Genomic DNA, 51,386 nt, shown 5'->3' on the forward strand with positions numbered 1-51,386 from the left:
ATCGTTGCGGTTATCTCCCATGACAAAAAATTCGTCTTCTGGGACTTTCACTGGTTGATATGGCTGATTTGGTGGTTCAGCGATGTAGTCTTCTGCCAAGGGTTGACCGTTAAGGTAGACTTTGCCAGAAGCAACACTAATTACCTCACCAGGCTGGCCAATAACCCGCTTGATGAAGGCTTGGTCTTTAGGATATCCCCGACGTTGTAGTTCTGCGGGTGGTTGAAAAACAATAATATCCCCAGTTATGGGAGGGTGAAAATGGTAGGATATTTTTTCCACCACCAAGCGATCGCCTGTATGCAAGGTGGGCAACATCGAATCAGAAGGTATATAGCGGGGTTCGGCAATAAAAGTCCGGATCAGGAACGCCAAACACAATGCGATCGCAATTAAAATCAGATTTTCTTGCCAACTACGCCATACTTTTAACGACGCACGCTCTTCTTTTGCATCACTTTCGTGAGGAACCATAAAACTTTCTAGCCAGTTTAAGAAGTGGGACAAATACCTTGATTATTTTGACTCAAAAGGTATACTGATAAACAACATGGGTTCTGCATAAACCCATACAGATATTAAATAATACAGTTAGCGCATCTACCAAAGATAAGCAAAAGTGCTGTAAATAAACTATCACCTGCCTAAGGCAATATAAGCTAAATAATTAGGATTTTTGGATAGATGATTAAAAATCATAATTCTAATTGCTGCAATTATAAGGCAAGTTATTAAATAATTTTCAGTTTTGCTTCCTCCTGCTAAAAAATTAGTTCCAGATTGTTAGAGCGGTACAGCCAGTCGGTTTTTTGTTGGAGCAGAAAATTGGTCGTTGAGTTGCAAAAAAAGCTTCCTGAATGTCTTGAAATATATGCTTCATTTTCACTGAACACTAAGATGTTTATTCCATTATTCCAGTAGAGTAGTTTATCTACTTTTAGCGAACGAATAAAAATATGTTTTTTCATATGTTGTGTGAGCAAAAAATCTGCCCATAAAAGGCTCATATCCAGCAATTACCTGGAAACCTGCTTGGGTCTATATTATTAAGTAATATTACGTTGGTTTTAAGGTTATTTAATGTATTTTTATATACACAAATATAGCTTGAGCAAGTGTAATTAGTAAAAAATCCTTCATAATAAAGATAAAGTATAGTGTTTAGTATAGATGTATACTACATGAGCGCAATTTTAACAACTAGATTATAAACAATGTAAGTGATTTACGTAATTATACGGTGACATTATATATTAGATTGTACTATTAATAATATATCAATCTCCTTTACATCAAGAAGAACCTACTAGCAATTGAAGCTTAAGTACCAGCATCAAAAATAGAGTTGAACTGCCGATAAAATTATTTTTGCTGAATGAGTTAAAAGTATCTAGATTAACGAATACATGCCCCTTGGCAATGAGAAACTATATTGAATCAATTTTCGTCTGTTTATTTCATAGAAAATACAAGGCAAGATTCTGCCAGTTAAAAATTTAACTTTTTCTTAAAAAAGAAGCAATGGCAGCAGGCAGTAAGATATATCTTATCAAGAATAGAACTAATAGTTTATTAGACTCTTTTTTGAAAGATACACCATCCCTTTTAAGTAATTTTGTATGCTAACCAAATAATTTACTAAGCTGTAAATTATACAACTTTCCTGTCAGAAAGTCTTGCTATAAAAACCTCAGCTAGCGAAAAGTTCAAATTGTCGGGCGCGATAGTTGAGCTACATCTTATTTGTAAAGCTATAAAACTTGAAAGGATAATACTGCCTTAGCGGTGAAGTTAAAGACAGTAATTAAAAGGGTTTTGGGGTGTAATTAATTATCTGATTGTGCTCCTTCTTAGAGCTAGCGGTAAGAATGTGGAATTGCAGACCTTGCCTTTTATGAATGGTTGACATTCAACAGTACCAAGTACTATATAAGCGTTTTTCCAAATCTAGAGCATCTAGATTTCAGTTAAAGCCGTATAGTCTGTTTTTCTGATTGCAAATTTCTATTAGTCCAATTCCAATTGTCAGGATTAGCAGAAAGCAGCTGGTATCTAAAGATATCTAAAAAAATGTGCTATAACGTACCGTCATAACCGTGGTTGATGGTTCGATCTTTGAAGGAGCTATGAGGTGGAAAACAATAAGTCGTTTCTGTGGCCAGAAGGAATATTAATTGCACTGCTTGCTTTATGTGGTGTTTTTAGCCTTGCTTTCATGATGCTTCTAAGGCCAAATCCTTCAGAGGCTCAGAGCCAACAAAATATAAATGTGAAGGATGTAAGTGCAAACATAGGAACTCAGCAGCGCATTGAGAAATTAAAGGCGACGATGCTTACAAGTTGGCAGCAAGAAGCACAAACAAAAGGACTATCCTACGCTCTACCATCACGTTTTCAAGGGGCAATAGTTAAAGCGGCAAAACTCACTAAGGCGGAGAAAGTAATTGCTCTTACCTTTGATGATGGGCCTTGGCCTCAGACCACAGCGCAAGTGCTAGATATTCTAAAATCAAATAATATTAAAGGGACGTTTTTTGTCGTTGGGCAAAACCTAAAAAATTATCCAGACTTAGGAAAGCAGATTGTCTCTCAAGGTCACGTCATTGCCAACCATACTTGGCATCACTGGTATCATTCCTTTAATCCACAAGCAGCAGCTTTTGAAATTGACCGCACAACAGACCTAATTTATCAAATTACAGGTGCTAAAACAAATCTCTTCCGACCGCCAGGTGGCAACCTGCACAATGGATTAGCTGCTTATGCTAAAGGTAAAAAATATGCCGTGGTCATGTGGTCAGCGGACTCCATAGACTATAAGTTGCCAGCTGTACCAAAGTTGATCGATAACGTGATTAAAGATTCAAAGCCTGGCGGTATTGTGCTAATGCATGATGGTGGTGGTAATCGTTCCAAAACTGTACAAGCTTTACCAGAAATTATTAGCAACTTCAGAAAGCAAGGCTATCGCTTTGTGACTATTCCAGAACTTTTAGAAATGGAAGATGCAGACCAAAAGCTGCTTGCTAACAAAAAGTAATTATTAATTATGGGCAATTAGTCAAGAGTAATTGACTAAAAACTAAAATTATATTTTTTACTTATAATGGCTTATTTATGACTGAAGTTTAGACAGTTCTAGGTGCGAAACTAAAGAACAAATCAACTGAAAACTTGACGAATAATCTTGGTTATTGAAATGACGGTTTAAGCCAGCAATGGAGATGCAATAACTGTCCAAGCTGCCATATATGTTCCAGCGTACTTATTGGAATAGTCAGTAGTGCTATCAGGAACAAACCAGTCAGGAGTTTTCTTCTGCTGTCTAACTTTTTTGTCCAAGCCAATTTGTAGAGAAATATTCTCGTAAACAATTTTTGCATTTACAGCTTTCAGCAATTCTTCTACTAAATTTTGTAGCCATTCTGCCCGAACATAAAGATTATGGGATGGATGATCACCATAAGCAAAAGGTACAATAAGCACCAGATATCCTTTGTCGCTTATTAGTTTGTCCAAACAGAATTGAACAAGCTGTTGATCGTCATTTTTTTCTAGTGTTTCCTTGTCCACATTATGAAATAGTAATCCGGCTAGCACGACAGCATCAAATTTTTGATTTTCTGAAGCCAATTCTGGCAGTATTACCGATAAATCTTTGGCAGTAAATTTCTTGTTGGGGTATAGCTTTGAACAGTACTGAATCGCAGCTTCACTGTGATCTATCCCAAGGTAATCACATCGCTCAGGTAGATATTTGTTCAATGCCCCATTGCCACATCCTAAATCTAATAAAGAGAATGAACGTTGCTTAAAAGCCTCATCTAGATACCAAGCCGATGGTGTGTATCGGGTAGCATTTTCAGGAGCTTCAAAGTATGAATAATAATCATCTTGGAAACGTTCTTCTTCAGAAGTTTTGCGATCGGGAGCTTGATCTTCTATAAGCATTTTTATAGACAAATCCTACTTTTTTGGGACACATTTATATGGCAGTCTACCAGGATTTAGGTAATGCCTTCTATACTCAATTAGGTAGATTTCAGGACAGTGCTTATCTCAACTTTATTACTTGCACTTTCACAGGATTTGATTGCTCAGACATTTTTGTTGCTTTATTCTAAAGTCCAGTTATGAATCAATTAATGAATATTCCCCCTTAAAAAGGGGGAATATTTTTCTCTGTACACTTTTTTTAAGGGGTAAATTCAGGTGACTGCTTTGGGCATCGAAAGCAGTTTTCGCAGAGTACCTGTTTGTGCAACTTCTCCGACGGGAGAATGGCTTAAGTCCGAGTATGAGAACAGTTACAGTTACTAATGACTAGTCACTAAACTTAACTCAGTTTTTTTTTCAGGATCAGCTTCTGCACTATCAGCTTCAGAAGGCGGAACTAACTGCCAGAATTTCGGCAAAAATTCTTGCCAATCTTGGAGAATTTTCTTCGCCTTTAGTGAACCAGTTCGTTCCCCATGAGTTTTGATTAACTCTTGCAGTTGTTTTGCACCTGCTTCTGTAATCACCCTCTGGATTTTGACAATTTCCGGGTTGACTAATTTACGAAATGAATCATCTTCATCCAAGAAGTACGCTAGTCCACCAGTCATCCCAGCGGCTACGTTACGTCCTACTTTGCCGAGGACGACAATCACACCACCAGTCATATATTCGCAGCAGTGATCCCCAGCGCCTTCAATCACTGCGATCCCTTTGGAGTTTCTTACAGCAAAACGCTCTCCTGCTAGTCCGTTGGCAAATAACATGCCACCAGTAGCACCATAGAGGCAAGTATTGCCAACTATCACGTTTTGTGATGCGTTATAGGTAGCATCGGTTGGAGGTTTGATGATTATTTCACCACCATGCATCCCTTTACCTACGTAGTCGTTTGCCTCTCCTTCCAGGGTCAGAATTATACCAGGGAGGTTGAACGCACCAAAGCTTTGCCCAACACTGCCTGTGAAGTTGAGATTAATCTGTCCTTCAAAGTCGCTATCACCGTATTGAGAAGCGATCGCTCCCGCTAATCTTGTGCCTACTGTTCTGTCAGTATTGACAATAGGGTAAGTCTTGGTAACAGTGGACTGATCCCTAATGGCAGTCTGAATGTCGGGATCGGCAAGCATCTTGTCATCCAAAACCACGCCGTTACTGTGGACTTCTTCATGCAGCAACCAACTACGATTGTCTCTGGTATCTGGTAGCTTAAGTAAACAGTCCAGGTTCAGCGATCGCGTTTTGGTGAGTTTTGCCTCTGGGCGCAGTTTCAACAAATCTGCACGTCCAATGATTTCTGACAAAGAACGGTAGCCAAGTCGTGCTAACAAACTACGCACTTCTTCGGCGATGAAGTAGAAGAAGTTAACAACCTGTTCCGGCATTCCCGTAAACCGCTTGCGGAGTTCTTCTTTTTGAGTAGCAACACCTACAGGGCAAGTGTTCATGTGGCAAACTCGCGCCATGATACAGCCTTCAGCAATCATAGCGATGGAGCCGAAACCAAATTCTTCACCGCCCATCAATGCACCTATTACCACATCCCAGCCACTTTTGAGTCCGCCATCTACGCGCAAAATCACGCGATCGCGCAGGCTATTTTCCATCAAGACGCGATGCACTTCACTTAAACCCAGTTCCCACGGTGAACCAGCATGTTTAATGGAACTTAGTGGCGATGCACCTGTACCACCATCATGTCCAGAAATCTGGATAATATCAGCGTTTGCCTTGGCTACACCAGCTGCGATCGTGCCAATGCCAACTTCTGCAACTAACTTCACCGACACCTTGGCTTTGGGATTAATTTGGTGCAGATCAAAAATCAGCTGTGCTAGGTCTTCAATAGAATAGATATCGTGGTGCGGTGGTGGTGAAATCAGTGTGACACCTGGCTTCGAGCGCCTTAACATTGCGATGTATTGGCTCACCTTGGGCCCTGGTAGCTGTCCACCTTCCCCAGGCTTGGCACCTTGGGCAATTTTGATTTCAATTTGTTTGGCATTGACTAAGTACGCTGGTGTGACACCAAAGCGTCCCGATGCAACTTGCTTGATGGCACTATAGGCTTTATCACCATTCCGCAACCCTTTTAAATGAGGTAGGGTTGGTGAGTGACCAGACTCGTCTACATCATCTAGAACTGTATAACGTACTGGGTCTTCGCCGCCTTCTCCAGAATTGGATTTACCGCCAATGCGATTCATGGCGATCGCTAAGGTTTCATGGGCTTCTCTTGACAAAGCGCCTAAAGACATGCCGCCGGTGCAGAAGCGCTTGACAATTTCAGTTACCGACTCCACTTCTTCTATAGGAATTGGGGTGCGATCGCCTTGGAAGTCTAGCAAGTCCCGCAAAGCTGTTACTGGCCTACCTTGAAGATGCTTCTTATAAACTTCGTAGTGGTCGTAGTTTTTGCCATCTAAAGCCTTATGCAGCGCCTTAACCATTTCTGGACTATTCATGTGGTACTCGCCGCCTGGACGGTACTGCACAAAACCCAGGTTTTGTAACTTATTGGCAGTTACTTCTGGGAAAGCTTTGCAATGGAAGGAAAGCACTTCATCAGCTAGTTCGCTAACACTCAAACCACCGATACGGGAAGTCGTACCACGGAATCCCAGTTCGATTAAATCTCCACCGATGCCAATAGCTTCAAAGATTTGGGCTGCTTGATAGCTGGAGAGCAGAGAAATTCCCATTTTGGAGAGAATTTTTAGCAAACCTGACTCTACTGCTTTGCGATAGTTTCCTAAAGCTTGTTCTAGGGTGAGGGTTGGAATTTTTTGCACACCCATTAACTTTTGAGTTTTGGGATCAGACCACCAATCACGCACCGTATCTAAAGCCATATACGGGCAAACTGCACCAGCACCGTAGCCAATGAGACAAGCAAAGTGATGAGTACTCCAGCATTGGGCAGTATTGACAATCAGGGATGTTTTCATTCGCAGCCCTTCCCGAATCAGGTGATGATGTACAGCACCCACTGCTAACAGGGGAGGAATGTATGTATCTTCTGGGCTGATACCGTCATTTCCCTTATCGCTTAAGATTAAAATCTTTGCACCTGCGCGGACTGATTCAGCTGCTTGTGCTTGTAAAGATTGGACTGCGGCCTTTAATCCTTCAGGGCCGGTAGCGATCGCAAATAAGGTTGATAACTCAGCCGTGGCAAATCCTGACAGCTTAATCGCCTCTAATTCAACATCCGTTAACACTGGCGATTCGAGCTTCAATCTCCGAGCATATTCTGGCTTGGGTTCTAATAAGTTACCCCGTTCACCCAGTTCGACTTTCAAAGACATCACTAGCTTTTCCCGGAGGGGATCAATCGCTGGGTTCGTCACCTGAGCAAAGCGCTGTTTGAAATAGTCATAAAGCAGGTGGGGTTTTGTTGACAGCACCGCTAAGGGAATATCATCACCCATACAGAAAGTCGGCTCCGAACCTGCGATCGCCATTGGATGAATCACCATTTCCACATCTTCTGTGGTGTAGCCAAAGGCTGTTTGACGCTGAAGTAAGGTTTGCTTGTCAAGTTTGTCAGTTGTACTATGTGCGTTACCATTCTCAGTAGCCAGATGTCCATTTCCATTAATATCTGACGACTGACTACTGACAATTTGTTTAAGTTCTTGACGGTACTGTTGCAGCCATTCCCCATAAGGATGCTGCTTGGCGATGCGCTGCTTAATCTCCCAATTCTTCAGCACTTCATGATTTTCTAAATCCACGGCAATCATTTGCCCTGGGCCGAGTCTACCTTTCTCGACAATATCGGCTTCTGGGAAGTCCACTACACCAGCTTCGGAAGCTACTACAATGTAATCATCTTTAGTGATCACGTAGCGAGCTGGTCTTAAGCCATTACGATCTAGTGTTGCACCAACTTTTTTGCCATCGCTGAATACTAAAAGTGCTGGCCCGTCCCATGCTTCTTGTAGACCGCTGTAATATTCGTAGAAATCAACAATTTCTGGAGAGTCACGTAAAGAAGGCTGATTTTGGTAAGCTTCTGGAACCATAATCATTAAAGCTTCCAAAGGGCTGCGTCCAGAGGACACCAGCAATTCCACTACGTTGTCTAGGGTAGCTGAGTCGCTGTTATCAATATGAACTAATGGCTTGAGTTCCTGGATGCGATCGCCCCATACAGGATGATTCAAGCTAGCTTCTCGTGCCATCATCCAGTTGATGTTACCCAACAAAGTATTGATTTCGCCGTTGTGACCCAAAAGCCGCATTGGTTGAGCTAGGGGCCACTTGGGCATTGTGTTGGTACTAAAGCGGCGGTGATAGACAGCAAAGGCGCTTTTGTAAGCTGGATTCTTTAAATCGTCATAAAAGCTGCCCAATACGGCAGAACGCACCATGCCTTTATAGACAATTGTGCGGCTTGACAACGAGCATATATAAAATTCTTCTGAGATGTTGGTTGCTACTTTACTAATTCTGCGGCGGGTAATATACAACTGCCGTTCTAATTCATCGCCGCTTTTGTCAACAGAAGCTAGCAAAACTTGTTCAATCTGGGGTTGATTCTCTCTTGCTTGTACCCCAAGTAAATCAGGTTGCACTGGCACAACTCGCCAACCCAGTACAATGAATTTTTCTTCAGCAGCTACTTGCTCAACTGCCGCCCTAGCTTTTTGTGCTGCTTCCTGGTCTTGTGGTAGAAAGATCATCCCAATAGCTATATTATTGATGGATGGAAGTTCCTTTCCACTTTCGGCAAAGTCTTGTTGAAATAACTCCCAAGGGATAGCTGTCAATACTCCAGCACCATCACCAGAGTCTTGATCAGCGCTACAACCTCCCCGGTGTTCTAAGCAGGTTAAAGCAGCCAAGGCTTTTTCTACAATTTTGTGGCTGGTATGATTCTGGCGATGAGCAATAAAACCGACACCACAGGCATCTCGTTCCTCTACTAACCACTTTTGCCCCTGATAGGTATCTCTTGAGTTTATATCCGCTGTGATTTGTTGGTCTTGATTCATCGGTTTATTATTCATACCCTGTTCCTGAAGTATTGAGTTACCAATTTTGCCACTACGTTATGGAAAAAATTTCTAAATTCCGCGATGGAAAAATATACAAGCACCGAAATTTAGGGAAAAAAAATTTTAACTTCGGTTTTACTTTTTTAGTTGACCCGTGTTAAAATATTTACGTATTTTTATGTATTTATGCGGTGTTAGACAAGTTACCTCCGCCAAGACATCATTTTTGCCTTGACAGTTTCTTTTTTATATTGTGAAGCTAAGTGTTTTCTCAATTCCCTTTTTCCAGATGCACGCTAGCTACTCATAGAGCCTATTTCGGCTCACCTGAAACACAACTAAAACTGAACGCTGTACTATCTTTTAAAGCCAAAGCCATCCTGATCCAGCAATAAAATCAGCGTATTACAATATATACCCATTTGACAATTCCCAAATATCGTTGCTGCCTAGAGTTTTGCTGCTTATAGTAGCCGCATGTATTACTATTAACTAGACCTTACTGAAGTGACGTTCAGTGAGGATTGAATATCTTAATCCAGTTTTGATAACCAAAACTACCGTGTATGTGGTTAGAATTAGTGCTAGTTAAAACACTTCATTGCAGTGGCTTTAGCGTCTAAATCAATTGGTGGATGCCTAAAAGAGATGACTAGCCAACATATAGAATACCATGTTTTTTGAAAAATAAACTCATGTTATTTTTATATTTCCAAATAATTAGTTAATTTATACCTTGGGTGATAGTTTTCAAAAGTACTAAGTAAATTATGGTAAAAATGCCGAATTGTTGCCAATCAGGGATTAGCGATGGCTCCGCCAATGCCAAGGGCGATCGCAGATTTTTCCGGGCTACTGTGTCACCAATACTTTTAACATTACTGTGCTTAACTACTACCTGTGCTACCAACGCCCAGGAATCTCCAAAAAATTCCCAATCAATATTAAGGCTGATCTCCCAGTCACCTGCACCTCCTTTAACAGGTGTAGTATCCTCTGGTAATCAAATTTCCCTCAATGGTCGTACTTTACCAGGAACTTGGTTGCAACGACCTGGAAAATCTGGTTCGGTGACAATTCATCTCAGTGATGGGGTATTTAGGCAATTAATTGGAGTAAATTTCTTAAACAGTAGTAATTCAGCGAAGCAACCAATACAGTGGTTTTCATCGGTAACAAAGCCACTGGTTTTAACCACCAGGCTACTAGGAGCATATCGCTATCTGGATATTAGTAATTTTGCTCAAACATCTGGATGGCAGATCCAAACCAATGGCAATACCTTGGTAATTACTACCCCAAAAGCACAAATTACAAATATTATTCAGAGCCAGGAACGTCCAGAGGCAAGTGCCCCTTTGCAACAAACTCGGATTCTTGTCGATTTAGACCGTCCAACTCCCTGGCAAGTTACACAAGGATCAGCCATTAAAAAAATTCAAACTCCACCTTCTGATCCAGACACACCAACTCCCAAATCCACTGTACCGCCAAATCGAGAGTGGACAATTACCCTGGATGGAATAGCCGATCCCGTTTTGATAGAACGCTATACACCGCAGCCACCAGCAGCAGCACCAACATTGCTGCCAAACCTGCTCAAACAATTATTACCAACTACACCAACACAACCAATACCGCCAGCCCCTGAACCACTGATTCAACAAGTAAAGGTGGTCAAAAACCAAACCATTATTAGTCTGAGCGTTCCCTTCGGTCTATCACCTCAAGTTAGTAGTGTCGCTAACCCCAATCGCCTGATTATCGATATTCGACCCGATCCCCTAGAAGAACGGGATATTACTTGGGCCCCAGGATTGCGCTGGCGACAGAATTATGTAAACTTAAGCACAGAACGCTTCCCGGTTGTCTGGTTAGAAGTTAATCCCCGTAAATTTGGGCTAACGTTGAAACCCATGTGGGCTAGTCCTGATGGGCTTGCGGGTACTGCGCCCTTAATTCAAACAGCACAACGTTACTTAGCAGTAGCTGGAATTAACGGTGGTTATTTTAACCGCAATAACAGATTGCCCTTGGGTGCAATTCGTCAGGATGGTAAGTGGTTATCAGGCCCCATTCTTAACCGGGGCGCGATCGCTTGGAATGATTCTGGCCAATTTTACTTCGGTCGTCTTACCTTGGAAGAAACTTTAATCACGGCAAATAATCAGCGCCTACCAATTCTGTTTCTTAACAGCGGTTACGTCCAGAGTGGCATTGCTCGTTACACTCCAGCTTGGGGATCAACTTATACGCCCCTGACAGATAATGAAATTATCCTAGTGGTACAGAAAGACCAAATTACTCAACAGTTACCAGGCGGCAAAGTTGGTGAGACAGCCGTTCCCATTCCCCAAGATGGCTACCTACTAACCTTACGCGCCAACTCTGCTACTGCGGCCTCACAGTTACCTATTGGAACCAAAGTAAGCATTTCTAGCGCTACTACTCCCACTGATTTTAGTCGTTATCCCCACATTATCGGAGCTGGTCCGCTATTAATCCAAAACCGTCAAATTGTTCTTGATGCCAAAGGCGAAAAATTCAGCAATGCCTTTATTGCCGAAAAGGCAATTCGTAGCGGTATTTGCACAACGGCAACAGGCACACTCATGATTACTGCCGTACATAATCGTGCAGGCGGCTATGGCCCTAATTTGGCAGAACATGCCCAACTGATGCAACAGATGGGCTGTGTGAATGCCCTAAATTTGGATGGTGGTAGTTCTACCAGCCTTTATTTAGGAGGGCAACTACTCGACCGATCGCCTAGTACTGCTGCTCGTGTTCATAATGGAATTGGTATTTTCCTGAAACCACGATAATGAGGGAGTAGGAGTAGAAAAGTCTCTTAATCACCAATGCCCAATGTCCAATCTTTTTTTAAAGTTTAGAACAAGCTGTCATTTTGCTTGATGAAGACTTGGTGTAGATACAAGAGTTTTGGTAGTGATGATTTACACCGTCACGTTTGATTTTGCTATGTTTGTCAAGGTGCAACAAAATTGCTGATTTCCAACCTTGCAAGATAGCGCCAGATTTTTTATCAATAGTTAAGAGTACCAACGGTTTGTTATGTCTTCAAATGAGGTAACTATGGCTCGATATCAAGAAACTACACAGACTGACACTCTACACCTACCTTCAACTATCACTTCCAGAGGCGTTGCTGCAACTGAGTTACGCCCTTGGGGTGCTTTTACAGTTTTGGAAGAAGGGCGCGGATACAAAATCAAGCGCATTGAAGTTAAGCCCGGACATCGCCTCAGTCTACAGATGCACCACCACCGCAGTGAACATTGGATTGTCGTCTCTGGTACAGCTAGGGTGACTTGTGGGGAGAAAGAAGTACTACTGAGCAATAATGAGTCAACCTATGTACCTCAATGTACATCTCATCGTTTAGAGAATCCTGGCGTAATCCCTTTGGTGTTAATTGAAGTGCAAAATGGCGAATACTTGGGTGAAGATGATATTATTCGCTACCAAGACGACTATGCCCGTACCAAGGATTAAAACCAAAAAAACGCCATTAAAGCTCTAATCGCAAAACCAAATACATTTTTGTGCAAACCGTCTTTGGTAACCACTGCACCCCAAAAGTCCCTACCTAGTTAACGTGGGGACTGAAGCATGTTAGTGTTATAAATGTAGTAATAGCGATCTCGCTCATGGCTTCGGTGGTTTGGAATTTTCGAGGAGCGAGAGTTAAACCATCTGTCTGTAAAATGAAGATGTGGGTATTTAATAGTTTAATTGCGAAAAACGAGTTCCATGATTAATCTGAGTCAAGCTGCCGCGAGTGAAATTGGGCGAATTAAGTCCAAGCAGCAACCAAATGTCTTGTTTAGATTGGCAGTAAAACCAGGTGGTTGTTCTGGATTCTTTTATAATATGTCCTTCGATGAAGCAATAAAAGTTGGCGACCAGGTTTTTGACTTGGATGAAATTCAAGTAGTTATAGATGCCACAAGCTTAAATTACCTCAACGGTTTGGGGGTTGATTATTCAGAAGATTTAATGGGTGGTGGTTTTCGCTTCCACAATCCCCAGGCGATCGCAACCTGTGGCTGTGGTAATTCCTTCTCCATAACTAATCAATAGTCCTTAATTAGTGATCGTTTGCTAATAACAAAAGAAAAATTACAATTGACATAAAACACTAAAAAACGATATAATCAGGATTTGTTAAAACTTAGACATATAAGCAGCTTTACGCGCTGTAACTCATGCCAACAATACAGCAGCTAATACGTAACGAGCGCGAACAAGCGCGTCAGAAAACCAAGTCCCCGGCTCTGAAACAATGCCCCCAACGTCGGGGAGTTTGTACCAGAGTATACACGACCACACCAAAGAAGCCTAACTCAGCTCTACGCAAAGTAGCAAGAGTCAGACTTACATCTGGATTTGAAGTCACAGCTTACATTCCAGGTATTGGTCACAACTTACAAGAACACTCAGTTGTGATGATTCGTGGCGGTCGGGTTAAGGATCTCCCAGGCGTGAGATACCACATTATTCGTGGCACCCTAGATACAGCCGGAGTCAAAGACCGCAAACAAGGCCGTTCCAAGTATGGAACCAAGCGTCCGAAAGAAGCGAAAAAATAGGATTAGGCGATTAATCGCATCCAACACGATTAATCGTCTACCTTAAAGCGCCCAAGGACAAAAAACTATCAGGGTCTGCGTTCTAACAGCAGTTATGAAAGCTGCTCAAGTCTGTTTAAAAAATCAAGCTACACCTACACTAAGCGAGCAAGTGTAGAAGTTCTGAGGAGAATGCTGTAACCCAAAGCATAATTCTAATCTGGACATTAAAGTTTAGAATCTTGTCGCCTTGAGTATTTAGTTGCAGGTAGCAAGTCAATGAATTTTAGATTTTAGATTTGCAATTTTGGATTGGTCGAACCCACAAGGGGATGAGGCTTACAGACTTTTGATTTTTTCCAATCCTTGTGGTCGGAACATCTACCAAAAACTCTAATCCAAAATTGGCAGTCAATTAAGTCAGCCTTGCTGCAACAGTCGAAAACAAAATTGAGAAAGTCTGAGGGTTGGGTTCCACAGCTTTTAGTTTCCGGTGTCTGATAGCATATAATTTCGTTGCCAATTCCGAATTAAAGGTGAAGTATGTCTCGTCGTGGTGTTATTCAAAGGCGCCCAGTTCCGTCTGACTCCGTATATAACAGTCGCCTTGTGAGCATGATTATCAGACGGATCATGCGTCATGGCAAGAAATCACTTGCCGCACGGATTGTTTATGATGCATTAAAAACTATTGAAGAACGCACTGGTAGCGGTGCTTTGGAAACCTTTGAAAGAGCAGTGCGAAATGCCACGCCTTTAGTAGAAGTAAAAGCTCGGCGAGTAGGCGGAGCAACCTACCAAGTACCAATGGAAGTGCGTTCAGAACGGGGCACGACCCTAGCACTGCGTTGGTTAGTGCAATATTCCCGGTCTAGACCAGGCCGGACAATGGCAAGCAAATTGGCAAATGAGTTAATGGATGCTGCTAACGAAACTGGTAATGCCATTCGTAAACGCGAAGAAACGCACCGAATGGCGGAAGCTAACAAAGCATTTGCACACTATCGTTACTAAGTAGAAAAGCGATATATCGCCTTGCCGAAGCGGTATATCGTGGATTTACAAAAAAGACGGTTTTCCGTAAAAGTATAGAATCTTAACAAAGAGTAATATACAAGATATCATGAGGCAAAAACTATAGGAGGTAGCTGTGGCACGCACGATCCCGCTAGAGAAAGTACGCAACATTGGTATTGCGGCGCATATAGATGCGGGCAAAACAACAACAACAGAGAGAATATTATTTTACTCTGGGATAATTCATAAAATTGGCGAAGTTCATGAAGGAACTGCCGTCACAGACTGGATGGAGCAGGAGCGGGAGCGGGGAATCACCATTACTGCCGCTGCTATCAGTACCAGTTGGAAAGATCATCAAATTAACATTATCGATACTCCGGGTCACGTAGACTTCACAATTGAAGTTGAGCGTTCCATGCGCGTGTTGGATGGTGTAATCGCAGTCTTTTGTTCTGTGGGTGGCGTGCAACCGCAGTCTGAGACAGTGTGGCGTCAAGCAGAACGCTACAAAGTTCCTCGGATAGCCTTCATAAACAAGATGGATCGCACCGGAGCGAACTTTTATAAAGTTCACGACCAAATCCGCGATCGCCTGCGGGCGAATGCGATCGCCATTCAACTGCCAATTGGTAGTGAAAATGACTTCCGAGGTATCGTTGACCTAGTACGGCAACGTGCATATATTTACGCCAATGACCAAGGAACCGATATCCAGGAAACCGATATTCCGGAAGAATTGCAAGCGCAGGTAGACGAATTCCGAACCAAGCTAATAGAAGCCGCAGCAGAAACCGATGATGCTCTGATGACTAAGTACTTCGAGGGCGAAGAACTTACAGAACAGGAAGTTAGGACTGCCCTGCGTAAAGGCACAATTGCGGGGACGATTGTACCAGTACTTTGCGGTTCAGCATTTAAAAACAAAGGCGTGCAGTTGATGCTGGATGCCGTTGTAGATTACCTGCCAGCGCCAAGTGAAGTACCGCCAATTCAAGGCTTACTGCCGAATGGCGATACTGTTGAGCGGCGGGCTGATGACAACGAACCCCTAGCAGCTCTGGCATTCAAAATTATGGCTGACCCTTACGGTCGCCTCACATTTGTTCGCGTTTATTCTGGTGTCCTGAAAAAGGGCAGCTACGTTCTCAACGCTAGTAAGAATAAAAAAGAACGGATTTCCCGCTTAGTTCTCATGAAGGCAGATGATCGACAAGACGTCGATGAACTGCGAGCGGGTGATTTAGGAGCAGCTCTGGGATTGAAAGACACCTTGACAGGTGACACCCTCTGTGATGATGGATCTCCAGTAATTCTGGAATCCCTATTCATTCCTGAGCCTGTGATCTCGGTGGCGGTTGAACCCAAAACCAAGAACGACATGGACAAGCTGTCCAAGGCTCTGCAATCTCTCTCAGAAGAAGACCCCACCTTCCGTGTCCGCGTCGATCCGGAAACAAACCAAACCGTGATCGCGGGGATGGGAGAGCTACACCTAGAAATTCTAGTAGACCGGATGTTACGAGAATTCAAGGTGGAAGCGAATGTAGGTGCGCCGCAAGTAGCTTACCGAGAAACAATTCGGAAAGCTGTGAACAAAGTTGAGGGCAAATTCATTCGCCAAAGTGGTGGTAAAGGCCAATACGGTCACGTTGTGATCAATTTGGAGCCAGGAGACCCTGGTACTGGCTTTGAATTCGTCTCCAAAATTGCTGGGGGTTCAGTACCTAAAGAGTACGTTGGTCCCGCAGAACAAGGAATGAAAGAAAGCTGCGAATCCGGTGTTCTAGCTGGATATCCGTTGATTGACGTCAAAGCGACGCTAATTGATGGGTCATACCACGATGTAGACTCTTCGGAAATGGCTTTTAAAATCGCTGGCTCAATGGCGATGAAAGAGGCTGTGCTGAAAGCTTCACCCGTCCTCTTAGAGCCTATGATGAAAGTTGAGGTTGAAGTTCCTGAAGACTATATCGGGAACGTCATTGGCGACCTCATCGCCCGCCGAGGGCAGATTGAAAGCCAAAGCACCGAACAGGGACTCGCTAAGGTCGCATCCAAAGTTCCATTAGCGACCATGTTTGGCTACGCCACTGATATCCGGTCGAAGACCCAAGGTCGGGGTATCTTCACGATGGAGTTCAGCCACTACGAAGAGGTGCCTCGCAGCGTAGCTGAAACTATCATTGCAAAAAGCAAAGGGAACGCTTAGTTAAAATAAGGAAATGAGCATTCATGGCACGCGCAAAGTTTGAAAGAAATAAACCCCACATCAATATCGGTACTATTGGCCACGTTGACCACGGTAAAACCACGTTAACAGCAGCCATCACTATGACCTTGGCAGCTATGGGTCAAGCTATAGCTAAGGGCTACGATCAAATCGATAACGCGCCAGAAGAAAAGGCACGGGGTATTACCATCAATACCGCCCACGTTGAGTATGAAACCGAAAATCGGCACTATGCTCACGTAGACTGTCCTGGACACGCTGACTATGTGAAGAACATGATCACCGGCGCTGCTCAGATGGATGGTGGCATCCTCGTAGTTGCTGCTACTGATGGCCCTATGCCCCAAACCCGCGAACATATCCTGTTGGCAAAACAGGTGGGCGTTCCCAGTCTGGTTGTATTCTTGAACAAAGAAGACTTGATGGATGACCCAGAACTCTTGGAACTAGTGGAACTAGAACTTAGAGAACTGCTTTCCAGCTACGATTTCCCTGGTGATGATATCCCCATCATCAAAGGATCTGGTCTGCAAGCTCTTGAAGCAATGACCAAGAATCCCAAGACCCAACGCGGTGAAAATCCTTGGGTAGACAAAATCTATGAATTGATGGACGCTGTGGATTCTTTCATCCCCACCCCTGAGCGGGATGTTGATAAGCCCTTCCTTATGGCTGTAGAAGACGTGTTCTCAATCACAGGTCGTGGTACTGTCGCCACCGGCCGGATTGAACGGGGTGTTGTCAAAGTTGGCGATAACGTTGAACTAGTGGGTATCAGAGATACTCGCGCCACTACCGTAACTGGTATTGAAATGTTCAAGAAGAGTCTTGACCAAGGTATGGCTGGGGATAATGCTGGCGTACTACTCCGGGGTATCCAGAAGGCTGATATTGAACGAGGTATGGTAATCGCCAAACCAGGTTCAATTAAACCTCACATGGAATTTGAAGGTGAAGTATACGTTCTAACAGAAAAAGAAGGTGGTCGTAAGACTCCATTTTTTGCTGGCTACCGTCCCCAGTTCTACGTGCGGACAACTGATGTAACTGGTACTATCAAAGCCTATACCTCCGATGAAGGCAAAGAAGTAGAAATGGTCATGCCAGGCGATCGCATCAAGATGACAGTAGAATTGATCAACGCGATCGCTATTGAACAAGGAATGCGCTTCGCTATTCGCGAAGGTGGTCGCACCATCGGTGCTGGTGTGGTCTCCAAAATTATCAAGTAGCACCTTTTTGCTCATAATGAAGGAGCAGAGATGGTATTTATTGTGCCTCTCTGCTCCTTTCTCTTCCCTCTATAAATAAGGTAATAAGGTTACAGGGGACAGGTGATAGTTTTCTGTAACCTATAACTTGTAACCTTAAACCAGTAAATACTCCTCTAATTACGCAGAACCTGGAAAATTAAAGATGGCAACTCTACAGCAGCAAAAGATCAGAATTCGCTTACAAGCCTTTGACCGACGCTTGTTAGATACATCTTGCGAGAAGATTGTAGACACAGCTAACCGCACTAACGCTACAGCCATAGGCCCAATTCCTTTACCAACAAAACGCCGGATCTATTGTGTGCTGCGATCGCCTCACGTAGATAAAGACTCACGGGAACACTTTGAAACCCGTACTCATCGCCGAATTATTGACATTTACCAGCCCTCTTCTAAGACTATTGATGCTCTGATGAAATTGGATCTACCATCGGGTGTAGATATCGAAGTCAAACTTTAAGTAGTCATTAGTCATTAGCAAATGACAAAAAACAAATGATATTAGTATGATTTTTTACATAGCCCTGAGATATATTTCTTCAGGGCTTTTATTTAGCTAGGAAACAAATGATAGAATGTAGACAAAGTACGGGAAAAGCAGAGAAAAAAAATTTTAAAGATTAAGTTTATACCAAGGTAACAATGACATCATCTTCTAAAATTGCAGTTCGCGAACTACCTCTGTTCCCGTTACCCGAAGTAGTTCTATTTCCTACTAGACCATTACCCCTGCACATCTTTGAATTTCGCTACCGAATCATGATGAACACGATTTTGGAGAGCGATCGCAGGTTCGGTGTTTTGATGTTCGATCCCGTTAAAGGTACAATTGCAAACACTGGTTGCTGTGCCGAAATCATTCATCACCAGCGACTGCCAGATGATCGAATCAAAATGTTGACTTTAGGGCAGCAAAGATTTCGTGTATTAGAGTATGTTCGTGAAAAGCCATACCGCGTTGGCTTAGTAGAGTGGATTGAAGACCAACCACCGACTAAAGATTTGCGACCTTTGTCTTCTGAGGTAGAACAACTACTGCGAGATGTTGTGCGTCTATCAGCTAAATTAACCGAACAAAATATCGAACTGCCAGAAGATTTGCCTGACCTACCAACAGAACTATCTTATTGGGTAGCCAGTAACCTTTATGGTGTGGCAGCAGAGCAGCAGTTATTGTTAGAAATGCAAGATACTGCAACTCGTCTAGAGCGAGAAGCAGAAATTTTAACTTCTACTCGAAATCACTTGGCAGCTCGCGCTGTTCTTAAAGACACGTTTAATGAAAAGTGATCAGTGAGGAGTGAGGAGTTAGGAGTTAGGAAGAAATAACAAAAAATAAAAGATTGACAACTTATAATTTATAGTCCCTAACTGATAACTGATAACTCCTAACTTCTCAAGTAACAGCGCTGATTGGCAAAACATTGTAAGCGCCAAGAATTTTTAAAATTTCTGTGTGGATAGTTAATTCTGCTAAAGCAGATTGCATTTGTGCTTCCTTAGCATCAGCTTCTAAATCCATAAAAAACAAGTATTCGCCTAGTGATCGCTTTGTCGGACGAGATTCAATCCGGCTAAGGTTGATTCCTAACTGAGCAAATATTTGCAAAGGTTTTACCAATGCTCCGGGTGTGTTGGCAGGCATACTAAAAGCTAGCGATGTGTGGCTGGCAGACGCTTTTAATGTCTGGTATCCAGCGTCTGCTTCACCCTGACTTACTACCCAAAAACGAGTAAAGTTTTCTGGATAGTCGTTGATGCCACTGGCAAGTATCGGCAGGTTATATAGTTGAGCAGCTCTACTAGAAGCGATCGCTGCCGTTGTTGTCTCTTGCTCTAATCGCTGTAATGCTTCGGTTGTAGAATTACTCGGAATAATCTGTACAGTCGGGAGAAACCGCTCTAACCATCCCTGACATTGTGCCAAAGCTTGCGGGTGAGAGTAAACAGTTTTAATTCTATCTAAGCTAGACGCACAGGAAATTAACATATGGGCAATGGGTAATACCAAAGCCAACTGAATTCGCAAACTGTCTAACTGCCAGAGTGTATCCAGTGTTGTAGTCACACTCCCTTCAATAGAATTTTCCACTGGCACAACAGCTAACTGGGCTTGACCATTAGCGACGGCGTGCAGTGATTGAGAAATGCTGGGATAGGGGCATAATATAGCTTCAATTCCCGTACTTTTGCTTAACCAGTTGACATAAAAAAAAGTTGCTTGTTCTGCGTAAGTGCCAGGAGGCCCTAAATGTGCGATCGATAAAGTCATACCTTTAGCCTTGAGTTGCGAGTTTAATCGTTAAACAGAGATTATGATATTTTGGTCTTGGCAAATATATCCAAATCTACTCTTACTAGATACTGTTATCTCTAAAATTTACGCACTAAACGAATAGACCGAAATATGTATCCAGGAAAACAAATTATGAAAAACAGCACTTCTACCAGATAGATTTCCTGGTAGTTTTGTTGCTAAATTCCTCTGAAGATTTAAGAGCAATTATATTGGTTTCCGACCATAGATATATGCATATTATCATTTTTATGTCAAGAGCTAAATCATTATCTATATTTCTTGAACTAAAGATAGTAATGAGCGTACCAACTTTTTGCTAATCATGTATGGCTGATAAGCAACAATCATTTTTATAGTCAATAAATTTTGTACTTTTCTAATAATCAGAACTAAGTTGTTAAAAAATATTAAAATTAAGAAACAGATATTTTTATCCGCTCATGGCTACCCGGTTTACTGCCTCCCAATCGGTTGAAATCGCTGTTCCAGAGCAGCCTATTCCCATTCAGCACTACTTACGTCAGCCTCAACGTCTAGTTAAGGCGTTGGTTGACAATAGCCGGATTCAGCAACTTTCTGAGGAAGTATTTCGCTTGAAAATGCGTCCGCTAACTTTTATGTCACTGAGTATTCAACCTACTGTAGACATGAGAGTTTGGGCAGAATCAAATGGAATAATTTATTTGCGATCGCTAGGCTGTGAAATCTTGGGTTTCGAGTATATTAACCAGCGCTTTACTCTCAATTTAAAAGGGCATTTGTCTCCCAAAGAATTAAGCACTGGCACTCACCTCCGAGGAAAGGCTGATTTAGAAGTATTGGTGGATTTGCCACCACCATTTTCCTTCACTCCTAAGCCGATTTTAGAAGCTACTGGCAATGCTTTGCTCAAAAGCGTGCTGTTGTCGGTCAAGCAACGATTATTAAATCAACTTTTGGCGGATTATCGCTACTGGGTGATATCACAAACCAAAGATAATAGAGGACTTGACGGTGACAGTACTGAATTACCAATCCTGAATGCTGAGTAATTTTGTAATCACTCAACACTCAGTAATTTGATTTGGCAAGGACGAAAAGACAGACGATGTAGGGGTGAGGGTCCGTATTGTTGCAAAGCCAGCAAATGCCGCTGGCTACCATAACCCTTGTTACGCTCCAGGTTGTACATAGGGTATTTTAATGCTAGACGCATCACCAGATCGTCACGCCAGACCTTAGCGACAATACTAGCAGAGGCAATAACCAGCGATCGCTCGTCCCCCTTAACTATTGTTTGTTGTGGCAGTAGCAAGTCTTTGATTGACTGATTGCCATCAACCAAGCAGATTGCAGGCTGTACTTTTAACTTCAGCACAGCCCGCTTCATAGCTAACAGTGTCGCTTGCAAAATATTTATCTTGTCAATTTCGGCAGTAGAAGCAAACCCAATTTTCCAGTCTATAGCCAGTCCACAAATTTGCTGTGCTAGCTGAGTTCTACGAAAACTAGACAACTTTTTACTGTCTTTAATTTTAGCTGCCATCAGTATTGGCAAAGCATGATTAGGTAGGATCACTGCCGCCGCTACCACAGGGCCAAATAGAGCACCTCGCCCTACTTCATCCACACCTGCAACCAATCCTGGAATCCCTGACAAGGTAGAAAACTCCAGCCAATTGGATTGTTCCAAGGGTGTTGGCGACGTTTCCACCATAAAGCAAATTAATTATCCTCGATCGCTGAGGAACGACGGCGGCGACGGCGGCTGGCAGTGGCGGCACTGTTTGCATCACTTTCGTCTGCGATCGCGTTTGCGGCGGAAGTTGTCGTAGACAATTGTCCCGAAGGGTTTGCGGTCAACTCTGCTGGTTCAGTTGTCTCTTCTATCAAAGATTTTTGTTCTGGCTCAATAACTTTTGGTATTGGTAACTTGGTTGTAATTACTTCAGGTGTTACTTTTTGGGCAATACTTGATTCTGAGGTTGATTCAGTTGGGTTTGTTGGCAGCTGACCAGGCTGAATCACGTTAATAATCACAGATTTGGTATTTTTAACCTCTTGCTCTAACTTCACCAAGGGAGAGATTCCCATCAAGGCAAACATGTCCTGTTCTTGGAGGCTCATTTCTACAGTTCTAATCTCCGGCGGTTCTACCACTGGTTTGACTGGCTCTGCCTTAGTAATTTTAGTGCGCTCTACTCTTTCACTCCAACCTGGTTTACCAAGGGTGGGTGAGGGAATCTCTGGTGCAACTCCTAGTTCTGGTTCCACATCAAGGTCTAGGTCTGGCTCGTTGACAAAAGCCAGTGGATTGGGAACAATCCGAGCTTCATCTTTCCCATTTAACCCATTGATGCCAATTCGACTGCGGCGAGTGCGGGTACGACGCTTATTATCATTAAGTTCTTGATAACTAGGATGATTGATCAGATTTAGGTTACTCAATTCCGAGTCGCCGTCAAATGCTTCCCCAAACCCATCATAGGTTTCTCGTGGTTCCGGGACGCGGGCAGATGGCTGACGTGGTTCTCGGTGAGGTAGGGATACAAAACGTTCACGCTCTGGTGTTTCTGCCGGTATTGGTAATCGGTTTTCGATTTCTCCAGGCAGACGCACAGTATGTCCTAAACCGCCACAGGTGGGACAAGTTTCACCAAACAATTCGTAAATGTTTTGACCCTGACGTTTGCGGGTCAGTTCTACTAAACCCAGTTCGGTTAGTTGGGCAATCTGGGGACGAGCTTTGTCTGCTTTCAGTGCTTTATTAAAGTGTTCGAGAACTTGCAGTTGGTCACGTCGCGATTCCATATCAATAAAATCAACAACGATCACTCCAGCGATATTCCGCAGACGCAACTGGCGAGCAATTTCTGTTGCAGCTTCGCAGTTTGTCCACAAAACGGTTTCTCTAGCTGTTGCCGATCGCGTAAAGGAACCTGAGTTAACATCAATTACGGTCAATGCCTCCGTCGGCTCAATGATGATGTAACCTCCAGAAGGTAGGTCTACTCTCGGTTTGAGGGCTTCTCGGATGGCAGCACTGATGCGGAAGTACTCTAAAATTGGGGAGCGATCGCGATGATGGTCAATCAACAATCCCTGCGGTGTTTGACCTCCACTCCAGTTCTGTAAGTACTGCTTCACGCGCTTCAAACCAGTACTGGAATCCACGACAATCCGATTTACATCCGCGCCGTACATATCCCGCAATACGCGCTGGATGAAGTCATCGTCCCGATTGAGCAGTGCTGGAGCACGGGTGGAATGCGCTTCCTGCTGGATCGCCTCCCATTGCTTTTGCAGCACCTCCAAATCTTCCATAATCGCTTCTTCTGGTTTACCTTCGGCTTCTGTACGCACGAGCAAACCCATTCCCGCCGGTTTGACCAAAATCGCCAGTGCTCGCAAGCGGTTGCGTTCACTTTCACTTTTAATCCGTCGGGATAAATTTACGCCCCTACCATAGGGCATCAGTACTACATAGCGTCCGGGTAACGTGATATTACCCGTGAGCCTGGGCCCTTTTGTCCCCGTTGGCTCTTTCATTACTTGCACCAAAACTTTCTGCTGTGGTGCTAATAGTTCTGTAATTGCCGCTGCGGTACGCTTTAGCTTTAATGGTCCCAAGTCGGTAACGTGAATAAAACCGTTGCGCTCTGGGTCGCCGATATTGACAAAAGCCGCATCTATCCCAGGTAATACGTTTTCTACTACTCCTAAGTAGATATCACCTATTTGGTGATGACCGGTAGCAACAACGAGTTCCTGTATTTGATCTTCAGAAAAGACAGCAGCAATTTGGTGCTGCTCCGCGATGATAATTTGTTTTGGCATTCAATTTCCTCAAAAATTGGCAGCACCAATAGGTCTGGAGGTTTGTTATACCTTTGTTGCCCCTGCAACCCTCAAAAGGCGCTACTGATGATAAAAATCGCAAACCTGATGTTCTAAGTTAAATAGCTATTGGCGCTCTTAAGAGCGTTTTTACGGCGGATTATTCCAGAACGGCTGCATGTTTAAGCAATTAAATCAACCACGGATGGTTGATTTTTGATGCAATACTCTCAATAAAGAGAGTTCTGAGTTGAAAGTTCTGAATCCTGAGTGAGTTTTTAACTCAGGAAGCTTCATTTGAGAGTAATCTACTGAAGTCGTTAAGAAAAAGAAACTATTTCTATTTTCCATTCCCTGGATTTATCCTTAGGGTTATATTCAGCAATACCAGCTGCTACCCTACCTTAAGCCACGCTTTGCGCGTCTGTGAACGTTTGCAAATCGGCCTAACCGACGGCATTTGTTTACCCTACGGGAACGCCAAGGGCGAACAACTCTAGAAGAGTAACTCACTAGCTCTTGGGCACTACTGTGGATTAGACATTCAGCAGTTGTTTAAAAAGCATGAATTTGGAGAAGCTAACCGAGCCTGCTGTTAGTTACTGATTCACAAGGTAGCTATAGAGAGAGTGTGTGTTCTTTAATCTGCCTCAGTTTGTCTGGGATAAAATCCTAGAATTTGCACTCTAATATCTTTGCTTTCGCCCCCTGAACACCAGGGTAGTGAACCAGCTAATTCAATGCAGCGCCAGAAAATTTCTCTTCAACCCATTCTAACGCAACCTTGCTAAAAATCAATTCCGACGATATGCGATGTTAGGACAACTACTAGCAAGTTGCCCTACAGGGATTATACCCCTAAAATTAGCCGATTGCGGTGGATGTGCAGGAGTTGAAATTCTCCACTAGCCACTGTTGATAGCATAAATAGGATTTGTTCAGGACGCAATAGAAAACCATCTTGGCGATAGCTACCTACATAACGGATAACAGATATAGATTCTGCAATGTTTTTGTGGGTTTCTACTAATTCCAGTTCAAATAAGCGATCGCGCAGATTTATGAACTGGCTCTTGCCTGACTTTGTTGTATGCTCGTACCATAGCTCGTCTTTTGCTTTGATGGTATCAATCCATTCTTGCCATTGTATAGGTGTTACTTCTTCCAGTGCTGCTACGGTAATTAAATATTCTGCTGTTTCTAGCAGTTGAGTAGCTGCCGGAGTTTTTAAATCTATCTGCTCCACATTATATATAGGTATGTCTGTGGGCATTTCCTGAACCAACTGTTCTCGAAAAGTATCTACTGCCACTGGTGCAGTTAACTCAAAATCCGCAATTTCACCACTACTAGTGGCTCCTAAAGCCAAAGCAGTTGCTACAGAAATCCGCGGCATTGGATGAAATCCACCAGTGAAAGCAATTGGTAAGCTTGCTCGCCGTACAACTCGGTCAAACAGACGGATTAAATCCAGGTGGCTTACCAAAGCCATATTACCCTGTTTTCCAAACCAAACTCGCAGTCGTTGTGCCTTAGTTGTGTTGGGGACAAATTCGCCAGCGAACTTCGGGATAGCAGGTGATTCAATCACAATGTTATGGCCAAAGTCGGTTCCACATACGCCACAGTGAGAACAACCTTCAAAAGAGCAGTCGGGTACAATTGCAGCTTCTAAGGCGCGTTGCAAGTCTTCTTTGAGCCAGTTTTTGTCAATCCCGGTATCAATATGATCCCAAGGGAGGGGAGTATCGAGGGAGTGGGGAGTTGGGAGTGGAGAGTTAGGAGTTAGGAGTTGGGTATTTTCTGCATCTCCCGATCTCTTCTGATCTTGTGCGTGAAACAAATTCCATTCGCCATTTTCTACTTGGCGGTATTTCCAATCTAGATCGGCTTGGGCGATCGCAGACCCCCAAGCGCTAAAAGCTTGATCTAAATTTTCATACCAGGAATCCATACCTGCACCCAATTCCCAGGCACGGCGGACTACTTTGCCCAAATTGCGATCGCCTCGTCCCACAAAATCTTCCATTGCCGAAATGCGGACATCGGTAAAATTTACCTTTACTCCCTTTATCCGACGGAATTCTTGCCGTAACAGGTTTTGTTTTCGCTTAAATTCAGTGGTAGAAACTGAGTGCCATTGGAATGGGGTATGGGGCTTGGGCGTAAAGTTAGAAATTGTCAAGTTAAAGTTTAGGGCTTTTCTGCCCTTGCCCCGACATTCTCGCTGTAGCCAGCTTACCGTTTCCGCAATGCCCAAAACGTCAGCATCCGTTTCACCTGGTAAACCAATCATAAAATACAACTTGATTCTATCCCAGCCTTGCTCCCAAGCGGTTTTCACCCCCCGCAACAATTCTTCATTGGTCAAACCCTTATTCACGATGTCTCGCATCCGCTGAGTTCCAGCTTCTGGAGCAAAAGTCAGTCCACCTTGCCGTGTACCTCCAAGGATATTGGCAATATTCTCATCAAATCTGTCTACCCGTTGGCTTGGTAGAGTCAGAGAAATATTTTCATTTTTTAAGCGATTTTTGATTTCCATCCCCACTGCTGGTAGGGACAAATAATCAGAACAACTCAGAGATAGTAGGGAAAACTCATTGTAACCAGTTGCCCGCATCCCCTGTTCAATTGCTTCTACAACCTTATCGGGTTCTACATCCCGTGCTGGCCGAGTCAGCATTCCTGGTTGACAGAAACGACAGCCACGAGTGCAACCACGCCGAATCTCAATCGTCAAGCGGTCATGTACCGTTTCTACGTAGGGAACTAACCCAATGGAATATGCTGGTATAGGAGTTGCAACCCGTCGCAGAATTCGTTTTGGTACGTCAGAGCGACGAGGATGAACTGAGCCATCCTCTGCCATGTCATAAAACTGAGGGACATATACGCCTGGTATCTGTGCCAAATCCAGTAATATCTCTTCCCTACTCAATCCTGCTTGTTTGCCTTCTTCTAATACCAAACCAATTTCTGGCAGCAGTTCCTCTCCATCCCCAAGGGCGATAAAGTCGAAAAAGTCAGCGTAAGGCTCAGGATTCGATGTTGCTGTTTGCCCACCAGCAAAAATCAACGGAAACTGGGACTGGAGATTAGTAATTTCTCCTTTGCCCACCTGCTGCTCTGCTTCTCTGCTTCTCTGCCTCTCTCGCCACGTCAATGGTATTCCAGCTAAATCCAACATTTCTAGGATATTAGTTGCACCCAGTTCGTAACTGAGGCTAAAGCCTAAAATGTCGAATTCTGTAAGCGATCGCTTTGACTCTACCGCAAACAATGGCGTATTAGTTTCGCGTAGTTTGGCTGCCAGGTCTTTTCCTGGGAGGTAGGCGCGATCGCACAATTGACGCGGTTGGGCATTCAAGATGTTATAGAGGATGATGTGCCCTAAATTGGATGCACCGACTTCATACACTTCTGGGTAGGTTAAAACCCAGCGTATTGCTGTCGTATCCCAGGCTTTATGTACTGCTAAACGCTCATTACCCAGGTAACGCCCTGGTTTTAAAATATCCGATGTTATTAATTTTTCAACTGCAACAGCCACTGTGCTATCTTCTAGCTACCTTAATTACAGCTACTCAAATCAAACATTAGCATTGAATTAGGTCTTCTAACAAAGTTTATCGTTGCAACTTATAACTCCTTTACATAAAGTCCACTTTTGACCCGAACATTTGTGCTTTTACATAAAGTTATGTTGCAGCTAACTCGGCTTCACTGTTTAATATTTCAAATACGCTATCTAGTTGCGTTAGTTCAAAAATCATTCTAATTGATGGAGCAACAGCGCAAAGTCGGAAACTTCGTCCTAAACTAAGAGCCAGCTTGTGTGTAGATAACAATGCCATCAACCCCGCGCTGTCTAACGATTCTACCGCTGCTAGGTCTACTACCAAGATGGAAATACCATTTTGTGCCAACGCTGTCGTCATATCTCGTTCAAATTCTAAGGCGTTTACAGCATTCAAACAGCCTTGGGGGCGAATAACTGCAATTTTGGGATAGTTAAGCACTGCTTGCATAGTTACATCCTATTGAGAATTGTTGAAGCGTCAAGCTAAGGATTATTTGAACATAAACTCTTTTTTGTTGCATCGACCATATGTCTTAGGTCTCTTTGCTGAATCTTTATGGCTTTAGTATCTCTGTTTAAAGATTGTCATAATTCCAGTTTGAAATGTGTTTATATATACTTTTTTTTTATCCCAGTTCAAAAACAATCAACTATAGACAGCCCTAAAAAAGACAAATTATCAGTAACTATGCTGAGAAAATTTGCTTAGTCTATAACTAAAGCTAATTTAGCCAAGCCTTAACGGTAAGTTAAATCTCACACTTTAGCGTTGCTGATGGCATACGCCATAGTCATAGCAAATTTTCTATTTAACTAATTAAAAAGGTGATCTATATCACTGGTAAATTAGTATTTGATCACTTTTTTATACTTAGGCGAATCTGGGAGAATTAGTATCATATAAAGTTGGGTTATTACTTATGAAAACTCAGTATGCTATTCGGAAACTAGTAGAAAAAGCTCTTGACATTAAAAAACTAACTCCTGAGATAGAAAATGAAATCAACTCAGAATTGACAGAACTGGGTTACATTTCTGATGTTGATTACGAAGCTCTGGAATTATTAATGTCAGAGATGGATGCTGGTAGAATTCAGTTAGTTCCTAGCTTGGGATATTTCTAATTGCTTAGGTCTAGAGGTTTATTGCCTATATCAAGTGAATCTAATGGTAAATGAAGCAATAAAACTTTAAAAATAGGTAAAACAAGTATTAGTAAAGGCAGGGCTGAATAAAAAGATTGCTTTAACTATCCCTGATGAACGGTTACGAGAAGAGATTGAACGCATGAAAGATGCTGGTATATACTAAAATTAGTGCTGAGTAAAAAAACAACCCAATACTCTAAACGCCTCACTACTGTGCACTCACTCGTTACTCAGCACTCAGTACTATCTTGGTATGCTTGCCACAGTTGGTGAATAAACTGATTAAGTTGCTGCTTGGCGGCTGAGTCAGGTTCAGTTTTTGGTTCTTTTGCTAAAACTTGGCTCAAGAAGGTAATTACTTCTGTGTCTAATGCTGGCCGAAACAAATTGGCAGGCCAAAGCAAGTCAGACACATCTCGCAAATCGGTAATTAGCGGCGATTCCTGAATCAAAGTAACCATTAATAAAGGACGCACCCAGCACAACTGCCGGGAAACTACAAATTGAATGACTTCTGCATACAGATTCCTGTCGCCATGCTCTAAAGACACAATTTGTCCTGGTTGAAGAAAATCTAGGCTAATGTTCATCATTATGCAGTTTGGGCAGGGGCAAGAATTATTTTGTAACTTCCTTATTCTTAAAAATGAAAATGCGCTACGTTTAACGGAAGGTTATGTAACATTAGGTTAGCACTCTCACGGCAACGATGTCTAAGACATATGCCTCACAAGTGGCTACGCAAAACTAATAAAACCAATCCCTGAAAGCAAAGGGTTTTCCTAGCATAGTATCTCAACAGAAATACTATAGAATAGGTAAATAACTGTTAAGCGATCGCTACACAGACACTTTGTAGTAGTGAATCAACAAGAAAAGAGCAAAGAGCCGTGTCAGTTGAAACTATTGAAAAGCCTTCCACAACCCGTAAGCTAGCGCCTCGGTATCGCGTTTTGCTCCATAACGATGACTACAACTCTATGGAGCATGTTGTGCAGTCACTAATAGCCACTGTACCAAGCCTTACCCAACCCCAGGCTGTTAGCATCATGATGGAAGCCCATACTAACGGGCTAGCTTTAGTGATTACTTGCGCTCTGGAACACGCTGAGTTCTATTGCGAAACATTGATAAGTCACGGTTTAAGTAGCACGATTGAACCTGACGAATAGTCATTGGTAATTTGTCATTGGTCATTTGTCGAAATATAGAGTATTGACTAGTGATTGGTGACTTACTTGGTATGAAAAAACACTTTGTCCGTCTAGCTGAACGCCCTGCCCCTATCAGGCTGGGTTGTTTTATTTTGACTTTATTGCTCCTATGGTTGCCATTAGCTGCACCAATATACTTACTAGTGCATGATTCAAACTTAGAAAGTATATTGACATTGGTATTGTTATATGCAATATTTATTTTTCTTCTGAGACTATGGGGTAAATATGTCTACCAACAGCCCCAAATTCTCCGGCATTATGGCTTAAAATTCACGCGACAAAACGGTGTGGATTTGCTGCGTGGCTTGGCTATGGGGATAATTAATATTTTGATACTTTTTGGGGTAGAAAGTTTGTTGGGTTGGTTGGTGTGGCAACAACCGAAAGTTTTTTTGCTGAAAGTTTTTTTAGAGGGTCTACTTGTTGGCTTAGGTGTTGGATTTGCTGAGGAATTGTTATTCCGAGGCTGGTTGCTAGATGAATTACAACGAGATTACAGTCCGCGTGTGGCACTGTGGACAGATGCAACTGCCTTTGCTGCATTGCACTTTATTAAACCCTTAGAGGCAATTATTCATACACTGCCGCAATTTCCAGCTTTAGTACTACTGGGGTTAACGCAAGTATGGGGAAAGCGTTGGCGGAGGGGACGCTTGGGTTTACCAATTGGTCTGCATGGTGGTTTAGTCTGGGGCTACTACATTATTAATGTTGGGGAATTAGTGAAGTATTCTGGTCAAGTTCCTGATTGGGTAACTGGTGTGAATAATAATCCCCTACAAGGAGTGATGGGGGTGTTGTTAATGAGTGTACTAGCTTTGTGGATACGAGGGCGAACAAGAAATTCATAAAACCTTTAATATTAAACATTATTTGTTAGTGTTAATACTTGCTTTTTTAAACCTATATAAAACTAGCATAATTGCTAATGACAGCACATATTTGTTATTAATAAGATTTAAAATAACACTTTTGAAGTATTACTTGCTCCTATGAGATCGAATCGAAAACTAATCAGATTTTGTGTTAAAGCAACATGTGCATGTATTGGATCTGTTGTAGGGGGTTTCGCAGGTGGAGCATTTGGATTGGCTTTAGACGAATTTATTGTTCCCGGACTGAATGAAGGGATAGCAGATACTGCTGCTGAACAAGCCTTTCAGTTTGCTGGGGGAATCGTTGGGACTGCATGTGGTGGATTACTAGGTGAGGAAGTCGCGGAAGTTATTAACAGCGATAACAGCAATATAAAAGATGGTAGTGAGGCAGATGCTGTAGTCTAATTATGATTTCAACCAAACAATTAATAAAGGAATACTGAGGTTTTATATTCAAAGCAGCTAGAGAGGCATTAAATAAACTCAGCCGGATAGTTATTTTTCCGACTGAGTTTTAACTAAATACACTGCTTTACATATAAATGAAGTAAATCTGACAAATAACCCAAACATTGTCTCTAAAAATATAGCGCTATTACCTATGTAACCGTCACCAAATTGTATTAACACTGGATAATTGAATTTTCTTATCTCGACTAATCACTGGTACTCCCAGATATAACGCTGTAGCAGCAATAATGCGATCGGGTAAATCTGGTACTTGTGAGCGATTCACTAAACGCAAAGCTTCAGCTATATGCCTATTACAAGGAACTTCAAGCAGTACAGCATCACTTGTGTCAACAGATGCAAGCAGTCGTTCAAGTGTTAGTGGAGAAATACGCCCTTTCTCACTCAAGTAGACAATTTTGGCTAGGGTAATGGAGGAGAAAGCAGATCTCCAGAAGATGCTATTTGGGCTATAGTATTTTGGGCAGTTGTTGATAATCGTGAATCGCCAAAAATGTACCAAATTACTGCATGGGTGTCAGCTACAGCACGCAGCATCAAATATCCTCCCGTGGAAAGCTAGCCCATTCTTCACTACGGGCTACATCAATTTCCTCTGTGGAAGGTGCGTTTCCTAAATCAGCACAGAGTCCCCATAAGGATTGTCGGGGAAAGTTAGAGAGTTTATCTGTTAACTCGCGTTCTATATCAGGAGCAATTTGCTGGATCAAACGTACTTTGTCCACAGTTGAAAGCTGCTTTGCTAGTTTGATAACTTCTTGTAGACTCACAAATTTTTACCTGCTTCATCTGCAAAAATTTTAACAATACCCAAGGATACTGGGCTTTTTGGTGCAATCTTTACGCAAGAGTCTCAACCACAGTACCCACCACACACGCTTTATTCAAATTAACGCCGCTCAAATTTGCACCTTCTAACTCTGCACAGAGTAAATTTGCTCCTGAAAAATTCGCCCCTGCCAAATTCGCACCCCGCAAATCGGCTTCTTCCAGGTTTGCTTCACTCAATAAAGCCCCTTGCAAATCGGCGCGACTCAAATCTGCACCTTTGAGATTTACCCCTGTCAGGTTTGCACCGCGCAAGTCAGCACCGCGCAAGTCTACGCCTTGCAAGTTCACATTCATCAAATTGGCACCACTCAAGAAAGCACCCACTAATGAGACATCACTGAGTCTTGCTCCCATCAAGTTAGCACCACGCAAATTGCTACCCCGCAAGTCAGCGCCCGTTAAATCTGCTTGCATCAGGTTTGCTCCCATTAGGTTCGCCCGTAAGTCAGTTGCCTGGAGGTTGGCTCCCATCAAATTTGCCCCCTCCAAATGTCCACCTTCGAGCTTAGAACCAGCAAAATTAGTGCCGACAAGGGTAGCACCAGCAAGATTAATCCGGCTTAAATCCAGTCGGGAGAGTTCCTCATCTTCTAAATTTGCCCCTGGAAGTTGTTTGAGTTTTCCTAATCTAATGGCTTCAATATTCATGTAAAGTAACTACCAATCTCTTCACTTATCTTGCTGTGGCTATCCCATTGGGAATCGAGTATCCAGATGCCGGCGCTGAATTTGGGTGTCATGATGGGTAAGTCGAGTCCCTGTTGTAAACCCATAACTAATAAAGTTAGGGTATCTACAAGTTTAGGGTCAAAACGGGTAGATTGTTGCTGTCTGCACTCATCTAAAGCTTGAGTAAATATCTGTTCCCGGCTTTGATTTGACGATTTTCGCTCATTGACTCGCCACTGAAAATCTGCCAATAATGCCAAAATTCTCGACTCTAGGGGAATTTCATCTCCAGCTAAACCTGCTGGTTCCCCTGTGCCATTCCACCACTCGCTTTGGTGAGTAATAATTTGGGCAACTGCTCGCAGCCTTGGCATGGTTCGCAATACTTGCGCCCCCGGTACTAAGGGACAAGTTAAAGGACAACTGGGAGCATCTTCTTGGTAGCGTGTGGATATACCACCTGTGAGTACGCTTTCTGCTTTCTGTAATGGATCTATGCGATGTAACAAAGCCGCTAGCCGCAATCTCTTAATCTGCCATGCGGGAAGATCCAAAAGCTGGGCGATCGCCTCAGCAAGTACCACTACTTCTGCGGCTGCCATTGGATTGTTGACATCTGCCATATCCATCAGTTGCGCCATTCGCAAAAAGGCTTGGATTTCGTTAGAAACCAGGTTGCGATCTAGGGTTTGTTTCTGAAGTGCTGTGGGGATGGATAAATTATCTTGCCCAGTCTGGAGGTAATCTACTACACGGGAGACAACTGCACCTAAATTTTGGGATCTGTCCATTGACGGTACAATTTGCTGTTTATTACCTGTGAGTTTTTCCGCCAGTTCTGGGTTGTATTTTCTGATGTGAGCGATCGCTATTTCTGCTGTTTCTTGCACTAACTCTGGCTCAAATGTCCATAAGCCATAGAATTTGCGCTCTAAGTCTGATGTCGGTACTCCAGTACTGCCATAATCAGCTTCTGATAATTCTTGACAAATTACCATTGCTGTGTATTTAGGCGATAAAATAATTAAGTGCCACTCCTGCGCCACTGGATCGACTGAATCTAATCCCACTAAGTCTACATTAGGTAAAAGGCTTGTGGGATGTTCAGCAAAGCCAGATTCAGCAGCAGCCATGATGGCAATTTCGCTACTGCGCTGGGCGATGTCTGCATATCGTTCAGCTTCTTGTAGATACCATTTCCCCTGTTGAAAGGCTGTGATCACTAGGGGTATACCGTCGTCGGTTAAGATATGGTCTTCTAGAGCATGGCACAGGGCAACTAGGGTATTTTTGTAGTAAACACCAAATCGAATTGGCCTGGTAGTATGGCGATGGGCTGTTTCTAGCTGTTGTAGGATTGAACCTTCTAACATGGGATTTGTAAAAATAACCGCAGAGGCGCAGAGGACAAGGAAGAGAGGGGGAGAAATTCAGAATTGTGAATATCCTCACCCACATTATTGTGTTTTCTAGGATATACCCGCTAACTGTTTTTCTTTCGTTTCCATTGGCGCGGAAAGTGCTGCTTCTAAGTCAGCACAACCTAGTTTTTCTTCTAAGATTTTCATGACTTCGCGTCCGAAATCGTTAGGGTTTTGTTGCCAAGCTTGCAAGCAGACTTCTCCAAAGAATGAACCTAGAGGTTCGGGATTCCAGAGGAGTTTTTTGGCTGTCCACGGCATCAAGCTCATTGGATCATACCCTGGTTTGAGGATGCCTTCTTTGAATGCGTATTCTTCTAAGTGAGTATGGGGTTGCAGCCCAATAAAGAAAATGGCAGGTTCCACTTTATCGGCACCAAAAATCCGTTCTAGTTCCCGGTGGTAGGCGATGGTTTGGCGGATGGTTTCGGGACGTTCGTCAATGACGTTAAAGGAGTAATTGACGGAAACTAAATCGTTGAAACCAGCTGCTTTTAAATCGCGGCAGTTTTGTAAGACGGTTCGCAGGTTGTACCCCATCCGCATTTTCCGTACAAGTTCTTGAGAACCACTGGTAATCCCAATTTCAAAGTAATTCATCCCGGTTCTTGCCATCAAGTCACACAACTCTGGTGTCAAATTGTCGGCTCTAATATATGCTGCCCAGTGGATATCTGTCATACCAGAATCGACGATTTTTTGCAAGAGTTCTATGGCATCGTCGATAAATTTTCGTGCTGGGATGAATTGGGCATCGGTAAACCAGAAGTTGCGAATGCCGCGATTATACAATTGGCGCATCTCAGCAACTACTTCATCTGCTGGGTTGATGCGTACTTGTTTCCCTTCGACAACAGTGTAGACGCAATAGCAGCAGTTGTGAGGACAACCACGCTTAGTTTGTACACCTATATAAAAGTCTTCTTCTTGCAGGTAAAAGTTAAATTCCGGCCAGATGCTTTCGATATAGTCGTAGTTACAAGCTGTTTTTTCTAGTGGAGTGGGTTGTTCGTGAATTAGCCGTTCCCGTGGTTGAGTTTCTCCCGCAACGTAACAGCGTTCATCTCGAAAATCTCTGCCACTTAGAAGTTTTTCCAGCAGGGTTTCGCCTTCACCTACAGAAATAATTGTCCCTTGAGGTAAGCTTTTGCCCAATTGTTCGTAAAATACACTGACTGCACCACCACCTACAACTACACGGGCATTAGAATTATATTTTTGGGCACGCTTTAAACCGCGTTTTATTAAGCCCTGATTGCGCCATAATTCTACATAGTAAGCGATGAAGATTCGCAAACCGCCCAATCCTCCACGCAGTTTCAATAGAGGATTCTTAGCGTAGTAAAATTCAAAAGCATTTTGTAGTGGGTTACCGCCACGCCCGCCAACTGGAGCATAGATTTGAATATCCCGCCAGGAAAATACTAGTAGTGTCGGTTTAAAATCATCGATACAGCGATCCAGAGCAGAACTGTAGTCTAAAGGTGGCACTGTTCCCAAATCAAAAATGCGCTGTTCGATATCAGGAAACTGTTTGTGGACATGATCGCTCAAGTAGACAACCCCAATGGGAAAGATAGGGTTACAAGGAAGGCGAACGTAAAGAATTCGATTTTCCATCATGGGTGTTTTGACTTCCATCTTGCCAATCTTTGGGGAAAGCGAGATAAATTCCAGTTTTAAAGCGTGTTTTTGTTTTGGCTGCTCTTAATCTCTGACAATCTTGCTTGACATTGAAGCCATCTATTGATAAGTGTAAATTTTTCAGAGATGCACGAATCAATAAAATTGCTTTGCATACCAAATGCAGGTGATCAAGATAGGCTTTATGAAGATATTTTTCATATAGCTTTACGATAACATCGAGTTCATTCATTAAGCGATGATCCCAGGCTTTTAATCCTGCAATAGATGAAACACAAAAATACACTCCTGAACTAGCTCAAGCTAAGGGGTTCTTCGCCATAGCTACCCTGTAATTATCCGCCTTCAGAAAGTTAAAGATTTTTTGCGGTAAATTAAGAACTTAAAAATGTTCACATAGTGTAAAATTGCAGATAAAGCATAAATTTTTACAAAATTTTTACAACCTGGGTATATCTTTAGGTAGAAATAATCTACAAAGGTTTAAGTTGGTAGTCGGAGCTACAGCAACTGGGGATCAGGCAATGCTAGGCTTGGCTGGTGTAATGTAAAATTGTGGCGTAAAGCTCCTCAGCAGTTATGGCTCAAATATTAGATCCTCTACCACCTGAGCAATCGGGAAAAATTCTCTGCTGCTACATTAATGCCACCAGCAAAATACAGGTAGCTCGCATCTCCAATATTCCCAACTGGTACTTTGAAAGGGTTGTTTTCCCTGGACAACGTTTAGTATTTGAAGCTCCGCGAAAAGGCCAAATGGAGATTCATACAGGGATGATGGCAAGTGCAATTTTATCCGATAAAATTCCGTGCGATCGCCTGATGCTCGAAGAATCCAGCGCTTATGAGTTTGATACAGACTCATCAGATGGAAAAGACCTTATTAATACCAGACCTATGGTGCAGCAAATTCATACAAAAATCGGAGATACTACAAAACCCTTACAAATTGTTGGTTTAGCATCGGTTGATTAAAAAAAAATTTACTAAATTTAAGGGTTGCTAATTCAGCAGCCTTTTTTGTTTATTATTTATTGGGCATTGGGCATTGGACATTGGTTATTCTCCTTGTCTCCCTTGTCCTCCTCATCTCCCCCATCTCATCTACAATCATTCTTATGAATCTGCCTTCATTTCTTTGGTTGTGGAAAATAGCCGCTTGGTCAATGGGGTTGTCCCTGCTGGCATATCTGATGCTAGCAGTAACCGGCGTTTGGATGTTTCGGGCGAGAACTTCGCAGCAATTCCCTTTTATGAACCCATTTATGGGAGGGAATAGGACAGTGCGATCGCTCCACTATACAATGGGCATCAGCATGGTAAGTTTAGTGCTACTACTGCTAGCGATCGGGATTGTTGGCACTTTAGGGCACTTTGGTTCTTTGGGCCACTCATCACATTTAGTTGCTGGATTGATAGTGGTAGCATTAGTTTTACTATCTGCTTTCAGTGCAACGCAAATTAGTGCTAGACGACCTTGGGCTAGACCCTTACACATCGGCGTAAATATTATTTTATTTCTAGGATTTGCCTGGGTATCCCTTACTGGTTGGATTGTGGTGCAAAAGTATTTACCCTAAAGAATTACGAATTACGAATTACGAATTATTAAAGTGGCATAGCTTCTGTGTGACAGGCGAGGTAGGTCTATGTCCTACCTTACAATGAAGAAAAGCATTGTAATTTAGCCGTGACAGCAAACTCAGCCAATATTTCAGCTTCTGTTTTTCGTCTGTCTCCTTTGATTCGGATAACGCTGCTGAGTCTATACATAGCACTCACAGTCCCATTACCCTTCTTATCGCAGGTAACTGCTGCACCCGTACCCGCAGGATTATTGTGGGTAGGCATTAGCATCGGCTTAGTTGCCTTGTATGCTGTATTGACTGAACGAGTAACGGTAGATGACCAGGGAATTCAGGTTACTTACCCCGCCTGGGTACCTAGTTTTTTTCGTAAAGGCTGGTTTTTACCTTGGTCACAAGTGAAAGAGTTAAAACCCCGCACCACTGGTCAAGGAGGGCTAGTTTATTACTTCCTCAGCCATGATGGGAAAGCTTATTTACTACCGATGCGTGTAGCTGGATTTGCCCGTTTCGTGCAAATTGTCCAAGCAAAGACGGGCATTGATACCACAGATGTTCGCCCTTTAGCACAGCCGTGGATGTACTTGATTTTACTAGTACTCACACTGCTGTTACTATTAGTCGATGGCTGGGCGATCGCTACAGCGTTAACTACTACACAATTAACTTAAAATTGGCAATGGGGCATGGGGTATTGGTTCTTTCTTCCCCATTTCCCTACTCTCTACTCCCTATTTTTCATTCACCTTGAATAATGTCACAGCAAAAGCCACGCTCAGACTAGAGCAAGTTAATCTATTTACAAGGCTGAAAACCCAACTTTCAGGCAATCAGCAAGGATACCCCATATTGCAAGATATTTCCTTAGAGGTATTCCAGGGCGAACGACTTGCGATTGTAGGCCCAGTAGGCGCTGGGAAAACTTCGTTATTACGTCTCCTCAACCGCCTCATAGAACCCACGAGTGGTAAACTCTATCTAGAAAACCAAGAATATCGCCAAATTCCCGTCATCCAGCTACGCCAGATGTTTGTACTTGTATTGCAAGAATCAAAACTATTGGGGATGACAGTTCAGCAAGCCTTGGCTTATCCTTTAGTTTTGCGCGGTTTGCCCAAACAGACTATTCAGCAACGAGTCAGTCACTGGACAGAACAACTGCACATTCCCAATGAATGGTTGGGGCGAACAGAGGTGCAACTTTCTGCTGGACAACGACAACTAATAGCGATCGCACGTGCCTTAGTCGTCCAGCCTAAAATATTATTATTAGATGAGCCAACCTCTACCCTAGATGCTGGTACTGCTTCTCATCTAATACAAGTCTTAACCCAGTTGAGTCAAACTCATCAAACTACGATTTTGATGGTAAATCACCAACTAGAACTAGCCCAGATGTTTTGCACTCGGTTGTTACATCTACAGCAAGGTCATTTATTGGCAAATCAAAGAGTCTCTGAAATAAACTGGGTTAAATTACGAGAAAGCTTAATTCAAGCAGAAGCTCAAGACGATTTTGGATTTTAGATTTTAAATTGCTCAGGAGACAGAAATCAGGAGTCGTTATCTTACTCCTTCTCTCACAAATGCCCCATCACACTGGACTACTACTAAGCGTTGAACGTTGATTATTAAATCTCTCTCTAGCTAACTTTGTTGTTTGTGACTGTGAAATATTGGTATTCAAAATTTCCATATTAAAACGGTATCCTACATTGCGGATAGTTTGAATCAAATTGGGTTGGCGGGGATCAAGTTCAACCTTTTTCCGCAGCGATAAAACGTGAGTATCAATAGTACGAGGGTTATCGATAGCGTCAGGCCAAGCACGACGCAGCAATTCTGATCTACTCAGAGGTACGCCCCCAGCTTGTGCCAAAACGTACAGTAAACTGAATTCTTGGGGTGTTAAGTCGATGAACTCCCCCTGAAAGCGGACACGACGCTGAACTAAATCAATTTGCAAAGTGCCATAATCCAAATAAGCTGGTGCAGTCGGTGTACGCTTCCGGCGAATCAGCGCCTCTACCCGTGCCAAAAACTCTTGCATTCCAAAAGGTTTGCTCAGATAATCATCTGCACCCGCTTTTAAACCTGCGACGATATCACCTTCACTATTACGGGCAGATAGCATTAAGATTAGAGGTTGCTGCTGACGATGCAACCAACGACAAAACTCGATGCCATCACCATCAGGTAGGTCTGCATCCAAGACGACCAGTGTTGGTTGATGACTTAAAAATACTTCCCTTGCTTGATAAATGCTGGCAGCTTGATGCACACGGTATTCCAGTTGTTGCAAGTGCCAACCCAGCAACGACCTCAGATGGGGATTCCCCTCAATGATTTCTATACAAACCGAACCCACGGTGGCAAGACCCCTTAGCGTCGATGACTTTCAAAGTAACAAGCCCATCTCTAAGGTTTTGTAGCCTTTGTTACTTCAATTGCTATTAACTTTACATTCCCTAATAAAAAGCGTGGCAATATCTTTAATTTATGCTTTGCCGATAGGCGATTAGAAATATTCTTAAATTTTTATTAAATTTATCGAAAGTATTGTTAGACTTATCAAAAGTTCTTTTAGCTTAACATTCTGTTTTTACATGGGCGTAATATGGCAAAAATCTACAACCCAACCAGCTAATCGCTACTACAACAGCTTTTCAACCTGATGGTGAAAGTGGATTTTTTCGCAAAATTTAGTGTCCCCATCCAGGAATATAACACCAATACAATTGCGTTGTTGACCATGAAAATCAAAAAAATAACTTAGCAGCTAACTAGAATCGATGTTTTCTGGAATAGGATTAAAGTAGCTTGTAGCAGCTATGAAGGTATTGCCCAAAGTAGATGTGTTTACTTTGAGTTGATGCCAAAGTGAAATTACACTTCACATTTGAGCGTGAATCATTTACAATTCTCATTCCAAAGAGTTTAATACAGCAGTTATGCTCCAAGACACACAAACCATCCGCTATTACCAAAGACTCACCGACGCCTTCGTCGAGTTATGGAATCGCGGTTATCGCACTGATGATATGCGGATGTATTTGGATGGATATCTAGCCGCACTGCGACATAGCAACGTCATTGAACCTTTTCTAATTCATCGCCTAGAAGAGGAAGCCAGCCGCTACTTGTACGATGGATCAAACTTTGCGGTGCCGCAACCACAGCCACAACCCGATTACTATTAAGTACCATTTACGTGGTCATTGATAGTAACCGTTAATTACCGCAGATAATTATAGCATATTATCTGTATTGGTCAACGGGTTTCCGTGGTGTGAAATTTTGGAGATATTGTATTGATTAAACGCATCCCCTCAGCCTTATATTGGTCTTGCCAATAAATACGACTGAGGGGATTATTGGCTACCTATAAAATCAAGCCCAACATAGGTAAAGTATTTTTGTCAAAAATCCATTAAAAAACCCTTGAAAGGGGAGACACTATTTCTCTACCCTTTCAAGGAAATTTAAAATGGCATATTGCCTTAATTGGGAAGCGCAAATTCAGCAGCATACCCTTTAGTTTACGTAAAGAAAGATTAAGAAGCTAGTGCTACTTCTACCTTTTCCTGCAATTCACCTTTTTGGTACAGTTCAATCAAGATGTCAGAACCGCCAACGAATTCACCATTAATATACACTTGGGGAATTGTCGGCCAGTTAGAGTATTCTTTAATTCCTTGACGGATTTCAGAGTCTGATAAAACATCAACCGTCTCGAAGGGAACTCCCAAGGTATTGAGAATCTGCACAACATTGTTGGAGAAACCACATTGGGGCATTAATTTGTTTCCCTTCATGAAAACTAAAATCTTGTTCTGTTGTAGCAAGTTATCAATTTTGTCTTTGAGTTCTGGTGTCATGGTATTTGTGTTTCCTATGTTGGATTCAACAGTGAGGAGTGAGGAGTGAGGAGTCAAAATTCATAACTCCTAACTTCTAACTCTTATTTACGAAGCTGCTGTTGCTTGCCAAGCTTCGGGAGTGTATGTTTTTACCGCCAAGGCATGAATCGCTTCAGTTGACATAGCTTGACCCAACGCACCATAAACCAACTGGTGCTGTTGCACTAGTCCTTTACCTGCAAAGTGCGATGAAACTACTGTCACCTGATAGTGGTCACCGCCACCAGTCAAGTCTTGCACCTGAACCTGGGCGTCTGGCAGTTCCGCCTTGATCATTGCCTCAACCTGCTGCGGACTAATCATCGCAATTCCTGAAAAAACTTACTTTTCTATTATTAACAGATATAGAGCAAATGACCGTGCCAACTTCAGGTTTTGGCAAGGCTGTAGATAAACGTGCCCCTGAGGTGTATTTTTGAGAACGCTCAGGTTTTGGCTACGGCGGATAGCTCTATCCTAGCACTGGGGCGTTCCCAAGCGAATCGTTAGGGAGATGGGGGAGATAAGGAAAAAGAGGCAACAAAAATTTAATTTATTTTTTTGGGGATGAGGAAGATGAACTACCACCTTCTCTAGGATAGGGAGAATCTACAAAACCTAATTCAAACAACTGTTTATAGGCTTTCTTGCCTAAATCCCGCGTCGGGTTTTGACTCTTAATGATTTGAACCAACAATGGCACAGCTAATTCTGGCTGATTTTGGGCCCGATGTACCAATGCTAGCTGAAAGGTGGCTTCATCTCTCTTTTGGGCTGTTAATAGAGCTTTTTGACGCTGAGAGTCAGAAACTCTATTGTCAATTCCCGAAAAGCTAGAATTTAACTCTTGATAAAAATTAGATAGCTGATTATAAACCTGACGTGCTTCTTGCAGTTTCTTAGCAGCTAAGGGGTAGTTTTGAGCAGAAACAGCTTGTTCTGCATCTTTCACAAGGCGATCGCCACCTTGAATACTCAAAAGACTGTTACTTTGGGTTATGGGGCGTAGATTATTGGGATCGTTGGGATCAATAGGTTGTGGGCTAGTAGTGCCTGGTGCCTGTGATACCTGAGCATTCACAGGTGATAGCAGGCTGAGGACTGCTATGACTGATAAAAGAGTACGGTGCATCAAGGTAACAGCGGCAGCAGTGTTCATGGGATCAATTAGTGCAATGACTATACAGAAAAGTTATGGAAACTTCGGGTATCTTAACTCTGTTTTGGTTTTGGACAAAGCAAAGCCGCATCCTAAGTTTCTTTGATTTAGACTGAAAATTGGTTTAATAGAGTTCCCATTGCTCCTGTATACTAATTAACTAAAATCGTTCCTATGAGCGATCGCATTAATTCCTCTGATTTTACAATCATCGGTTTACTAGCAAGCAGCTTGGGAGTAGTTTGACAAGGCGCTGGCGAAAAGTTGATTTGAGAAAAGAATTTAAACTGCTCCACCATCTATCTTGCTACCTACTTTCCTCCCCAATAATTATCTCAGGTTAAGTGGGATATTTGGCACGAGAATCTTACCAAAGCACTGCTTGAACTATTCGCGATCGCTTCCAGCGGGCGTGAAACGCCATCGCACCAACCAACCATTGAAACATGGCGATGTCCCTAGTCTGCGCTCCTCAAAATTTTGTTTTTACCAGTCGTGTTTACAAAATCATGGAAAATTTAAAGACTTTTATTTAACTATTTGACCAAATATAAGAATATTTATCATCAACCAATTCAGTAGTTTCGAAACAATTATTAGCTATTCGCTCAAAAAATGCCAATTTGGCTAAATATCCTGTTAATAGAGGGTAATCTATATATATACATCCTCAAAGGTTGCAAAATACCACTAATTCAGGATGAACATAGCACTTACAACTGGTGTCAAACCTTGACAATGTGCAATTTTTTAATCATGCACGGTTAATGGTCAATAGCTAAGAGCCAGTCTTGGGACTCTTGACGGATGACAAGATTAAGAATTAGTAATTTCTGCAAATGCGTGATTAGTAATTTTTGTTTCTTGATGGCTTAATTGTTGCAGTGCCTTTGCTAAATCAGCTGTGATGCTTTTGGCATCTTGTTTTATACAGCCACTCATGTAATCCATTACTCTAATTGGGGAGCCAATGTCAATACTCACATCTGTACCCCAATTTGGATAAGGTTGGCTGTAATTAATAGCTATAGGTATAATTTTCACTCCCAGCCCCGAATGACTAGATTCAGCACTCAAAGCAAGACGAGCAATTCCCGGCTTCAACTGGTGAACTTGGCCATCACGAAAAATATTACCTTCTGGAAAGATAACCAGGGTTTTTTTCTGCTGAAGTAGCTCAACTCCATGTCGCAGCGTGCGGATTGACGGATGCTTAGAATTTACAGGAAACCCCCCCAAACGTCTGACAAACCAGCCTTGCAAGCCTTGGCATTCGTCAATAGTCACCATAAACCGCAGGTCTTGTTCTCTCCGACAATCAGCGGTAGCGTAGGGTACGAGCAATGCATCCCAACGCGCCCGATGAGTAGGCGCGAAGATCACAGGCCCAGTTGTAGGGATATTTTTTTGTCCGGTTATTCTAATTTGCCCAAAGAATAATGGTAATAGGCAGTGACGCCCTAATAAATATGCCAGAGGACTTAACCAAGGAGAAACCCTTGAGGTAGTACGAGCCACCTGAGGATTTGCTGCTGTGTGCTGGCAGGTATCGGATGAAGAGTAAAATTCCATCATGACGGATGCAGCTGATTGACGGGTAAAAATTTAACGAAAAGCTGATTAGTTACACCGTAGATTCTCTTGCGTGACTTGTGTCGTAGTAGATGGACAGTTTTACCTCTGTCCGTTAGTTTACTGTACGCCGTCTAAGAGCAAACCAAGCCTGTAGTTGTTCACGACAAGCTGACTCTAGAACGCCTCCGATTACTTGTAAGCGGTGATTAGAAGCAGCGCTATGGGGTATGTTAATAGCTGTACGAATTGCGCCAGTTTTTGTATCGTCTACTCCATATACGAGTAGTCCTAGTCGCGCTTGGACGATCGCACCTGCACACATTGGGCAAGGTTCAAGAGTTACGTAGAGGGTACATTCATTAAGATGCCAATTTTGTAAAGTTGTTGCAGCTCTCTTGAGAGCCAGAATTTCCGCATGAGCGGTAGGGTCTTTGTCGCGCTCCTTTCTGTTTTCTCCTTGTGCTAGCAATTTGCCTGTTGAATCAATGATAACAGCACCTACAGGGACTTCACCTGCATCACCTGCTGTTTGTGCTAATTCTAGAGCATAACTCATCCATTGTTTATGTATAAGATAATCTGCATACTTACTTAGCATTTTCTTAATCAATACAAAAATTTTAAAATTATGATCGCCTTTGGACGAGCGAGACACCGATCCTATGAGAAAGAAAAAGTATATAGCCTAGAAATTTTGTCATTACCTACATTTGACAATCCTCGCTTCGTTATTATCCCGCCTCGGAATAAATTCCAAGGCTAATAGCTAAAGTCCTCTTATAAAGGACTAAACAAGAATTTCAGTCCACTTGAGTGGACAGTAGCTCTTAGCCTAGAACTTAAGTTCTAGGCGGGATGTGCGTCACTGCAATAGTTTAACTGTTACAAAAATGGGGGTAATTACAAGGACTAGAAATCTGAAGCTAAATAGCAGCTTGGGCTAAAAGGGAATCGAGTTGATTTTGTGTGTCTAGTTGATAAAGATCATCGCAGCCGCCAATGTGCTGGTTATTGATAAATATTTGTGGTACGGTACGGCGTCCGTTAGCGCGTTCTGCCATTTTCGCTCTAGCTGCTTCGTCGCCATCGATTTTATATTCAGTAAAATTTACACCTTTCCACCACAGCAGCATTTTGGCACGGATGCAGTAAGGACAAGTTTGCCACGTGTAAAGCTCGACGTTGGCTTTGACTCGCTCTGGATGGCGATTTAAGAGGGGATTAAGAAAGTCCAGCATATTTTCTTAAACAAGGTTCTAACTATGTCTCTAGCCTATAGCAATCCTATTTGAGTTGCGAAATTAGTCGTGGAGGTAGGGAATAGGGAACAGATTTTTTTCACGAATGATTTGAGATTGCTATAGATTATTGCTTACCGCATTGGCGCTGGAACCCACTTTTGAAAACCCTCTAAATGATTCCAGTAAGCTAAATATCCAGTCAATGCCCAAATTAGAGCGGCTACTATCAGCACTGCTACGCCAATTAGCCGCCAGGTTCGGTTGGTTTTCCAATAGAGAGTTGGGGCTGCAAAAACACCACCTAATCCAGTTAAAATAAAGCCGATTCCCGACAAAAGCGGTTGCCGTGTCAAATTCAAGTTGATGATGCGGATACCGACTACGATCGCAACTACGCCAGCAAAGAAGCCGTAAATTGCTATTGTCAATAAATCCCAACCTTGAGCAAGAGCGATCGCAGCCGCAACAAACAAGATTCCAAATAAGACACTTGTTTCACCGAAGGCAATGTTAAAGCTACCAGTAACTGGCCACGTGAAGCTCATGTGTAAACCAGTTGTAAGTGCGATCGCACCCGTAATTCCAAAACCTGGAATCCACTGTCTTTGATTAGAACTATCTATACCACGATACACATAGTCAGCTAGTAGAAATAACCCAGCTACCATATTGATTAACATGAGCGTGATGTAGTCGATAAACACGATTAACCTCTTAATTTGACAAGCTTTTTACTCTGCGCCTCGTTTTTCAGTTTTTAGTGAATTCACCAGCTTTTTTTCTTTATTATTTTATACCTAAAGATAAACACTTAATAAAAGCAATGTTCTTATACACTGCTACCCATTTGTGCTAGTTCTTAACTTAATTGCTTTTGAACACGCTTTATACTGGAGTAGTAAGGGTAAAAAAGCAAGATGTCTTAACTGGCACTTTTCTAACCAGTTAGCAGCAAAACTTAACTTTCTTCCACGTGTATCCGCCCTTTGGTAGACTTGAAGACTGAAATAGCCAGATGAAGCGGCGGAAATTCAAGCAGTTGAGAGGGCAGACTCTGTGGAAAATACACTTGGGTTAGAGATTATTGAAGTAGTAGAGCAAGCCGCGATCGCATCCGCAAAGTGGATGGGTAAAGGCGAAAAAAACATCGCTGACCAAGTAGCTGTGGAAGCTATGCGGGAGCGGATGAATAAAATCTATATGCGGGGTCGCATTGTGATTGGGGAAGGCGAACGCGATGACGCGCCTATGTTATACATCGGGGAAGAAGTTGGTATCTGTACCCAACCAAATGCCGAAGCTCTTTGTAACCCTGATGAACTAGTTGAAATTGATATCGCCGTTGACCCCTGTGAAGGTACGAACTTAGTAGCTTATGGACAACCTGGTTCGATGGCTGTCTTGGCAATTTCTGAAAAGGGTGGATTATTTGCTGCTCCTGACTTTTACATGAAGAAGTTAGCAGCACCTCCCGCAGCTAAGGGCAAGGTAGACATCAACAAGTCAGCAACAGAAAACCTCAAGATTCTCTCTGAGTGTCTAGAGCGCTCGATTGAAGAACTTGTAATCGTGGTCATGAAGCGCGAACGCCACAACGATTTAATTAAAGAAATCCGTGAGGCTGGAGCAAGAGTCGCCCTAATTTCAGACGGTGATGTGGGTGCAGCTATAAGCTGCGGTTTTGCTGGAACTAATATCCACGCGCTGATGGGTATCGGTGCGGCTCCTGAAGGTGTAATCTCAGCAGCAGCAATGCGTGCTTTAGGTGGGCACTTCCAAGGTCAACTGATTTACGATCCAGCAGTCGTAAAAACAGGTCTGATTGGAGAAAGCAGAGAAGCCAACATCGATCGCTTAAAGTCTATGAATATCAATGACCCCGATAAGGTCTATGATGCTCATGAACTGGCATCTGGTAAAACTGTTCTGTTCGCTGCTTGCGGTATTACCAGTGGTAATCTGATGAATGGTGTACGTTTCTTCAACGGCGGAGCAAGAACTCAAAGCTTGGTAATTTCTAACCAATCGAAAACTGCTCGATTTGTTGATACAATTCACATGTTTGGTGAACCCAAGACTCTCCAATTGAACTAATTTTTAGGGAATGGGGAATAGTAAAAGTAGGGATGAGGCATTTGGAAATAAATCTTTCTCGAAAACGGAAAGATAGTCATCCAAATGCTTTACCCTTACAGTAGTTAGTAGTTAGTAGTTAGTGATTAATAGTTGTTTGTTGCTGGGAATAACTACCAACCAATAAACAAAAATTCCCCATTCCCTATTCTCACTCAATGCCCTATTTTCAACTACCAACTAGTAACTACGATTTAGCAAATGAATATAGCAGTGGTGGGGTTAAGCCATAAAACAGCCCCTGTAGAAGTCCGGGAAAAACTGAGCATTCCAGAACCACAAATTGAAAGTGCGATCGCTCAACTGACCAGCTATCCCCATATTGACGAAGTTGCAATTCTTAGTACTTGTAACCGCCTGGAAATCTATATTGTTACCAGTGAAGCAGACCAAGGTATTCGGGAAGTAACTCAGTTTCTCGCGGAATACAGTAAATTACCCGTGCTTTCTCTGCGACAACATTTATTTATGTTGCTACATGATGATGCAGTGATGCACGTTATGCGCGTAGCAGGTGGTTTAGATAGTTTGGTACTCGGAGAAGGTCAAATTCTGGCTCAGGTGAAGACTACTCACAAACTGGGGCAGCAATATAACGGTATAAAAACCATTTTGAATCGATTATTTAAACAAGCGCTGACAGCTGGTAAGCGCGTTCGCACTGAAACTAGTATTGGTACTGGCGCTGTCTCTATCAGTTCGGCAGCTGTAGAGTTAGCGCAGATAAAAGTAGCAAATTTAGCAGCTTGCCGAGTGGTAATTTTGGGCGCTGGTAAAATGTCGCGCCTGCTAGTGCAACACCTACTTTCTAAAGGTGCGGTGCAAATTAGTATTGTAAATCGCTCTCGTGAACGTGCCCAAGAATTAGCAAAGCAGTTCCCTCAGCAACCTATCGAAATTCATCCGCTATCGGAAATGATGACTGTAATTGCCGATAGCGATTTAGTCTTTACAAGCACTTCAGCAACAGAGCCAATACTTGACCGTGCCAAATTGGAAATGGTTTTAGAAGTTCAGCGCTCTCTAATGTTATTTGATATTTCTGTGCCGCGTAATGTTCATGCGGATGTAAATGAATTAGAAAATGTGCAAGCGTTTAATGTGGATGATTTGAAGGCAGTAGTAGCGCAAAACTACGAAAGCCGTCGGAAGATTGCACAGGAAGCCGAGCGACTGTTAGAAGAAGAAGTGGAAGCCTTTGATATTTGGTGGCGCAGTCTGGAAACTGTTACCACTATTAGCTGTCTGCGAAATAAAGTCGAAACCATCCGCGAACAAGAATTAGAAAAAGCTTTGTCGAGATTGGGTTCGGAATTTGCTGAAAAACATCAAGAGGTTATTGAAGCTTTAACACGGGGAATTGTCAATAAAATTTTACATGACCCAATGGTACAGTTGCGATCGCAGCAGGATGTTGAAGCCAGACGGCGCTGTATGCAAACTCTGCAAATGTTATTTAACCTCGATGCAGAGGAACAGTTTAGTTGAACTGAACAACAAGAACCCCGATTTTTGGTGAGAAGTTGGGGTTCCGAGCCAATCGATTTTCAATTACTTACTTTTGAGCAGGTAATTTCTGTCTCTTCTTATAACTTTATCCTAGAAGCTCTTTTCTATGCAGCTTCACATTCAATTGGTATAAGCTTTCATAACTTAATATTCCCGAATCATCATAAAATGTAACTGTGATAAACAAGATACCCGACTTATTTGAAAAGTCGGGTATCTATGGTTTTGATTAGTAAAGATATTTTTAGCTCACAAATTATTTTCCCAAGTAAGCTTCTAGAACTTTGGGATTACTTTGAATTTCTGCTGGTGTACCATCAGCCAAATTCTGCCCTTCAGCAAGTACCCAAACGCGATCGCACAAGGACATAACGACATCCATATTGTGTTCAATAATCAGAAAAGTCATGCCATCTTGACGGTTCCAAGTGATAATGCGATCGCAAATATCATCAATCAGTTTCGGATTCACACCAGCAGCTGGTTCATCCAACAAAATTAACTTGGGATTAGTCATCAGCGCCCGTCCCATTTCCAGCAGTTTGCGTTGTCCACCAGACAAGCAACCAGCATAATCGTGTGCTTTTTTTGCCAAGCCTACTGATTCTAATAGGTACATTGCCCGCTCTTGCAGTTGCTTTTCTTCCTTAGCAACGATGTGCGGTTGCAACTGCACCTGCCAAAAATTTTCACCCGTTTGTTTTTGCGCCGCCAGCAGCATATTTTCTAACACCGACAACCGCGAGAGAGTCCGTGCAACCTGAAAAGTGCGGATTACTCCCTGCTGGGCGATTTGATATGGTTGCAAATTGTGAATCGGTTCGCCGTCAAAAATCACTCGTCCCTTATCTGGACGGATAAAGTTTGAGAGTAAGTTAAATAAAGTAGTTTTACCAGCACCATTGGGGCCAATCAAGCCCGTAATGCTGCCTTTAGCAACTTCGATTCTCGCCTCATTAACTGCTTTGACACCACCAAAGCTTTTAGAAAGTCCAGTGGCTACTAAAAGGGGAAGTGGCGATGACTGGTTATTTACCAAGAGTAAGTTCCTCCTTTTTCCCTAGAATACCTTGAGGTCGCCAAATCATCAGTACCATCAGAATTAGTCCGATTACCATGATCCGAAATGCACCCAAACGGGCTTCATCAAGGGTAACGATTCTGGGTAAGACTTCCCGCGTCAGCGCATCGTAAGCAAAGAAAATTACCGCACCTAAGATTGTGCCAACGTTATTTCCAGAACCACCTAAAATCACCATGATCCAAGTGTCAAAGGTAATCTGCGGTTGAAAATTATCCGGGTAAATGGCGCTGAGTTGCCAAGCAAAGAAAGCACCAGCGATACCTGCGATCGCACCCCCAAGCATAAGAGATTGTAATTTATACCAAAAGACATTTTTTCCCAGCGCTTTGGGAATTTCTTCATCTTCACGGATGGCTTTGAGAATTCTACCCCAAGGCGATCGCACCAAAATTTCTAAGCGCCAGTATACAAATGCTAAAACCAACAGCAACACCAGCATCAAACCGGCTTTTGGGTTGTAATTATACAGTCCGATCACCCCAGAAATATAAATCGCTGCCGCCAAAACTGCTAACACAATTCCCACAGCTAAATGGGATATAAATTCTTGCTTGCTAGTTGTCCTTTTGCCTAAATCAGTCGTCCGAGATACTTGGGTGCTACGAATCCATCGCCACAACGTAAAGAAAGTTACAGCAGCTAACAGTGTCAAAATCCCAATCATTAATAATCTGACAAACAAATTCGGTTCTGTAGATAGGGGTATGGGATAACTTTGCACACCAAACGCCCCAGAAATCCAGGTGTCACCCACAGGCAATTCCTGGTTGTTCACCACCAAACGAATTAATTCGCCTGTACCAATTGTGACAATTCCTAGATAATCTTCCCGTAAGCGGAGAGTTGCAAAACCAATTATCAAACCCAACAAGGCGGCGACAATTGCCCCAGCTACTGCCGCTATCGGTAGAGGTACGCCCTTTAAGCTTAGTAATACGGTTGTGTATGCTCCCAAGGTCATGAAAGCAATATGACCAAAGTTAATTAACCCCGTAAAGCCCCACTGTAAATTGAGTCCTAGTGCGAATAGGGCAAAAAGTGCTGTAGAAATTGCTAAGAAAATTAGATAGTCAACCATGTTTTGGAATGGGGAGTGGGGAATGGGGAG

49 protein-coding genes (1 of these 49 only partly in view) are annotated in these 51,386 nt (G+C 42.8%); 22 read left to right on the top strand and 27 right to left on the bottom strand.

All coding sequences use genetic code 11. From position 1 onward, the window contains the following. A protein-coding gene (gene lepB / locus F8R90_RS11575) for a signal peptidase I (RefSeq protein WP_190892856.1) crosses the window boundary here: on the bottom strand, positions 1-474 show its 5' portion. It extends 99 nt beyond the left edge of the window; the window shows 474 of its 573 coding nt (coding positions 1-474); it begins with the start codon at positions 472-474; its stop codon lies off the left edge, out of view. Positions 475-2,131: 1,657 nt separating this feature from the next. Between lepB and F8R90_RS11580 the strand changes: the two genes are divergently transcribed. Then, entirely contained in the window at positions 2,132-3,040 is a 909-nt protein-coding gene (locus F8R90_RS11580) for a polysaccharide deacetylase family protein (RefSeq protein WP_196510850.1), read from the top strand. Positions 3,041-3,207: 167 nt separating this feature from the next. Here the strand turns inward: F8R90_RS11580 and F8R90_RS11585 are convergent, their stop codons facing one another. Then, positions 3,208-3,951, bottom strand: coding sequence for a class I SAM-dependent methyltransferase (locus tag F8R90_RS11585; protein ID WP_230966257.1), 744 nt, complete (start codon positions 3,949-3,951; stop codon positions 3,208-3,210). A gap of 365 nt (positions 3,952-4,316) precedes the next feature. After that, entirely contained in the window at positions 4,317-9,011 is a 4,695-nt protein-coding gene (locus tag F8R90_RS11590; protein WP_196510851.1) for a glutamate synthase-related protein, read from the bottom strand. 758 nt (positions 9,012-9,769) lie between these two features. On the opposite strand from F8R90_RS11590, the gene F8R90_RS11595 reads away from it, so the two are divergent. The 9 genes from F8R90_RS11595 (at position 9,770) to F8R90_RS11635 (ending at position 19,405) form a co-directional block, all read left to right on the top strand. Next, positions 9,770-11,824 carry a phosphodiester glycosidase family protein gene (locus tag F8R90_RS11595; protein WP_196510852.1) on the top strand — a complete coding sequence of 685 codons (2,055 nt, stop codon included), beginning with the start codon at positions 9,770-9,772 and terminating at the stop codon, positions 11,822-11,824. Between the two features lie 271 nt (positions 11,825-12,095). Further along, positions 12,096-12,515, top strand: coding sequence for a cupin domain-containing protein (locus F8R90_RS11600; protein WP_012410234.1), 420 nt, complete (start codon positions 12,096-12,098; stop codon positions 12,513-12,515). Positions 12,516-12,773: 258 nt separating this feature from the next. After that, positions 12,774-13,103 carry a HesB/IscA family protein gene (locus tag F8R90_RS11605; protein WP_196510853.1) on the top strand — a complete coding sequence of 110 codons (330 nt, stop codon included), beginning with the start codon at positions 12,774-12,776 and terminating at the stop codon, positions 13,101-13,103. A 125-nt stretch (positions 13,104-13,228) separates the two neighbouring features. Continuing rightward, the gene (rpsL, locus tag F8R90_RS11610) at positions 13,229-13,612 is read left to right on the top strand and encodes a 30S ribosomal protein S12 (RefSeq protein ID WP_012410236.1); all 384 of its coding nucleotides are present in this window, start codon (positions 13,229-13,231) and stop codon (positions 13,610-13,612) included. 522 nt (positions 13,613-14,134) lie between these two features. Beyond that, entirely contained in the window at positions 14,135-14,605 is a 471-nt protein-coding gene (gene rpsG, locus F8R90_RS11615) for a 30S ribosomal protein S7 (RefSeq protein ID WP_190892864.1), read from the top strand. Positions 14,606-14,741: 136 nt separating this feature from the next. Then, entirely contained in the window at positions 14,742-16,820 is a 2,079-nt protein-coding gene (gene fusA, locus F8R90_RS11620; protein WP_190892866.1) for an elongation factor G, read from the top strand. Between the two features lie 23 nt (positions 16,821-16,843). Further along, positions 16,844-18,073, top strand: a complete 1,230-nt coding sequence (tuf, locus tag F8R90_RS11625; protein ID WP_196510854.1) for an elongation factor Tu — start codon at positions 16,844-16,846, stop codon at positions 18,071-18,073. A 184-nt stretch (positions 18,074-18,257) separates the two neighbouring features. Then, positions 18,258-18,575 (top strand): 30S ribosomal protein S10, encoded by a 318-nt coding sequence (rpsJ, locus tag F8R90_RS11630; protein ID WP_008232935.1) that lies wholly within the window; start codon positions 18,258-18,260, stop codon positions 18,573-18,575. Between the two features lie 182 nt (positions 18,576-18,757). After that, on the top strand, positions 18,758-19,405 hold the full coding sequence (locus F8R90_RS11635; protein WP_190892871.1) for an LON peptidase substrate-binding domain-containing protein: 648 nt from the start codon (positions 18,758-18,760) through the stop codon (positions 19,403-19,405). A gap of 106 nt (positions 19,406-19,511) precedes the next feature. Here F8R90_RS11635 and pheA read toward each other — a convergent pair whose 3' ends face one another. After that, the gene (gene pheA, locus F8R90_RS11640; protein WP_196510855.1) at positions 19,512-20,387 is read right to left on the bottom strand and encodes a prephenate dehydratase; all 876 of its coding nucleotides are present in this window, start codon (positions 20,385-20,387) and stop codon (positions 19,512-19,514) included. A gap of 467 nt (positions 20,388-20,854) precedes the next feature. On the opposite strand from pheA, the gene F8R90_RS11645 reads away from it, so the two are divergent. Beyond that, a complete protein-coding gene (locus tag F8R90_RS11645; protein WP_196510856.1) occupies positions 20,855-21,445 on the top strand; it encodes a DUF1997 domain-containing protein in 591 nt (196 codons plus the stop codon). 8 nt (positions 21,446-21,453) lie between these two features. Here the strand turns inward: F8R90_RS11645 and F8R90_RS11650 are convergent, their stop codons facing one another. The 4 genes from F8R90_RS11650 to F8R90_RS11665 form a co-directional block, all read right to left on the bottom strand. After that, complete coding sequence (locus F8R90_RS11650) at positions 21,454-22,110, bottom strand: ribonuclease HII (RefSeq protein WP_196510857.1); 657 nt, start codon at positions 22,108-22,110, stop codon at positions 21,454-21,456. An 8-nt stretch (positions 22,111-22,118) separates the two neighbouring features. After that, the gene (locus F8R90_RS11655) at positions 22,119-24,230 is read right to left on the bottom strand and encodes an Rne/Rng family ribonuclease (RefSeq protein ID WP_196510858.1); all 2,112 of its coding nucleotides are present in this window, start codon (positions 24,228-24,230) and stop codon (positions 22,119-22,121) included. 850 nt (positions 24,231-25,080) lie between these two features. Beyond that, complete coding sequence (locus F8R90_RS11660; protein WP_196510859.1) at positions 25,081-27,783, bottom strand: TIGR03960 family B12-binding radical SAM protein; 2,703 nt, start codon at positions 27,781-27,783, stop codon at positions 25,081-25,083. Positions 27,784-27,931: 148 nt separating this feature from the next. Continuing rightward, positions 27,932-28,261, bottom strand: a complete 330-nt coding sequence (locus tag F8R90_RS11665; RefSeq protein ID WP_190892879.1) for an STAS domain-containing protein — start codon at positions 28,259-28,261, stop codon at positions 27,932-27,934. 472 nt (positions 28,262-28,733) lie between these two features. Between F8R90_RS11665 and F8R90_RS11670 the strand changes: the two genes are divergently transcribed. Next, positions 28,734-28,937 carry a hypothetical protein gene (locus tag F8R90_RS11670; RefSeq protein ID WP_190892880.1) on the top strand — a complete coding sequence of 68 codons (204 nt, stop codon included), beginning with the start codon at positions 28,734-28,736 and terminating at the stop codon, positions 28,935-28,937. Between the two features lie 254 nt (positions 28,938-29,191). Here the strand turns inward: F8R90_RS11670 and F8R90_RS11675 are convergent, their stop codons facing one another. After that, positions 29,192-29,551: a hypothetical protein gene (locus F8R90_RS11675; RefSeq protein ID WP_196510884.1), complete on the bottom strand. Its 360-nt coding sequence runs from the start codon at positions 29,549-29,551 to the stop codon at positions 29,192-29,194. Between the two features lie 300 nt (positions 29,552-29,851). Here F8R90_RS11675 and clpS point away from each other — a divergent pair, with 300 nt between their 5' ends. The 3 genes from clpS (at position 29,852) to F8R90_RS11690 (ending at position 31,461) form a co-directional block, all read left to right on the top strand. Continuing rightward, the gene (clpS, locus tag F8R90_RS11680) at positions 29,852-30,133 is read left to right on the top strand and encodes an ATP-dependent Clp protease adapter ClpS (protein WP_104907504.1); all 282 of its coding nucleotides are present in this window, start codon (positions 29,852-29,854) and stop codon (positions 30,131-30,133) included. Between the two features lie 71 nt (positions 30,134-30,204). Next, entirely contained in the window at positions 30,205-31,029 is an 825-nt protein-coding gene (locus F8R90_RS11685) for a CPBP family intramembrane glutamic endopeptidase (RefSeq protein ID WP_196510885.1), read from the top strand. 237 nt (positions 31,030-31,266) lie between these two features. Further along, positions 31,267-31,461, top strand: a complete 195-nt coding sequence (locus F8R90_RS11690) for a hypothetical protein (protein ID WP_196510860.1) — start codon at positions 31,267-31,269, stop codon at positions 31,459-31,461. Between the two features lie 205 nt (positions 31,462-31,666). On the opposite strand, the gene F8R90_RS11695 is transcribed toward F8R90_RS11690, so the two are convergent. The 7 genes from F8R90_RS11695 to F8R90_RS11720 all read right to left on the bottom strand — a co-directional run bounded on the left by F8R90_RS11695 (position 31,667) and on the right by F8R90_RS11720 (position 36,324). Next, positions 31,667-31,915, bottom strand: coding sequence for a PIN domain-containing protein (locus tag F8R90_RS11695; protein ID WP_196510861.1), 249 nt, complete (start codon positions 31,913-31,915; stop codon positions 31,667-31,669). 14 nt (positions 31,916-31,929) lie between these two features. Further along, positions 31,930-32,064, bottom strand: coding sequence for a hypothetical protein (locus F8R90_RS33425; protein WP_269141755.1), 135 nt, complete (start codon positions 32,062-32,064; stop codon positions 31,930-31,932). Next, the gene (locus F8R90_RS11700) at positions 32,064-32,297 is read right to left on the bottom strand and encodes a hypothetical protein (RefSeq protein WP_196510862.1); all 234 of its coding nucleotides are present in this window, start codon (positions 32,295-32,297) and stop codon (positions 32,064-32,066) included. Before F8R90_RS11700 ends, F8R90_RS33425 begins: the two co-directional genes overlap by 1 nt. 70 nt (positions 32,298-32,367) lie before the next feature. After that, a complete protein-coding gene (locus F8R90_RS11705; protein WP_196510863.1) occupies positions 32,368-33,006 on the bottom strand; it encodes a pentapeptide repeat-containing protein in 639 nt (212 codons plus the stop codon). Then, positions 33,003-34,400, bottom strand: a complete 1,398-nt coding sequence (locus F8R90_RS11710; RefSeq protein ID WP_196510864.1) for a DICT sensory domain-containing protein — start codon at positions 34,398-34,400, stop codon at positions 33,003-33,005. Before F8R90_RS11710 ends, F8R90_RS11705 begins: the two co-directional genes overlap by 4 nt. Before the next feature lie 96 nt (positions 34,401-34,496). Next, on the bottom strand, positions 34,497-36,089 hold the full coding sequence (locus F8R90_RS11715) for a photosystem II high light acclimation radical SAM protein (protein WP_196510865.1): 1,593 nt from the start codon (positions 36,087-36,089) through the stop codon (positions 34,497-34,499). Further along, positions 36,031-36,324 carry a hypothetical protein gene (locus F8R90_RS11720; protein WP_196510866.1) on the bottom strand — a complete coding sequence of 98 codons (294 nt, stop codon included), beginning with the start codon at positions 36,322-36,324 and terminating at the stop codon, positions 36,031-36,033. Before F8R90_RS11720 ends, F8R90_RS11715 begins: the two co-directional genes overlap by 59 nt. A gap of 347 nt (positions 36,325-36,671) precedes the next feature. Here F8R90_RS11720 and F8R90_RS11725 point away from each other — a divergent pair, with 347 nt between their 5' ends. The 4 genes from F8R90_RS11725 (at position 36,672) to F8R90_RS11740 (ending at position 39,205) form a co-directional block, all read left to right on the top strand. Continuing rightward, positions 36,672-37,067 (top strand): DUF1830 domain-containing protein, encoded by a 396-nt coding sequence (locus F8R90_RS11725; RefSeq protein WP_196510867.1) that lies wholly within the window; start codon positions 36,672-36,674, stop codon positions 37,065-37,067. 143 nt (positions 37,068-37,210) lie between these two features. Continuing rightward, positions 37,211-37,672: a DUF4079 domain-containing protein gene (locus F8R90_RS11730; RefSeq protein WP_196510868.1), complete on the top strand. Its 462-nt coding sequence runs from the start codon at positions 37,211-37,213 to the stop codon at positions 37,670-37,672. A 110-nt stretch (positions 37,673-37,782) separates the two neighbouring features. Then, complete coding sequence (locus tag F8R90_RS11735; protein ID WP_196510869.1) at positions 37,783-38,349, top strand: hypothetical protein; 567 nt, start codon at positions 37,783-37,785, stop codon at positions 38,347-38,349. A gap of 76 nt (positions 38,350-38,425) precedes the next feature. Next, the gene (locus tag F8R90_RS11740; protein ID WP_196510870.1) at positions 38,426-39,205 is read left to right on the top strand and encodes an ABC transporter ATP-binding protein; all 780 of its coding nucleotides are present in this window, start codon (positions 38,426-38,428) and stop codon (positions 39,203-39,205) included. Between the two features lie 67 nt (positions 39,206-39,272). Here F8R90_RS11740 and F8R90_RS11745 read toward each other — a convergent pair whose 3' ends face one another. Next, complete coding sequence (locus F8R90_RS11745; RefSeq protein ID WP_190892895.1) at positions 39,273-40,046, bottom strand: response regulator transcription factor; 774 nt, start codon at positions 40,044-40,046, stop codon at positions 39,273-39,275. A gap of 583 nt (positions 40,047-40,629) precedes the next feature. On the opposite strand from F8R90_RS11745, the gene F8R90_RS11750 reads away from it, so the two are divergent. Beyond that, a complete protein-coding gene (locus F8R90_RS11750; protein WP_104907495.1) occupies positions 40,630-40,878 on the top strand; it encodes a DUF6761 family protein in 249 nt (82 codons plus the stop codon). Positions 40,879-41,232: 354 nt separating this feature from the next. On the opposite strand, the gene grxD is transcribed toward F8R90_RS11750, so the two are convergent. From grxD to F8R90_RS11790, 8 genes are all read right to left on the bottom strand, one after another. Continuing rightward, complete coding sequence (gene grxD / locus F8R90_RS11755; protein WP_190893041.1) at positions 41,233-41,556, bottom strand: Grx4 family monothiol glutaredoxin; 324 nt, start codon at positions 41,554-41,556, stop codon at positions 41,233-41,235. A gap of 87 nt (positions 41,557-41,643) precedes the next feature. Then, positions 41,644-41,901 (bottom strand): BolA family protein, encoded by a 258-nt coding sequence (locus tag F8R90_RS11760; RefSeq protein ID WP_162396946.1) that lies wholly within the window; start codon positions 41,899-41,901, stop codon positions 41,644-41,646. A gap of 229 nt (positions 41,902-42,130) precedes the next feature. Beyond that, a complete protein-coding gene (locus tag F8R90_RS11765) occupies positions 42,131-42,736 on the bottom strand; it encodes a hypothetical protein (RefSeq protein ID WP_190892896.1) in 606 nt (201 codons plus the stop codon). Positions 42,737-42,888: 152 nt separating this feature from the next. After that, entirely contained in the window at positions 42,889-43,035 is a 147-nt protein-coding gene (locus F8R90_RS11770) for a hypothetical protein (protein ID WP_190892897.1), read from the bottom strand. A gap of 517 nt (positions 43,036-43,552) precedes the next feature. Continuing rightward, positions 43,553-44,311, bottom strand: a complete 759-nt coding sequence (locus F8R90_RS11775; RefSeq protein WP_196510871.1) for a lysophospholipid acyltransferase family protein — start codon at positions 44,309-44,311, stop codon at positions 43,553-43,555. 112 nt (positions 44,312-44,423) lie between these two features. Continuing rightward, on the bottom strand, positions 44,424-44,909 hold the full coding sequence (gene tadA, locus F8R90_RS11780; RefSeq protein ID WP_196510872.1) for a tRNA adenosine(34) deaminase TadA: 486 nt from the start codon (positions 44,907-44,909) through the stop codon (positions 44,424-44,426). 325 nt (positions 44,910-45,234) lie between these two features. Further along, the gene (gene grxC / locus F8R90_RS11785) at positions 45,235-45,549 is read right to left on the bottom strand and encodes a glutaredoxin 3 (protein WP_190892904.1); all 315 of its coding nucleotides are present in this window, start codon (positions 45,547-45,549) and stop codon (positions 45,235-45,237) included. A gap of 134 nt (positions 45,550-45,683) precedes the next feature. Beyond that, positions 45,684-46,256 carry a DUF981 family protein gene (locus tag F8R90_RS11790; RefSeq protein WP_196510873.1) on the bottom strand — a complete coding sequence of 191 codons (573 nt, stop codon included), beginning with the start codon at positions 46,254-46,256 and terminating at the stop codon, positions 45,684-45,686. 352 nt (positions 46,257-46,608) lie between these two features. Here F8R90_RS11790 and glpX point away from each other — a divergent pair, with 352 nt between their 5' ends. Together glpX and F8R90_RS11800 are read left to right on the top strand one after the other, a co-directional pair. After that, positions 46,609-47,646: a class II fructose-bisphosphatase gene (gene glpX / locus F8R90_RS11795; protein WP_190728269.1), complete on the top strand. Its 1,038-nt coding sequence runs from the start codon at positions 46,609-46,611 to the stop codon at positions 47,644-47,646. Between the two features lie 240 nt (positions 47,647-47,886). Next, entirely contained in the window at positions 47,887-49,173 is a 1,287-nt protein-coding gene (locus tag F8R90_RS11800) for a glutamyl-tRNA reductase (protein ID WP_196510874.1), read from the top strand. A gap of 277 nt (positions 49,174-49,450) precedes the next feature. Here the strand turns inward: F8R90_RS11800 and F8R90_RS11805 are convergent, their stop codons facing one another. Beyond that, positions 49,451-50,233, bottom strand: a complete 783-nt coding sequence (locus F8R90_RS11805) for an ABC transporter ATP-binding protein (protein WP_196510875.1) — start codon at positions 50,231-50,233, stop codon at positions 49,451-49,453. Further along, positions 50,223-51,356, bottom strand: coding sequence for a branched-chain amino acid ABC transporter permease (locus tag F8R90_RS11810; RefSeq protein WP_196510876.1), 1,134 nt, complete (start codon positions 51,354-51,356; stop codon positions 50,223-50,225). Before F8R90_RS11810 ends, F8R90_RS11805 begins: the two co-directional genes overlap by 11 nt. Between the last annotated feature and the right edge of the window lie 30 nt (positions 51,357-51,386).

The organism is Nostoc sp. NZL (genome assembly GCF_015714705.1).
Taxonomy (GTDB): domain Bacteria; phylum Cyanobacteriota; class Cyanobacteriia; order Cyanobacteriales; family Nostocaceae; genus Nostoc; species Nostoc foliaceum_A.

What these genes read in the sequence shown, in the direction of transcription:
- F8R90_RS11665 (WP_190892879.1), bottom strand. Translation starts at nt 28,261, where the DNA reads ATGCAAGCAGTGCTTAACTATCCCAAAATTGCAGTTATTCGCCCCCAA.
- F8R90_RS11730 (WP_196510868.1), top strand. Translation starts at nt 37,211, where the DNA reads ATGAATCTGCCTTCATTTCTTTGGTTGTGGAAAATAGCCGCTTGGTCA.
- F8R90_RS11710 (WP_196510864.1), bottom strand. Translation starts at nt 34,400, where the DNA reads ATGTTAGAAGGTTCAATCCTACAACAGCTAGAAACAGCCCATCGCCAT.
- F8R90_RS11765 (WP_190892896.1), bottom strand. Translation starts at nt 42,736, where the DNA reads ATGAACACTGCTGCCGCTGTTACCTTGATGCACCGTACTCTTTTATCA.
- grxD (WP_190893041.1), bottom strand. Translation starts at nt 41,556, where the DNA reads ATGACACCAGAACTCAAAGACAAAATTGATAACTTGCTACAACAGAAC.
- F8R90_RS11670 (WP_190892880.1), top strand. Translation starts at nt 28,734, where the DNA reads ATGAAAACTCAGTATGCTATTCGGAAACTAGTAGAAAAAGCTCTTGAC.
- F8R90_RS11810 (WP_196510876.1), bottom strand. Translation starts at nt 51,356, where the DNA reads ATGGTTGACTATCTAATTTTCTTAGCAATTTCTACAGCACTTTTTGCC.
- tadA (WP_196510872.1), bottom strand. Translation starts at nt 44,909, where the DNA reads ATGCTAAGTAAGTATGCAGATTATCTTATACATAAACAATGGATGAGT.
- F8R90_RS11760 (WP_162396946.1), bottom strand. Translation starts at nt 41,901, where the DNA reads ATGATTAGTCCGCAGCAGGTTGAGGCAATGATCAAGGCGGAACTGCCA.
- grxC (WP_190892904.1), bottom strand. Translation starts at nt 45,549, where the DNA reads ATGCTGGACTTTCTTAATCCCCTCTTAAATCGCCATCCAGAGCGAGTC.
- tuf (WP_196510854.1), top strand. Translation starts at nt 16,844, where the DNA reads ATGGCACGCGCAAAGTTTGAAAGAAATAAACCCCACATCAATATCGGT.
- F8R90_RS11590 (WP_196510851.1), bottom strand. Translation starts at nt 9,011, where the DNA reads ATGAATAATAAACCGATGAATCAAGACCAACAAATCACAGCGGATATA.
- F8R90_RS11655 (WP_196510858.1), bottom strand. Translation starts at nt 24,230, where the DNA reads ATGCCAAAACAAATTATCATCGCGGAGCAGCACCAAATTGCTGCTGTC.
- F8R90_RS11645 (WP_196510856.1), top strand. Translation starts at nt 20,855, where the DNA reads ATGGCTACCCGGTTTACTGCCTCCCAATCGGTTGAAATCGCTGTTCCA.
- F8R90_RS11650 (WP_196510857.1), bottom strand. Translation starts at nt 22,110, where the DNA reads ATGGTGGAAACGTCGCCAACACCCTTGGAACAATCCAATTGGCTGGAG.
- F8R90_RS11775 (WP_196510871.1), bottom strand. Translation starts at nt 44,311, where the DNA reads ATGATGGAATTTTACTCTTCATCCGATACCTGCCAGCACACAGCAGCA.
- F8R90_RS11705 (WP_196510863.1), bottom strand. Translation starts at nt 33,006, where the DNA reads ATGAATATTGAAGCCATTAGATTAGGAAAACTCAAACAACTTCCAGGG.
- F8R90_RS33425 (WP_269141755.1), bottom strand. Translation starts at nt 32,064, where the DNA reads ATGCTGCGTGCTGTAGCTGACACCCATGCAGTAATTTGGTACATTTTT.
- F8R90_RS11800 (WP_196510874.1), top strand. Translation starts at nt 47,887, where the DNA reads ATGAATATAGCAGTGGTGGGGTTAAGCCATAAAACAGCCCCTGTAGAA.
- F8R90_RS11595 (WP_196510852.1), top strand. Translation starts at nt 9,770, where the DNA reads ATGGTAAAAATGCCGAATTGTTGCCAATCAGGGATTAGCGATGGCTCC.
- rpsG (WP_190892864.1), top strand. Translation starts at nt 14,135, where the DNA reads ATGTCTCGTCGTGGTGTTATTCAAAGGCGCCCAGTTCCGTCTGACTCC.
- F8R90_RS11600 (WP_012410234.1), top strand. Translation starts at nt 12,096, where the DNA reads ATGGCTCGATATCAAGAAACTACACAGACTGACACTCTACACCTACCT.
- F8R90_RS11750 (WP_104907495.1), top strand. Translation starts at nt 40,630, where the DNA reads ATGCTCCAAGACACACAAACCATCCGCTATTACCAAAGACTCACCGAC.
- F8R90_RS11725 (WP_196510867.1), top strand. Translation starts at nt 36,672, where the DNA reads ATGGCTCAAATATTAGATCCTCTACCACCTGAGCAATCGGGAAAAATT.
- rpsJ (WP_008232935.1), top strand. Translation starts at nt 18,258, where the DNA reads ATGGCAACTCTACAGCAGCAAAAGATCAGAATTCGCTTACAAGCCTTT.
- rpsL (WP_012410236.1), top strand. Translation starts at nt 13,229, where the DNA reads ATGCCAACAATACAGCAGCTAATACGTAACGAGCGCGAACAAGCGCGT.
- F8R90_RS11715 (WP_196510865.1), bottom strand. Translation starts at nt 36,089, where the DNA reads ATGGAAGTCAAAACACCCATGATGGAAAATCGAATTCTTTACGTTCGC.
- F8R90_RS11720 (WP_196510866.1), bottom strand. Translation starts at nt 36,324, where the DNA reads ATGAATGAACTCGATGTTATCGTAAAGCTATATGAAAAATATCTTCAT.
- F8R90_RS11605 (WP_196510853.1), top strand. Translation starts at nt 12,774, where the DNA reads ATGATTAATCTGAGTCAAGCTGCCGCGAGTGAAATTGGGCGAATTAAG.
- F8R90_RS11675 (WP_196510884.1), bottom strand. Translation starts at nt 29,551, where the DNA reads ATGAACATTAGCCTAGATTTTCTTCAACCAGGACAAATTGTGTCTTTA.
- F8R90_RS11635 (WP_190892871.1), top strand. Translation starts at nt 18,758, where the DNA reads ATGACATCATCTTCTAAAATTGCAGTTCGCGAACTACCTCTGTTCCCG.
- F8R90_RS11585 (WP_230966257.1), bottom strand. Translation starts at nt 3,951, where the DNA reads ATGCTTATAGAAGATCAAGCTCCCGATCGCAAAACTTCTGAAGAAGAA.
- F8R90_RS11685 (WP_196510885.1), top strand. Translation starts at nt 30,205, where the DNA reads ATGAAAAAACACTTTGTCCGTCTAGCTGAACGCCCTGCCCCTATCAGG.
- F8R90_RS11770 (WP_190892897.1), bottom strand. Translation starts at nt 43,035, where the DNA reads ATGGTGGAGCAGTTTAAATTCTTTTCTCAAATCAACTTTTCGCCAGCG.
- pheA (WP_196510855.1), bottom strand. Translation starts at nt 20,387, where the DNA reads ATGACTTTATCGATCGCACATTTAGGGCCTCCTGGCACTTACGCAGAA.